This window comes from Streptomyces sp. NPDC005878 (assembly GCF_040629815.1).
Lineage (GTDB): Bacteria > Actinomycetota > Actinomycetes > Streptomycetales > Streptomycetaceae > Streptomyces.
The window spans coordinates 1-57,550 of record NZ_JBEXWK010000016.1; the positions used below are offsets into that span (position 1 = coordinate 1).

The following is a 57,550-nucleotide window of genomic DNA, read 5'->3' on the forward strand; positions in this document are numbered from 1 at the left end:
CCGGCTGCGGCGGGCGGCCTGGGGGAAGGGGTACGCACGCGAGGGCGCGCTCGCCCTCATCGAGAAGGGGTTCGCAGAGCTGGGATACACGCGGAACCATGAGCTCCTGGAACTGGGCGGAGAACCAGCGCCCGGAGAGCGGGGCGTTGGGCAGCGCGCCCGAGAGGCTGTTGCCGTTGCGGGGGTTACCCGTGTACGTCGGGTCGCACATCCGGTCGAATCCCTTGCCCTCGTCGTTGGGGATCGCGCTGCTGGAGCCGTCGGACTCGCCCGGGGGCTTCATCCACACGTACGCGTCGATCCCGGCGGCCGGGGCCGCCTGCGGACGCTCGCCGAGACCGGCGCCCGCCTGGTTGCACCAGTTGCCGACGTGGATGCGCCGGTCGTAGCGACCGCCCTCCACATAGGTGTCGACACTGGTCTTCGCGCCGGGTCCGGCGGGCCTGGCGGTGCCGCCCCAGCCGTTGCGCGAGGTGTCGATCAGCATGCCGATCCCGGGGTCGAAGCCGACCGAGACCAGCTTGGCGCGGAACGCCTGGGCGAAGGACAGCTCGTCGACGTACCGGTTCCAGTCCACCCACTTGGACTGGCGCACGGACACCCCGTTGACGGAGTCGTCGATGGTGAAGTTGTTCTCCTTCAGGGCGCTGTAGTTGGCCGTGTTGGTGATGAAGCCGTGCACGTCGGCGGGCGTGGCGCCCTCGGCCGTCGCGGCCTTCTTGATCATGTCGGCCGAGGGCCCGAAGTTGTCGTCCCAGCCCAGCCAGCCGTGGTGGCCGGCGTCCACGTAGTTGTACACGTTGGGTACGGCACCGAGCTTGTGCAGCGCGTAGCCGACGCCCTTGACGTAGTTGCCGTTGGCCAGCATGGTGTCGCACTGCGGGGTGGCCGTGGCGCGGCCGCCGGTGTTGGTGACGAGGTTGGGCAGCGAGTCGATCTCGACCGCCGTGACGATCCGCAGCCCGGCGTACTTGCTGTCCGCGAGGATCGCGGCGATCGGGTCGATGAACTGCGTCTTGTACTTGTCGATCTCGGTGGCGCCGAGTTCCCCGTTGGACGAGAGCGCGGAGCAGTCGCGGCCCGGCAGGTCGTAGACGACCAGCTGGACCACCATCTCGCCGCTGCCCTTTTGCTTCAGGGCCTCGTCCAGGTGGGCGCGCAGCCCCATGGTCCCGTTCGTCCCGGCGATGGCGGCGATGCGGTCGAGCCAGATACCGGTGGGCTGCTTGGCGACCCGGCTGCCGCCCGGCTCGGCGGCGGCGTTCGCGGACCACTCCGGGTTCACATACACCTTGGCACCGGCGTACGGGTTGTCCACGCGGTTGCCGGCCGGGGGAGTGGTGGGCGGGGTCGTCGGTGGGGTGGTCGGCGGGTCGGTGGGGGTGTCGCCGCCGTTGCACGCCACGCCGTTGAGGGTGAACGAGGTGGGGAGGGCATTGGTGCCGCTGTAGGAGGCGTTGAAGCCGAAGGAGGTCGAGCCGCCGGTGGCCAGCGAGCCGTTGTAGCTCTCGTTGGCGGCGGTGACCGTCGCGGCGGCCTGGGTCACCCTGGCGTTCCAGCCCTGGGTGACCTGCTGGTTCCCCGCATAGGTCCACTTCACGTTCCAACTGTTCACGGCCGGGCCGTTGTTGGTGAGCGTGACGGACGCGGTGAAGCCCGTGGACCACTGGTTCTGGATCTGGTAGGCGACGGTGCAGCCGGTCGCCGCCGAGGCGGTGCCCGCGGCGCCGACGAGACCCGCGGTGCCGGTCGCGGCCGCGACGAGCACACCGGCGCCGAGCAGGGCCGTTCGCCTTCGGGAGGAGCGGGTGGATCGGGGGGACTGGGTGGGTATGCGGCTCATGGTGGGGCGGTGTCCTTTCGGTGGGTGACGTGCGGGGACGCCGGAGAGGCGCGTCTTTCAGCCGACGGCGCGCAGATGGTCGCGCAGACCGCTGCCGTACCCGGTGGGGGTGCCGTCGTAGTTGCTGATCAGGGAGGGTCCCGAGGAGCAGTCCCAGGTGTTCCAGGTCCAGCCGAGGTAGGAGATCCCCCGGTCGTCGAACCACTTCATGGCGCGGTCCACGAAGGAGTGCGCGCAGGTGTTCTCGCCCAGCTCGCCCGCGACGAGCGGGACCTTGGCGGCCACGGGTGCGAGCGTCGCGTCCCAGCACGCCTCGTTCGCACAGGTGTTGAAGTTGTAGCCGTGGTAGGCGGCGGCGAGGTTGCCCGCCGGGTCGGCCGGGGCGTGGGCGAGCCACTGGCCGAGGTCGTTGGCGTAGGCGATGCCGCCGGCCAGGACGAGGTTGTGGGCGCCCGCGCCCCGTACCGCGTCCAGCAGGTCCTGCATCCCCGCGACCTCGTAGCCGATGCCGGGACAGCTTCCGCCGTCGCGCCAGCAGTTCCACGCCTGGTCGGTGGTGGAGGTGGCGCGGTCCGGGTACGGCTCGTTGAACAGGTCGAAGACGACGGCCGGATCGCTCTTGAAGGTGGTGGCGACCGAGGACCAGAACGCCGGTGCGTACTGGGCGTCGGGCATCGGCTTCTGGCAACTGGCGTGGACGTCGGAGCAGCCGGCCGAGTTGCCGGTGTACTGCCCGTACGACCAGTGGAGTTCGACGATCGGGGTCATGCCGTGGGCCTCGACGCGGTGGACGAGGTCCTGGACCGCGCCGATGTAACGGGCGCCCGCGTACTCCGGCTTGACGTTGGACAGTCCCAGCCAGCACTCCTCGTTGAGGGGGATGCGCACGGTGTTGGCGTGCCAGGCGGCGATGGCGGCCACCGAGGCGTCGTCCACCGGCCCGTCGAAGATGCCGCGGCCCTGGACGCACATGAACTCGCCGCCGGAGCGGTTGACGCCGAGGAGCCTGCGCGTGGCGCCGCCCGCGTCGACCAGCTTGTTCCCGGAGGCGTGGAGCACGGGCACGCCGGTGCCGGGGGTCGGGGAGGGTGAGGGGGAGGTGGGGGTCGGGGTCGGGGTGGGGTCGCCCGCGCCCGTGGCGGCGCACGGCTCGCCGTTGAGGGTGAACGCGCGGGGCGGTGTGTTGGCGCCGGTCAGCGAGGCGAGGAAGCCGAGGGTGACGCTCGCGCCGTGGGCGAGCGAACCGTTCCAGCTCTCGTTGACGGCGGTGACGGAGCCGCCGGACTGGGACCATTTGGCGTTCCAGCCCTGCGTCACCTTCTGGCTGCCGGTGAACGCGAGGCCCAGGTTCCAGCCGGACAGCGCGGAGGCGTTGTTGGTGAGCGTGACGGAACCCTGGAAGCCACCGCCCCACTCGTTGGTGACGGTGTACGCCACCGAGCAGGACGGCTCCGCTCCGGATGCCGTGACGTGCGGGACGACGACGGCACTCGCGAGCACGAGCGCCGCGGCGGCCAAGGGTAGGGCCAAGTGCGGGGGGTGTCGCATGAGCGGATCCTTCGCGGCCGGGACACCGGCTGATGCCCGGCGTCCGACGGATGGAAGCGCTCCCACTGGTGGGGCATCACGGTAGGGGCTCGGGTGGCGCATGGCAAGGGAGGAGGACGCGATACGTTGCGGCCTGTTCCCCCGGTGGCCCTCGCGATCCGCAGGCCCCGCCGGTAACGGGCCTCCGGCCCCAACTGCCCTAGAACAGCGAACGAGTTGGCCGCCGATGGCGTCTCATGACTTCGACTCCTACAACATCTTGACCGCACGCCCGTCCAACTCCATGCTGGGAGCGCTCCCACTGGTTCAAGACTTGTGTGCAAGCCCCCGTACAGCTCGGTCCGCGACCCCTACCGCTGGGTGGCGTGGAGAGATCCCCCGGTCGATACATCGATACATCGGTACGTCGCCGACCGGTCCGCCGTGACCCCCCGGGACGGTCCTCCGCTCAGGCCCCGAGGGGAACGCCCCGCCTGATCGAACGAAGTGTGGTGGAGGTGTGTACGGACGAGAAGCCGGGGCAGGCGGAATCCCATCGGGACCGTTTCGAGTGGAGGATTCCTCATGTTGATGGCTCACCCGGCAGTGCTGCGCGATCTCCTCGCCGAGTACGACGCGCTCAGCGCGCTGAACGCGGCCGAGGGCACCGAGGCCACCCGCCGGCGGCTGGAGGACGTCTCCTACACGCTGTGCGTGTCCACGGGCACCCGGGACGTGGACACGGCCGTGATCGCGGCCCGCCACCGGCTGCCCGGTGCGCGGACCTTCGACGACTCGGTGCTGAGCGCTTGAGCGGAGTCCGGAAGAGAACAGCATGGAGCGGATGAGCCAGGACGGCGTGCCCGGCGGGCGGGCGGCGGAGGGCACGGCCGAGGAAACGGCACGGCTGCGTGAGGAGGTCCGCGACCTGCGGGCCCAGGTCCGCAGCCGACCGCTCGTCTCCCACGCCCAGGGCATCCTCCAGGAGCGCTATCTGCTGCCGGACGCCGACAGCGCCTTCACGCTGCTGCGCCGCTCCTCGCAGCGGTACAACGTGAAGCTGCGCGTCCTGGCCGGCGCGGTCGTACGCACACCGAGACCCGACGGCCCCGCCGACCTGTGGTTCCCGGGACGGGTGCGCGGCAGGCCGCCCCGCCTGGACACGGTCGGCGTCGACGACCCCGGCCACGTCAACCGGGGCGCGGTGCTCGGCGCCCTCCTGTCGCAGACCCTGGCCATCACGGGCACGGACATGGGCAACGTCCAGATCAGCGATCCGACCGCACGCGGTCTGCGGATGGAGCACCACACCGGCCACAGCGAGCACTTCGTCGAGTTCTTCGCCTTCGTGGGGGAGAACGGCACCTCGTGTGCGAAAGCCGCCAAGAACGTGGAGCTGACCACCGTGCACGACGTCGCCACCGACGCGGTGTTCACCGAGGAGGCGCGGCACACCATCCTCGCCGCGGGCAGCCGCGCCTGCCACAGCGTTCCGCTGGTCAGCGCGTCGGGCGCGTGCCTGGGCATCGTCTCGGCCCACCTCGAACGCCCCACGAAGTCCCTGCACCCGGTCCAGGCGAAGGCGCTCGCCGCCACCGGCCGGCAGGTGGGGAGCTGGCTCGCCTGGCACGAGCGCACCGTGGTGCTGGACGCGTTGGAGTACCTCCACGCCCTGGGCCGCTCGGGGAACGCGGGCACGTAACTCCCGTGGGCGCACAGGATAGAGCGCGTTCCGGCCGGCCGGTGAGCGCACCGCCCAGAAACCCGGAGTAGTGGCCCCGGCGCCGTCGAAGTCGATATGCTCACTTTTCGGAGTGGTCAGGAAGCGGCTACCCGCTCATCGCCGTACAGCCGATCAGTGGGAGCCATCTGTGCCCGTACCGCTTTCGTCGTCCCGCATGCCCGGAAACGCGTCCCCGCCGGGCGAGGGACAGGCTCTTCTGCTGGTCGACGACCACGAGGACAATCTGTTCGCCCTGGAACACGCCCTCATGCCGCTGGGCCGCCCCGTCCTGCGTGCCACCAGCGGCGAACAGGCACTCAAGGCGGTGCTGCGCGAACCCGTCGCCGCCGTGGTGATGGACGTGGCCATGCCGCACATCGACGGTCTCCAGGCCCTCTCCTACCTCCACCGCCTGGACCAGACCCGCGATCTGCCCGTGCTGCTGGTCACCGGCACCAGCCGCGACAACCGGATCGCCCGGCTCGCGTTCGAACTCGGCGCCGCGGGGATCCTCCTCAAGCCACTCGACCCCTGGGCGCTGTGCTGCCACGTCCGGACCCTCGCCGACCTCCACACACGAGCCTGCGCACCGGCCGTACCGTAAGGGCGCGCCGTCAGCCCAGGACGAACGGCAGCCGCGGCGCCAGCGCGCCGAGCGCGGCCCGCTCCGCCTCCGTCGGCGTACGGCGGCCGGTGCCGACCAGCAGGGCGTCACGGTCGGTGAGCGAGGCGGGGAAGGCCGCCCCGGCGATCGCCTCCAGCGTCGCCCGGGAGTGGGCCAGACCCGGTGCGGGCGGCCCGGCGGCGCCCGGCAGGTGCGCGACGAGGTCGAGGTGGTGCAGCGTCGCCTCCATGACGTACGTGGAGAGGTAGTCGCCCACCGTGAGGACCTGGTCGCGGGTGCTCACCCGGGCCGCGGGGTCCGCGAGCGCGGCGGCGCGCCCGGCCGCGGAGCCCACGTCGTCGAGGTGGAACTTGAGCAGCCCCGGGTCCTCGTAGGCGGCGGCCAGCCGTACGGTCAGCGCGTCGAGCGGGTCCTCGCCGGTCGGCGGGTGGTCCTGGACGTGCCAGTACGTCACGGCGTCGGCGGTCGGCGCGGTGTCGGCCGGCGTGGCGAGGGTGATGAGGATGTCCTGCGCGTCGACGATCAGGTGGCAGACGAGGTCCCGCACGAGCCAGCCGGTGCAGCCGGAGGGTCGTTCGAAGTCCTGGTCGGGCCGTTCGGCGACCGCGTTGAGCAGGGCCGCCCATGAGTCCGGGAAGAGATCCACGGGGGCACGGTAGTGCGGGGCCGACACGCCGGACAAGCGCGTTTCGGCGGTGCGGTGCGGTGCGCGGGCGGCGGGCACCGGGTGCGACGCCGGAGGACCGGACCCGGGGTCCGTGTCGGCGGGGGGGGGGGCTCAGGGGGCCGGGTCAGCCACTTCTCTCGGTCCGCACGCGTACGCCGGCGTGGAGCAGTTCGGCGCGGCGCTCCTCGTCCTGGGCGAGCAGCGCGAGCAGCGCGGCGACGGTGAGACCCGCCTCCGCCTCGGCCGGATGACGCAGGACCTTGCCCGGCTCGATCCGGTAGGTGTTGCTGCGTCCCTGGCGCGTGTGGGAGAGGAATCCCGCCTGCTCCAGATCGACGATGATCTTCTGCACGGCGCGTTCCGTCAGCCGGCAGTGCGCGGCGATGTCACGGATCCGCGCGTTCTGGTTCTGGGCGATGACCGCGAGCACGCGCGCGTGGCTGGTGATGAACGTCCACCCTGTGTGCGGTTCCGGTACTTCACCCATGAGCGGATCGTACGCCCTGGGCTTCATGTATAGGAACAGGCGAATTCTACTTCCTGTATCTCTTGACGTGTCTTCGGTCCGGGCGCGACTCTGGGCGCGGAGGAGACTCGGGATCCTGGACACAGGGGAGAGCGCCATGGCGCAGCCGTCACATTCGGCCGAGCCCGTCGACGTGGGTGCCGGGTCGGATCCAGGGGTCGAGCTCGTGCAGTTGCGGCGAGCCATGCGGAGCCGGGGGACGATCGACCTGGCCCGTGGGGTCCTCATGGCCGCCTTCGCCCTCACCCCGGAAAACGCCTGGACCGCGCTGGTCATGACGTCCCAGCACACCAACATCAAGCTGCATCGCGTGGCCCAGCAGGTGGTGGACTCCGTCGGGGGCGTCCCCCTGCCCCAGCAGGTCCAGAAGCGGCTGTCGGCGGCCGTCGCCCACCTCGCCTCCGTGGACGGAGAGGCGGGGCCGGAGCGCGACGGCGCCGCTCCTCGGTGATCCGAAGGGCCGTTCGAAGGGTGGCGTGGATCCCGGTGTTTCGCGAGACGATCGCGAATTCGAGGTTTTCACCGCCGCGAGTGAGGTAGTTCGGTAGGACGTTATCTTCGTACGGAGGACGTAGGCGCCGGACAGGTTGGGACCATCAGCCGCCGGCGCCGCCTAACTCGACAGTTCTTCCCCGCACCGGGCGCAGTAGCGCGCGTCCGACTCCGCCGCCATCCGCCCGCAGGCCGGGCAGACGCGGTCCAGCGAGCAGGGCGCCTCACCGCCTTCGTCCACGGGGGCGGTGCGGACGCCGATCTTCAGCCCCGGTCGCCGCCGGTGCACGGAGAGGTACGCGAGTCCGTCCGGACCCGCGGACAGGGCGCGCCGGGCCGTACGTGGCAGCCAGGCCACGGCCCCGGGCGCCAGGGGCTGCCGCTCCACGCCGTTGTCGAGGTGGCCGGCGCCCGCGACCACGACCAGCAGCACGTCCAGTTCGGATTCGACGTGCTCGGCCACGGACGCGTCCGGCGCCAGGCGCACCAGATTGGCGTCGAGCTGGCGCCCCCCTTCCGCCAGCCGCCACAACGCACCCGCCTGCCCTTCCTCGGCGGCGGCGACGGTCTCGTAGAGGGTGACGAGCACCCGGGAGGTCTCGGCTGGGGCGTGCAACGGTGGCTCCTGACGGCGCTGGCGGACGCTGGCGGGTTGGACGAGGCACCGTACCGGATCCGGGTGGGCCGGGGGTGGAGTGCTGCCCCGCGCCAGGGGTGATCTTCCAGGGTGGGCCCGTGAACAGTCACCTGGCGGCCGGGGGTTGCCCCGTGCCGGGGTCGAGGAGGTCCGGGCCGACGGAGTCAGGGCCGAGTGAGCCCGCGCCCGGGGAGTCCGTACCGTTGGTGCCCGTGGCGGACGGCCCGGTGCCGGACGGGTCCGTCACCGCGGCCGCCAGGTGGTCGCGGAACCAACGGTGGCCCGGGTCCGCCGAGTTGCGGGGGTGCCACGCCATGCCCAGCTCCAGGGGCGCCAGATCGAGCGGCACGGAGAAGGTGCGCAGCCCCAGCGCGGCGATGGTGTCGGTGAGCCAGCCGGCCAGCGTGAGCGCGACGAGATCGGTGGTCCGGGCCAGCAGCATCGCGCTCGTGTGACTGGGCACCACGACCGCCGTGCGGCGGCGCAGCCCGAGCTCCGCGAGCGCGCTGTCGATGGGCCCGAGGCGTTTGCCCAGCCGGGAGACGCCGATGTGACCGGCCGCGGCGAAACGGCGGGCGGTGATGCGCCCGTCGAAGAGGGGGTGGCCGCCGCGGGCGACGCCCACCAGCGGTATCCGGGTCAGGGCCCGGGTGCGGATCTCCGGGTCGAGGTGGTCGAGAACACCCAGCTCCACATCCACCACACCCTGGCGCAGGGCCGGGCCGCCCTCCATCGCCTCCGGCAGGAAAACCACGTCCACCTGGGGCGCCTCCGCGCGGACACGCTCGGTCAAGGGCCCGGCGAGGCCCGCCATGAGCAGGTCGGTGGCCTGCACGGTGAACGTGCGATGGAGGTGCGCGGCGTCGAAACCGGCCCCGGGCCGCAGCACGTTCTCGCAGCCGCGCAGCAACGCGCCGACCTCGTCCCGCAGTTCCAGGGCGCGCGGGGTCGGGACCAGTCCCTGCCCGGCCCGGACCAGCAGGGGATCACCGACGGCACGCCGCAGCCGGGCGAGCGTACGGCTGACAGCGGCGGGCGACGTACCGAGCCGCTCGGCGGCACGGGTCACGCTGTTCTCCTGGAGCAGGACATCCAGCGCACGCAGCAGATTGAGGTCCAACATCGCTCCTGAGCTGCGTTTTTACGCCTGGGACAATAATGCCGTGCTCATTCTTGCATGGTGGGGGGACGGGACTCCGGCAAGAGTGGACACGTCCGCGAGACACCTCGTGCGATGTCCTCTCCACCCTTCAAGGGAGCCTTTCGTGCACCAGTCCCCCCGCGCCGGCCGAGACGGCGATCTCCTGGCAGTGGTCAGCCAGAGCGGACCCACCGTCTCGTTCTTCGACGCCGCCTCCGACCGGCACGTGGACACCATCGACGTCCTGGCCGAGCCGCACGAGTTGTGCTTCGATCCGACGCAGCGCCTGCTGTGGTGCGCCACGACGTACGACTCGGGCTACTACCACGCCAATGGCGGCCGGCGCACCGAACTGACCGTCATCGACGTCGATGCGCGCCGCGTCGTCGAGGTGATCGACCTCGCCCCGGAACACGGCCCGCACGGTTTGGCGCTGGACGCGGCACGCCACCGTCTCTACGTCAGCGTGGAGGGCTCGGCGGACCGGCCCGGCGGGGTCGTGGTGATCGACACGCTGACCCGCCGCCCCCTGGGCAGGATCGACACGGACGCGCCCGGCCCGCACTGGTTCGCCATCGACCCCACGGGCCGGACGGGGTACGCCACCAACAAGGAAGCGCCGTTCGTCTCGGTCGTCGACCTCGAACGGGGCGTCCTCACGGCGAAGGTCGAGGTGCCCGGCAGCGAAGGACTCGCCGTGTCCGGCGACGGCTCCCGGATATACGTGGCGTCGCCGTACGCCGGTTCCTTCCTCTCGGACGCCGGCGACCGCCCGGACACGGGAGTCTCGGTCATCGACGCCCGGACGGCGTCCGTCGTCGGCACCCTGCCCACGGACGACGTGGTGCTGCCGGTGCACCTGACCTCGACGGGCCTGCTCCTGGTGGGCGAGCTGCGGACGGAACCCGACCCGGCGTCCCGGCTCGGCCGCCAGGCCCCGGGCCGGCTCACGGTGTTCTCCGCCGGTACGCGGGAGCGGCTGGGCGCGGTGGAGGTCGGGCTCTTCCCGCTGACCATCACCTCGTCGCCGGACGGCCGCCTCGCGTACGTGTCCTGCGTGGTCTCCTCCACCGTCCACGTCGTGGACCTCCATACGCTGGAGGAGGTGGGCCGGCTGGACATCGCCAAGACGGGCGAGCCCGGCGCGCACGGGCTGGCGTACGTCCCGCGCGCGGCCGGGGGCCCGGAAGGTGTCCGGACCGGGCCGGGGCTATGACCCGATCGGGATCCGGAGCACCTGTCCCGGCACGATCCGGTCGGGGTCGGTGATCTGGGCGGGGTTGGCCCGGACGATGCGCGGATAGAGGGAGGCGTTGCCGTAGTACGTCTTGGCCAGCGCCGACAGCGTCTCGCCCTTCGCCACCGTGTGCTCGCGGTAGCCGTAGTAACCGGGCACGATGTGCGGCCCGTAGATGACCGGAACGGTGACGGCGTTGATCTCGCCGCCGTCCCTGGCCCGCGCCTCGAAGACCTGGACGAGCAGCCGGTCGGCCCGGAAGGCGGTGTGGCCGACGTCGACCGTGAAGTGGAACTGTCCGTGCTCGCCGGTGCCGCCGCCCGCCGCGAACGTTCCGGTCACCTGCTGGTGGCCGTCGCTGACGCGGTACTCCAGAGTGGCCTCGAAGCCGGTGGCGACACCGCCGACGTGGATCGGGTTGCCGACCAGGTCGAGCGGGCGCGGTTGGTCCACGCGGTTGGTCATGAAGCCTCCCCGGGAGATGAGTTGTCCGGCACTGGCAGCTTGGGCGCCGGGCCGACGGAAGACAACCGCCAACTTCGGTCGTCTTCCGTCGGCCCGGCGCATACGTGCCGTCCCCGGGGAGAGCCTGCTCCCATGGCCTGTATGCGAAGTGACGGGTTGTCAGGCAGTGCCGTCCGTCATGCCGCCGATCATCTCGGCCAGTACGCTCCGGCGGTCCTCCCCCGGACGGGGCCCGAGCGGACGGGCCAGCCGGTGGCTGTCGTAGTGCCAGCGGTGGTCGAGGTCCCGGGGCACGGCGTCGCTCTCGCGGACCTCGGCGTCGGTGCCGAGCAGGTCCGTGAGGTCCCGAGCCAGGTCGTGCCAGGAGACGTGGCCGCTCACGGCGTTGGCGACGCCGTGCATGGGACGGTCCAGGCACTCCGTCACCGCGCGGGCCAGGGCCGCCGCGTGCACCCAGGCGGCCCCGTACCACGGGTGGCCCGCGGTGCCGGGCCGCGGTACCTCGATCGCCTCGCCCCGGACGGCCGCCTGGTAGAGCGTGCCGAGGGCGCCCCAGCGCAGCTGCTCGCGCAGCCGCTCGTGCGCGCCCCAGACGATCGGTGACCGCACGGCGCTCGCTCCGCCGCGCCCGTCGGTGCCCGCGGCGCGCAGCACCATGGCCTCGCACTCGGCCTTGGCCCTCCCGTACGGGCTGAGGGGCTCGCGGGACGGGGACTCCTCCACGACCCGCTGGGTGTGCGGGTGTCCGTACGCGTCGACGCTGCTGACGAAGACGAACGGCCCGCCGTGCCAGGCGCCGACCATCGCCTCCATGGCCGCCAGGTCCACCTCGGGCCGGGTGAAGGTGGACGCGGCGTGGACGACCGCGTCGGAGGCCGCGACGGCGTCGCGCAGTCCGGCCAGGTCGGTGAGGTCGCCCTCGACGACGTCGACGCCCTCGGCGGCGATCAGATGGGCGGACTCGGGCCGGGCCAGGGCCAGCACGGGACGGCCCCGGGCGGCCAGTTCCCGCAGGACGAACGCGCCGACGCCCCCGGTCGCGCCGGTGACCAGCACCGTGCCGGGACGGGTGGCCCGGGTCCGGGCGGGCCCGGCCGCGGCCTTGGCCGCGGACTGCTGGGCCGCCCGCTCGTCCAGGAGCGCGGTGAGTGCCCGGGGTGTACGGGCCTGGAGCACGTCGAGGCCGGTGAGCGGCAGGCCGAGCCCGGTACGCAGACGTTCGGCGAGCTGCACGGCGACCAGGGAGTGGCCGCCCAGCTCGAAGAAGTCGCCGTCGGGCGGCGGAGTGCGCCCGAGCAGCGCGGCGAACCCCTCGGTGACGGCGGCGGCGCGCGGTCCGGAGAGGACGGCCGGGGCGGGTGCGCCCGGCAGCCCGCCGGGTGTCCGCGGCAGCGTGTCGAGCACGGTGACCGCGGCGGGCACGGACGCGGCGGGGAGCGAGCGGCGCAGCAGCCCGAGCAGCTCGTTGCCGGAGGGGCCCGCGCTGTCGCTGAGCACGGCGTAGGCGACCGGCCGGATCCGCTCGGCCTGGACGACCAGCGCGTCGGCGACTTGGGGGTGGGCCCGCAGGACCTGGACGGCCGGGTGGGCGTCCTCCCCGGTGGGCAGAGCGGCGGACGGCTCCGCCTCCGCGGGGTCCTGGGCCTGGTCGCGGGGTGTACCGAACCCGGGCACCTTGCTCAGGGCGAGCTCCGGATCGGCCGCCGCCGCGTCGAGCACGGCGGCGTAGTCCCGTACGGTCACCTCGGCCGCGGCCTCGTCCAGCGCGTCGCGGTCGAACTGCACCAACGCGGCTGGCGGTTCGCCGGCGCCGAGCGCCAGGGCGTAGGACAGGGTGAACTTGGCGCCGCCGGTGGGCACGTCGACGTACTCGGCCGAGGTGCCGGGCAGTCGGAGCACGGTGGGCTCGCCCAGCACGTCGCAGGTGACGCGGACCAGCGCGGTGCCGTCGGCGCCGCGTGCCGTGGCGCCGAGGCGTTCCAGGGCGAGGTCGAACGGGATGTGCCGGTGGCGCTGCGCGTCGAGGAGCGCGTCGCGTACGCGGTGCAGCAGGTGGGCGAAGGACGGGTCGCCGGAGACGTCGACGCGGACCGGCAGGGTGTTGACGCACAGCCCGACCAGGCCGCGCATGGCGGCGCCGGTGCGGTGGGTGCCCGCCACGCCGATGACGAGGTCGTCGTCGCCGGTGAGGCGGTGGAGCGCGGCGAACGCGGCGGTGAGCGACACCGCGAAGAGCGTGGCCCGGTGTTCGGCCCCCAGGGCGCGCAGGGCGTCCGGCAGCGCGGGCGCGAGCGGCACGGTGTGGACCGCCGCCGCTCCGGCGGTGGCGGGCGCTTCCGAGGGCCGGGGAGCGGGCAGGCGGGGCGGGGCGGCGTCGGCCAGCAGGGCGCTCCAGCGGTCCAGTTCCGCCCGGAGGCCGGGTATCCCCTCGTGTTCGCGGCGCGCGTGGTCGGCGTACTGCGGCGGCGTGTCGGAGAAGGGCGCCTCGGAACCGTCCGTGGCCGCGGTGTACAGCGCCGCGAGCTCGTCGGCCACGGTGTCCAGGGAGCCGCCGTCGATGGCGATGTGATGGAACGTCAGCAGTACGGTGTGGTCCTGCTCGGCGTGGCGCAGGACGCGCGCCCGTACCGCCTCGCCCGCCGTGAGGTCGAACGGGCGGGCCGCCGCCTCCCGCAGCAGCGCCGGGGCCTCGGTCGCGTCCGCCTCCACGACGGGTACGGCGACGGCGGCCGGGGCCGGGAGGACCTCCTGGAAGGGCTCGCCGTCCTCCTCCCCGTACCAGGTGCGCAGGATCGTGTGCCGGGCCACCAGCGCGTGCAGGGCGGTGGCGAGCGCGGCCGGGTCGAAGGGGCCGCGCACCCGGGTGGCGAAGGGGACGTGGTAGGAGTCGCCCGCGCCGCCGAGCCGTTCCATCAGCCACATACGGCGCTGGGCCCGGGACAGGGGCGGACGGCCCGGCGTCGGGGCGCGGTCGGCCGGGGCGGCGGGGGAGCGCCGGGTGGCGCCGGCGCGGGCCCTGCGCAGCAGTTCGAGCTGGAGCCGTTGCTGCTCGGCGCGCGCCGTGGCGTCGGCGTCAGTGGACATCGCTGTGCTCCGGAGTGCGGGGGTGGAGGTCGCTGTGGGCGGACAGCAGGGCCCGCTCGATCAGGACGGCCTGGGCGGTGACGGTCGGGGCGGCGAAGAAGTCGGCCAGGGAGAGCTCGACGCCCAGCTCCTCGCGCAGGTCGTCGGTGACGGCGAGGGCGAGCAGGGAGTGACCGCCCAGGGCGAGGAAGTCGGCCTCGCCATGGGTGACCTCGCTGCCCAGGGACCTGCTCCACACCTCGGCGACGGCCTGCTCCAGCGGGGTCAGCGCAGGGGCGGGCGCCTCGGCCCGCTCCTGGGCGGCCCGGGGGCGGTGGGCCAGCGCGCGCCGGTCGACCTTGCCGGACGGGGTCAGCGGAAGCCGGTCCACCAGGGTGAGGGCGTCCGGCACCAGATGGGCGGGCAGGACGGCGGTGAGCCGCTCGCGCAGCGCGGAGACGGCGGGCACCGGGCCGGGCGCGGCGACGACGAACGCGACCAGGCGCGCCTCGGGCGTACCCGCGCCCTCGACCGTGACGGCCGCGTCGTCCACCTCCGCCTCCCGGCGCAGGGCGTGCTCGACCTCGCCGGGTTCGATGCGGAAGCCGCGGACCTTGATCTGGTCGTCGTTGCGGCCGTGGAAGTCCAGGACGCCGTCGGGGCGGGCGGAGACGAGGTCGCCGGTGCGGTAGAGCCGCCCGGCGGTGGGGTGGTCGACGAAGCGCTCGGCGGTCAGCTCGGGCCGGCCGGCGTAACCGTCGGCGAGCCGCGTGCCGCCGACCCACAGCTCGCCCCGCTCGCCGTCGGGGACCGGGCTGCCGTCGGCGTCCAGGACGTGGACGGTGGCCCCGGCGATGGGGCGGCCGATCGGCGGCGGCCCGTCGCAGTCGGGCACGGTGACGGTGTGGGCGGTGGCGAAGGTGGTCGTCTCGGTCGGCCCGTAGCCGTTGACCAGCTCCAGCCAGGGGAAGGCGGTCAGCACGTCGCGGGCGTGACCCGCGGCCATCGCCTCGCCGCCCACGACGACCGAGCGGAGCTGGGCGAAGACGCGTGAGCGCCGGGCGGCGAGCTGGTGGAAGAGCGCCGTGGTGAAGAACGCCACCGTCACGCCGTGGCGTTCGACGTGCCGGGCCAGGTCCTCCAGGGAGGGCCGGGGCACGGTGCACACCACGACCGCGGCGCCGTTGGCGAGCGCCGCCCACACCTCGAACGTCGAGGCGTCGAAGGTCATCGGCGAGTGGAACAGCACGCGGTCGCGGGCGGTGACCGTGACGTACTCGGGCGCGGTGACCAGCTGGGCGACGGCCCGGTGCGCGATGGTGACGCCCTTCGGACGGCCGGTGGAGCCGGAGGTGAACATGATGAACGCCGGGCTGTCGGGAGCGGCGCCGCCCGTCGGCGGGCCCTCGCCGAGCGGCGTTTCGGGCAGGGCGAGGACGGGCCCGCCGAGCCCGGCCGCGTCCAGCAGCTTGGCGTCGCCGAGGGTGAGGGTGACGCCCGCGTCGGAGATCATGCCTTCGGTACGGGGCCGGGGCTGTGCGGGATCGAGCGGTACGCACACGGCGCCCGCCCCCCACAGGGCGAGCTGGGCGACGACCGTGCGGGCGGAGCGGGTGGTCAGGAGCGCCACCCGGTCGCCGGGCGCCACCCCGTGCTCGCGCAGATGCGCGGCGAGGGCGCGTCCTTCCTGGTCGAGCTGACGGTAGGTCAGGGTGGAGTCGCCATCGACCACGGCCAGGGCGTCGGGGGTGCGGGCGGCGTGCCGGGCCACGAGGCCGGGCAGCGCGGTCGCCGTGGGCTGCGCGGGGGTGGATGTCATCTCAGGCTCCTGCCGGTCGCGGGGTCCAGCGCTGGTCGAGGAGGGCGGCGAAGGCGCCCAGATCGGTGCTGCGCAGCAGTTCGTGGGCGCGCGGCCGGACGCCGCTCTCGCGCTCGACGACCGCGAGCAGCCGCGCGGCGACGACGGAGGTGCCGCCGATGTCGGTGAAGTGGTCGCCGAGTACGGTCTCGGGCCGCCCCAGGAGCTCGCGGACGGTCGTGAGGACGAGGCGCTCGCCCGCGGTGGCCTCGGCCAGGTCGTCGGCCGGGGCCGAGGGCGCCGCCGGGGACGGGGCGTGGGCGGCCAGGGCGGCCCGGTCCACCTTGCCGTTGGCGTCCAGCGGATGGGCGTCGACGAACCGTACGGTGGCGGGCACGGCCTGTTCGGGAAGCCAGGCGCGGACCGCGTCGAGCAGATCGGCGGGGGCGGGCGGCGTGGCGTCGGCGGGCTTGAGGTGGGCGACGAGCCGGGCGAGGCCGGAGCCGTCGCGCGCCACGGTGACCACGGCCGTGCGCACCCGGGCGTCCTGCTCGAACGCGGCTTCCACCTCGGCGAGTTCGATGCGCACGCCGCTGATCTTGACCTGGCTGTCGAGGCGGCCGAGGAACTCCAGGGTGCCGTCCGCTGCCATGCGCACCCGGTCGCCGGTGCGGTACAGCCGGCCCGTGCCCGCCAGCGCCGGGTGCTCGGGGGGCGCGGTGAAGCGCCGCGCCGTCAGCTCGGGGTCGAGGTAGCCGAGCGCCAGGCAGTGGCCGCCGAGGCGCAGTTCACCGTCCTGCCCGCGGGCCACGGGGTTGCCGTCGGGGTCGGTGACGACGACGGTGACGCCCGGCAGCGGTGTGCCGATCGGCGGCGGGGTCGTCCGGTCGGCGGCCGGGTCGGTGGCGCGCATCGCGTACGTGGTGGTGAGGACGGTCGCCTCGGCCGGGCCGTAGGCGTTGTGGACCGTGGCGGTGACGTCCGGCCCGGGGCGGCGGCGCATACGGTCGCCGCCGACGACGAGGTGGCGCAGCGGCAGGTCCGCGGGCCACGGCCGGTCGAGGAGCGGTTCGACCGTCGGGGTCGCCGCCACGCACACGGTCACGGCGGCCTCGCGCCACCAGTCGGTGAGCAGGGCCGCGTCCCAGCGGGTGTCGTCCGGGGCCGGGACGAGGGCGGCGCCCGAGGTGAGCCCGGCCCACAGCTCCAGCAGATGCGGGTCGAAGGCGACGCCGATGAGCAGCGACTGCCGGTCGCCGGGCGCCAGCGCGGTGGCCTCCCGGTACCAGTCCAGGGCCACGGACAGCGAGGCCTCGGCCACCGCGACCGCCTTGGGGCGGCCCGTCGATCCGGAGGTGAGGACGGCGTACAGGGCGCCCTCGGGGGCGCGCCGCGCACCCTCGGCACGGGTGGTGAACGCGGCCACCGGGGCGCCCGGCGCGTTCACGCCGTCGGCGGGCAGGGGCAGCGCGACGTGCTCCCCGTCCTGGTGGGCCCGGGGCAGGACAGCGGGGTCACCGACGAGGCAGGCGACGTCGAGGTCCTCGGTGACGGCCTGGGTGCGGCGCTCGCCGGGGCGCGGGCCCAGCGGCAGGTAGACGGCGCCGATCCGGGCGAGCGCGACGGCGGTCACCACCAGGGCGGTGGACCGGTCGAGGCAGACGCCGACCAGGTCACCGGGGTGTACGCGCTCGCGCAGTGCGGCGGCGACGCGGTCGGCCGCGGCGCCCAGCTCCTCGTACGTCCAGGTGCGCGTGCCGTCGACGACGGCCGGGGCCTGCGGGGCGCGCCGGACCCACTCCTCGAAGCGGGCGACGACGGCGGTCGGTTCGGCGGCCGGGCCGTGGGCGATGCTCGCCGGCGTGCCGGCGCCGGTGGTCGCGGGGGTGGTCTCGGGGAGGGCGGGGGACTGGATCATCACGACTCCGTGGAGAGGGGGGCGGTGGCGGCGAGGGCGTCGGCCTGGTCGGCGAGGACGGGGTTGCGGAAGAGCACCTTCAACGGCGGGCGCGTGCCCAGGTGGGGCTCCAGCCAGGCCGCGAGCTCGGCGGCCAGCAGCGAGTGGCCGCCGATGCGGAAGAAGTGGGATCCGGCGTCGAAGCGGCTGTGGCCGAGTACTTCACGCCAGCCGTTCGCCAGCAGGGCGGTCATCGGGTCGTCCGGCACGGCGGCGGACACGGTGTCCCCGGTCGCGGTAGCGGTAGCGGTCGCGGTCGCGGCCTCGGGCGCCGCGCGGGCCGCCGGGTCGAGCGCGGCCGCGCGGCGGGTGAGGACCGTACGGTCCGGCTTGCCGCCCGCCAGGGTCGGCATCGTCTCCAGCCGGGCCCACCGGGCGGGCACGAGAGCCCCGGGCAGCCGGTGGCTCAACTCGGTGTGCAGCGCCTTCTCGTCCACGTCGGCGAGAGGGGCGCCCTCCTCGAAGAAGCCGACGAGGCGGGGAGCGGCGGGGCTCTCCGTGTCCAGGACGACGGCGCAGGACCGGCCGCCGAGCGCGGCGGACGCCGCCGCCTCGATCTCCTCCAGCTCGATGCGGTGCCCGCGCAGCTTGACCTGGTTGTCGCGGCGGCCGAGGAAGTACAGCAGACCGTCCAGGCCGCGGTAGCCGAGGTCGCCGGTGAGGTAGACCCGCTCCCCGCCCAGCGCGTCCACGGTACGGAACCGGGCGGCCGTCACCTCCGCGTTGCCGGGGTAGCCCTCGGCCAGGCCGGGCCCGGCGATGGCCAGTTCACCGACGGCGCCGGCGGGCAGCGGGCGGTGGTGGGCGTCCAGGACGTGGACGCGCTCGCCCGGCAGCTCGGTGCCCAGCGGGATCTCGGCGCCCTCGGCCAGGGCCTCGCGGGAGACCTCGTGGACGGTGGAGGTGATGGCGGCCTCCGTGACGCCGTACGCGTTGAGGACGGTGGCGCCGGTGTCGGCCAGGAGGCCGCGCAGGGTCTCGGAGGGCAGGCGCTCGCCGCCCAGGACCAGGAGCCGGGGCGTCCAGCTCTCCTCGCGCAGTGCCGGGCGCAGCTCTTCGCGGGTGGCCAGGAAGTAGCTGGTGGGAAGGTTGGCGACGGTGACGCGGGCGGCGGCGAGGAGGTCGGCCAGCTCGGCTCCGGTGGGCACCTCGTGCTCGGGGATCACCAGGCACGCCCCCGCGTGCAGGGTGGGGAGCACCTCCTCCAGCGCCACGTCGAAGGACGGCTGCGCGAACATCAGGACCCGGTCGGCGCTGGTCAGCGCGAACCGGTCGGCGGTGGCGGTCAGATGGTGCTCCAGGGCCGCCCGGCCCACGGCGACCGGCTTGGGCGTACCGGTGGAGCCGGAGGTGTGGATGACGTAGGTGGCGCCGGGCAGGACGTCGGCCGCGTGGGCGCGGGGCAGCACGGGCGCGTCGATGCGGGCGACGGGCAGGCCGTCGGGCAGGTCCGGGCCGCCCTCGGCGGTCAGCACGAGCGCCGGGGCGAGCCGCTGGAGCAGCAGCGCGGTGCGGGCGGGCGGATCGGCGGGGGAGAGCGGGCAGTAGACGGCGCCGGTGCGCAGACAGGCCAGCAGCGCGGTGACCGAGTCGGCGCCGCGGGGCAGGACGACGGCCACGGGCTGCCCCGGTGTGACCCCGGAAGTACGCAGCCGCTCGGCCAGCGCGGCGACCCGCTCGTCCAGTTCGCCGTACGTCACCCGGCGCGCCCCGCACAGCAGGGCGGGCAGCGAGGGGTCCTGGGCGGCCACCGGGTCCAGCAGGTCGCGGCCGGACGGCACGGGCGCGGCCTCGGCGGCCGGCTCCACGGTGGCCGGGGCCAGGTCGGCCAGCGGGGCGGCGGGCGCGTCGAGGTAGGCGCGCAGCAGGTCCAGGAAGCGGCCGGACAGCAGCCGGGCCACGTCCTCGCCGAACAGGTCGGCGTCGTAGTCCCACACCAGGGTCATGCCGGGCGCGCCGTGGCGGGTGGTGACGCCGCGCCGGTCGTCGGGCAGCAGCACCACGTCCAGGTCGAAGCGGGTGGTCCCGGTGTTGAACCCCTCGAACAGGGTGATGTCCAGGCCCGGCAGGTCGATCTCGGGCAGCGGGGCGTCGTGCGCGCTGAACATCACCGAGAACAGCGGATTGTCGGCGCCGGAGGTGTGCAGGCCCAGCGCCCGGGTCAGCTCCTGGACCGGTACGTCCTGGTGCGGCAGGGCGCGGATGAGGGTGTCGGTGACCTCGTCCATGGTGTCCTGGGCCGGGAGGGTGGCGTCCAGGGCGAGCGGCAGCGGGATGGTGTTGACGAACATGCCGACGGCGTCCTCGTACCCCAGCGGCCGGTTGCCGACGGCGGTGCCGATGACCATGCGGGAGCGGCCGCTGTGGCGGCGCAGCAGCTCCGCGAACAGGCCCAGGAGCGTGGCGAAGGGGGTGAGGCCGCGCTCACGGGCGTGGCCGCGCAGCCGTTCGGCGAGGTCGGCGCCGATGGTCTGGCGCAGTTGTCCGCCGTGGTGCCTGCGGCGGGCGCCCGGCCGGGCGAGACCGGGCAGTGGCAGGTCGTGGGGCTGGTCGTGCAGGAAGGACCGCCAGAACTCCAGGGACTCGGGGGCGAAGGCCGCGCCGGACCTGGCCTGTACGTGGTCCGCGTAGGAGGGTGCGGGCGGGAGCGTGAGGGATTCCCCCGCGACGCGGGCGCGGTAGGTGCGGAAGACGTCGTCCAGCAGGATCGCGAACGAGTGGCCGTCGTGGATGAGATGGTGCTCGACGTGGACGAGCCGGTGGTGCTCCTCGGCGAGGCGGACGAGCGTCCAGCGGATCAGCGGCGCCTCGAAGGTGTCGAGGGGTGTCTCGGCCTCGCGGCGCAACAGGTCCTGGAAGGCCGCCTCGGGGTCGTCCTCGCCGCCGAGGTCGGCGGTGTGCAGCCTCGGCTCGCAGCGCGGCGCGACCCGCTGCCCGGGCACCGATCCCGGCCGGTCCACGAGTTCGAGCCGCAGACCCGCGTGGCGGGCCAGGGTGGCGGCCAGGCCCTCGCGCAGGGCGTCCGCGTCGAGGGGGCCCCACAGGTCGAGCGCGGCGGTGAAGTTGTAGGCACGGCTGCCGGGCTGCATCTGCTCGTGCAGCCAGACGATCTCCTGCGAGGCGGAGAGGGGAAGCATGATCGGTCCCTGAGGGTCGTCGGGGCGGTTCACCGGCCCGGTCACGGTGGTGCCGGGCGTGGTCGTACGGGCGGCTCGGCGGGTTGTGCGGAGCCGCGGGGGAGGTGCGTGCGGGGTTGGGGGCGCGACGGATGCCGCGGGGGTGTCGGTTGCCGGGGGTGTCGGTTGCCGGGGGCGTGCCGCGCGGAGACGTCCGCCCCCGTGGGGTGCCTGGGTCAGCCCGCGGGGTGCGGCACCGGGCGCAGCGCCCGGGTGAGCGCGTCGAAGGCCCGGTGGGCGGTGGCGTCGTCGAGGACCGCGCGGTCCCACACCATCCGCAGCCGGATCCCGGCACCCTGGGTGACGGAGACGGCGAACGGACCGCGCACCGGTCTGCCGTCGACGTGGACCTCACGGCCCTCGGCGCCGGCGAGGCGCAGGGGTGGGCGGCGGCTGTCGTCGTCGACGGTCAGCAGTCCGTCCAGCGCGCCGTTCCAGCCCGTACCGGCGGCCCGCGCGGCGGCCACGACCGCGTCGAAGGGCATGTCGGCCCGGTCCAGGTCGTCCCACCAGGCGTCGGCGGTCGCCTCCGGCGTGGAGTCGTGCCCGGTGGCGGCGGGGAAGACGACGGTGTTGAGGAAGCAGCCGACGACCGGCTCCGCGCCGACCGGACGGCCGCCCCACGGGTAGCCGAGCGGGACGACGTGGCCCGGGCCGTACAGCGCGTCGGCCGCGGCGCGGCAGGCGTCCAGCAGACCGGGGAAGGGGACGCCGCCGTCGTGCGCGGGCAGCCGGGCCTCGGCCGAGCCGCTGGGCAGCGCGCCGGCGGCCACCCGTTCCGGGCGGGGCAGCGGGGCGTGCGCCCGCACCGCGCGCAGCCGGTCCGCCCAGTACGCGGCGGCGTCGGGGGTGTCCGCGCGCTCCTCGGCGGCGAGCTGGAGCAGGACCGCCTCGCGGTAGGCGTCGCGTTCGGCCTCCGTCTCCTCGGGGGTGACGCGGAGACCGGCCGGGTGCTCGGTGTACGCGGCGCCGAGTTCGTCGGCGATCCGGGCCAGCGACCGGCCGTCGCAGACGGCGTGGTCGAGGGCGACGGCGAGGAGGTCCTCGGTGCGGCCCTCCTCGTCGCGGACGAGGAACAGCCGCAGGGGCGGGCCCTGCGGGTCCCAGGAGGCCAGGGCGCGGCGCAGGGTGTCGGCGGGGCGCTCGCCCGGCGCGGGGACCGGGCGCAGGACGGGGATGTCCGGCTCCCCGACGTGCAGGACCGGGGTACCGCGGACGACGGCGGGCCGCGAGCGCAGGGCGGTGTGCCGGGAGGCGAGGCCGCGGGCGGCTGCCCGCAACCGCGCGGGGTCGACGGTCCCGTACGGAAAGGCGAAGAACATCGGCACCACGTCGGGGCGTCCGGCCGGGTCCAGCGAACGCACCAGCGCGAAGCGGCGCTGCGCCCCGGTGACGGGCAGCAGGGTGCCGGACCCGGCGTCGGCGGTGATCCGCCGGTAGCGGGCCAGGTACTGGCTCGTGATGCTGGGCACGGAGTCCTCGTTCTGTCGTGGTGGGCCGGGGTGTCGTGGCTCTGCGGCACGCGGGGGCGACCGCGCCCCGGAGGGTCAGCGGGAAGGTGTGGGGGCGGGCTCCTCGTCGCCGTCCACGGCCGGGTCCTCCCCGGGTGTTCCGGGGACGGCCGCGCCGAGGTCTCCCGGTTCGGGCAGGTCCCGCATCCGGCGCAGCGGGGAGAGCAGCAGCGGCAGCGGTACGGCGAGGAAGCCGGCGGCGCAGCAGGCCAGCGCGGCGCGCGGGCCGAAGGCCTCGGCGAGGGTGCCGCCGAGGAGCGCGCCGAGCGGCAGGGTGCCCCACATCAGGAAGCGCAGGGTGGCGTTCATCCGGCCGAGCAGGTGCGGCGGGCAGAGGCCCTGGCGGAAGCTGACCTGGGCGATGTTGTAGACGACGGCGCCGAAGGAGATGCCCGCCGATCCCGCGGCGAACAGGGCCGCCCCGAGGGTGCCGTGCCCGGACAGGGGCCACAGCAGGGCGAACGGCCCGCTCAGCAGGACCGACCAGAGGATGAGCCGGGCCTGCCCCCACCGGGCGGCGAGCCGTCCGGAGCACACGGCGCCCAGGAGCCCGCCGACGGCGGACGCGGACAGCACCAGGCCCAGGGCGCCCGGCTCCAGACCGACGACACGGACGAGGTGCACGGTCTGCGTCGCCATGAGGACGGCCATGCACAGGTTGCCGAGGGCCGTGGTGAGGGCGATGACGCGCAGCAGCGGATGGCCGGTGACGAAGCGGATGCCTTCGCCGATGTCCTTGCGCAGGGACGCGTCGGCGGCCACCTCGGGCGGTGCCTCGGGCTGCCTGATGCGCAGCAGGAACGCGGCCGAGAGCAGATAGCCCAGGGCGTCGGCGAGGACGGCGAGATGCGCCCCGACGAGCTGGACCAGCCCGCCTCCCGCCCCCGGCCCGCCCACCTGCGCGGTCGAACGCACCGTCTCCAGGGCGCCGTTGCCCGCCATGAGCTCCTCGCGCGGCAGGATCTGCGGCAGGAAGCTCTGGTGGGCGACGTCGAAGAACACGGTCGCCACGCCGGTGACCAGCGCGACCACGTAGAGCTGCGCCATCGTCAGGGCGTCGGCCAGCGCGGCGGCCGGGATGCTGCCCATCGCCACGGCCCGTACCAGGTCCGCCCGGATCATCAGGGGACGCTTGCGCATACGGTCGGTGAGGGCGCCGGCCGGCAGTCCGACGAGGAGGAAGGCGGCGGTCTCCGCGGCCGTGAGGAGGCCCACCTGGAAGGCGGAGGCGTCGAGTTCGAGGACGGCCACCAGGGGGAGGGCCACCAGGGTGACCTGGGCGCCGAGTTGTCCGGCGGCCGCTCCCGCGAGCAGCATCCGGAAATCGCGTCGGCGCATCGGGCTGCCCGTGGAGGCTCCGGATGTGAGGGACATGTGAACGACCTTCACCGAGCCCCGGATCGGGAGTCAAAGGATCACGGCCACTTTCGGTCGTCTCTTGTCTTCTGTTGTCAAAAACGCGTAAGAATTTTCGGCGAACTCGCGGTAAGTCCGCATGAACGCCTGCCACTCGGTGTGCACGGCGCAACAGTCGTACGCCGGTGCGGACCGGAAGAGGGGTGGGCGGGGGGCGGGTACCCTGCACACAAAGTGATGGTCGCGATCCTGGCCGAAAAGCGCCACTGACGACGTCCTCGTTGCGGAATCACCTATTCCGTCAGTTATGGAGCGTATGCGGCGTTGCGCCCGCCGGGACGCGGGACCGCCGCCAGGACGACCCCCGGCCGCCCGCGTCGTCCACCTGGCCCGCCTCGCCCGCCTGGTCCACCTCGTCCTCCCGGAGGACATGGCACCTGAGGGGGACCCCGCGACTTCGGCCGTGCGAGGGATGCCCCTCCGGCTCCCGCTTCCTAGGGTCGATTCCGTCGACGCCCCACACAGGGAAGGGCCGGTATGTCGGAGAAGAAGGCCAGATCGGTTGCGGTCAACAGGTCGCGGGTGACGCACAAGGTGCGGTACGCGCTCGCCCACCCGGACCGCATCGCCCCGCACATCAGACGGACGGCGAGGGACACCTGGCTGCGGCTGAAGCACCCCGACCACGTCGACTACTACCGGGCCGTGATGGCCTCCGACACCGCGCGCAGCCCGGAGGCGGCCGTCGGGAGCAAGTCGCACGACCGGTGGCTGGCGCTGGGCGAGATGCAGTTCGCCTACCTGCGGGAGCACGGGCTGCGCCCGGACCAGCGCATGCTGGACATCGGCTGCGGGAACCTGAGGGCCGGCTGGCGCTTCATCGCCTACCTGGAGCCCGGCCACTACTACGGCATCGACATATCGCCCGACATCCTCATCGCGGCCAAGGACACCCTGGCGTCCCGCGGGCTCCAGGAGAAGCTGCCCCATCTGACGATCACGCGGAACCTGACCTTCGATTTCCTGCCGGAATCCCATTTCGACGTGATCCACGCCCACAGCGTCTTCTCGCACTCGCCGATCGAGGTCATCGAGGAGTGCTTCGCGCACGTCGGGCGCGTCCTGAAGCCCGACGGCCTCTTCGACTTCACCTTCGACCGCACGGAGGGCGCCGAGCACCAGGTGCTGCGCGAGGACTTCTACTACCGCACCGCCACGCTCGTCGCGCTCGCCGAGAAGCACGGCCTCGCCGCGCGGTTCATGGACGACTGGGAGACCCGCGAGCACGGTCAGTCCAAGATCCGCGTCACCCACCGGCCCGGCTGAGCGCCCAGCGGCGCACACAAGGGGCGTACGGGGGCGATGCGTCAACCGCGTGCGGGCGGCCCCGCCCCCGCCCCGTGCGGCGAGGCCCCCCGCCTCGTAGAGTCTGGTGACATGACATCCATTGCCGTCTCTCCCGCCGACGCCCTCGACTCCCTCCTCGCCGGAAACCGGCGCTTCGTGGCCGGGGCTCCGCGCCACCCCAACCAGGACGCCGCGCGGCGGGCCGAGCTCGCGCCGGCGCAGAAGCCCTTCGCGGTGCTGCTGGGATGTTCCGACTCCCGGCTGGCCGCCGAGATCATCTTCGACCAGGGCCTCGGTGACCTGTTCGTGGTCCGCACCGCCGGCCACATCCTGGGGCCGGAGGTCCTGGGCAGCATCGAATACGGCACCAGCGTGCTGGACTGCCGCCTCGTCGTGGTCCTCGGGCACGACTCGTGCGGCGCCGTCGCGGCCGCCCGCGCCGCCGTGGAGGGCGGTCTGCCGGCCGGCGGGTACGTCCGGGACGTCGTCGAGCGCGTCACCCCGAGCGTGCTGGCGGCCCGGGCCGCCGGGCTCACCTCCGACAGCGACCACATCGACGCGCACATACAGCACACCGTGGACCTGCTCCTGGACCGCTCCCGGGTGCTGGCCGACCAGGTCGCCTCCGGCCACACCGGCGTCGTGGGACTCGCCTACCAGCTCGCCGAGGGCAGCGCCCGTCTCGTCACCGCGCACGGTATCCCCGACCCGGCGGCGTCCACCTCCCTCTCCGCCTGAGCGGCTCCGCCCGATCCCGCGGTCACCCGGGGGGCAACGCCCATTGCCCCCCGAAGCACCCTGTCGATAGCCTGTGTTCGTCATTCCGGTCGTTGACCGGAGTTTCGAACATAGAGGGTGGGGTGGCGGCCATGGGGCGACTCGTGCCGGCGGTGGCCAGGGCGCTGGACGTGCTGGAACTCTTCCTGGAGAGCGAAGCGCCGCTCTCCGCGCCCGACGTCATGCGCAGACTCGGTCTGCCACGCACGACGGTCCACGAACTGGTCACCACCCTGGCCGCCCGCTCCTACCTGGCGCCGGCGCCCGGGCAGCCGGGACGCTACCGGCTGGGCGTGCGCACCTACCAGCTCGGCAGCCGGTACGCCGAACAGCTCGACCTCGCCGCCGAAGGGCAGCAGGTGGCCCGCGAGGTGGCCCTCACCTGCGACGAGACCGTCCATGTGGCCATCCTGGAGCACACCGACGTCATCTACATCGCCAAGGTCGACTCCACCCACGCCGTCAGGATGGTCTCGGCGGCCGGGCGCCGGCTGCCCGCCCACTGCACCTCCGTCGGAAAGATGCTCCTCGCCTCGCTCCCGGAGGCCGAGCTCGACGCCCGGATCACCGGCGGCGAACTCGTCGCCATGACCCCCGACAGCATCACCGACCCCGCCGCGCTGCGCGCCGCGCTGGCCGAGATCCGGGCCCGGGGGACGGCCTTCGAGCACCGGGAGTCCAACCCGGACGTCAGCTGTGTGGCCGCCCCCGTCCACGACAGCGCGGGCCGGGTCGTCGCCGCGCTGTCCATCTCCGTACCGATGATCAGGTGGACCGAGGCCCGCGAGGCGGAACTCGCCGAGCTGGCGCTGAAGGGCGCCGGCGACCTGTCCGTGCGGCTCGGCCACCGGGGCGCGCGATGAACCCGGACGTGGCGGTACGGGAGGAGGCGGAGCTCGGTGAGGGGCCCACCTGGGACCCGGCGGCAGGCCGGCTGATCTGGGTGGACATCCTGGCGTCGCGTATCCACACGTACGAGCCGGGCAGCGGGCGGCGCACGGTCCTGGCGACCGGGCAGCACGTCGGCGCCGCCAAGCCGCGCGCGGGCGGCGGCCTCGTCGTCAACCTCCGCGACGGCGTCGGGCTCTACGGCCCCGGCGGCGCCTTCTCCTGGCTGCTGCGCGACCCCGTGCCCGGTCGGCGCGGCAACGACGCGGCGGTCGCACCGGACGGCGCCCTGTGGGCGGGCACGATGCGCTACGACGAGGCGAGCGGCGGCGGCTCCCTCACCCGGATCACCGGCGACGGCGCGGCCACGGCCGTGCCCGGCCCGGTGACGGTCAGCAACGGCACCGGCTGGAGCCCCGACGGACGGCTCATGTACTACGTCGACAGCCCGACCCGGCGGATCGACGTCTTCGACTTCGACGGGCACCTCGCCCACGACCGACGGCCGTTCGCGGTGATCGGGGACGAGGACGGCTTCCCCGACGGGCTCACCGTCGACGCGGAGGGCGGCGTGTGGGTGGCGCTGTGGGACGGGGGCGCGCTGCGCCGCTACGGCCCGGACGGCACGCTCGACCTGGTGGTCGAGCTGCCGGTGCGCCGCCCCACCGCCTGCGCCTTCGGCGGCCCGGACCTCACCGACCTCTACGTCACCAGCGCCCGTACCGGTCTGCCCCGGCCGCACCCGCTCTGCGGGGCGCTGCTGGTGCTGCCCGGTATCGGGCGCGGGATGCCGGGTACCGCCTTCGCCGGCTGACACCGGGCGCAAGGCGGTACCCGCGAGGGCTCAGCGCGTCGAGAAGGCGTGCACCGTCGACGACCGGTACGTCTCGCCCGGGCGCAGCACCGTGGACGGGAAGGCGGGGTGGTTGGGCGCGTCCGGGAAGTGCTGCGACTCCAGGCAGAGGGCGTCGCCCTGGCGGTAGACGCGGCCCGAGGTGCCCACCAGCGTGCCGTCCAGGAAGTTGCCGCTGTAGAACTGCATGCCCGGCTCGGTGGTGAACATCCTCATCACCCGGCCGGAGCGCGGCTCGGCGAGCGTGAGCGCGTACTCGGGCCGCGGTGTGCTGCCCTTGTCCAGCACCCAGTTGTGGTCGAACCCCTTGCCGTACAGGAGCTGCTGGTGGCCCTGGCGGATGTCGCGGCCGATCGGCTTCGTGCGCCGGAAGTCGAACGGGGTCCGCGAGACGCGGGCCAGTTCACCGGTCGGTATGAGGCCGGAGTCGACCGGCGTGTAGCGCTCGGCTGCCAGTTCGAGGGTGTGGTCGTAGACGGGGCCGCTGCCCTCGCCGGCCAGGTTGAAGTAGGTGTGGCTGGTGAGGTTGACGACGGTCGCCCGGTCGGTGGTCGCCTCGTAGTCGATGCGCCACTCGCCGCGGGCCGTGAGGGTGTAGGTGACCTGGACCTTCAGGGTGCCGGGGTAGCCCATCTCACCGTCCGGCGAGATCCGGGAGAGTACGAGGCCGGTGCGGGAGCCGTGGGTGAAGGGCTCCACGTGCCACATCTGCTTGTCGAAGCCCTTGGTGCCGCCGTGCAGGCTGTTCTCGCCGTCGTTGAGGGGCAGTTGGTAGGGATGCCCGTCGAGGGTGAACCTGCCCGCCGCGATGCGGTTGCCGTAGCGGCCGATGAGACCGCCGAAGTACGGGGACTTGGCCACGTAGTCGGCGAGGTTGTCGAAGCCGAGGGCGATGTTGGCCGTGCGGCCGTGCCGGTCGGGCACGTCGAGGCGGTGCACGATCCCGCCGTAGGAGAGGACGTCCAGGCGGACGCCTCCGTTGCTGACGGTCCACCGGTGTACGGGGGTGCCGTCGTCCAGGGTGCCGAAGAGCGTCCTGGTGGGGGTGCGGCCCTGCGCGGCCCGGGCGGTGCCCAGGCTCGTCGCCGCCACACCGGCGGCCAGGCCGACGGCCATCACCGTACGTCTGCTGGTGTTCATCCGCGTACTCCTTCGAAGGATCGTGGGGGTGTCATGAACCGACCTTGCGTTTGTTCCAGACGTCGAAGCCCACCGCGGCCAGCAGGACGAAGCCCTTGATGACCTGCTGGTAGTCGGTGCCGACGCCGACCAGCGACATACCGTTGTTGAGCACGCCGAGCACCAGGCCGCCGATGATGGCGCCCAGGACCGTGCCGACGCCGCCGCTCATCGAGGCACCGCCGATGAAGGCCGCCGCGATGGCCTCCAGCTCGAAGTTGACGCCGGCGTTGGGTGTGCCGGCGTTCAGCCGTGCCGCGAAGACGACACCGGCGAGCGCCGCGAGGACGCCCATGTTCACGAAGACCAGGAAGGTGACGCGCTTGTCCTTGACGCCGGAGAGCTTCGCCGCGGCCTGGTTGCCGCCGAGCGCGTACACATGCCGTCCCACCACCGCGTTGCGCATCACGAAGCCCAGCCCGATGAGCAGGGCGGCCAGCAGGAGCAGCACCACCGGCACGCCCCGGTAACTGGCCAGGGTCAGGGTGAAGGCGAGGACGGCCGCGGCCATCGCCACGCACTTGGTGAGGAACAGGCCCCGCGGCAGCACGTCGAGTTCGTACGCCTGCTCGCGCCGCCGGGAGCGCACTTCCTGGATCAGGACCACGGCGGTCAGGGTGAGCCCCAGCAGGACCGTGAGGTTGTGGTAGTTGGTGTCGGGGCCGACCTCCGGAAGGTATCCGGTGGAGATCTTCTGGAAGCCCTCGGGGAACGGGCCGAGCGAGCGCGACCCGAGCAGGATCTGGGTGCCGCCCCGGAAGAGCAGCATCCCGGCGAGGGTGACGATGAAGGACGGGATGCCCACGTACGCGATCCAGAACCCCTGCCAGGCGCCCGCCACACCGCCGATCGCGAGCGCCACGGCCAGCGCGACCACCCAGGGCACGTGGTGCTCGACCATCATCACCGCGCAGGCCGCGGAGACGAAGGCCGCGAGTGAGCCCACGGACAGGTCGATGTGGCCGGCGATGATGACGATCACCATGCCGATGGCGAGGACCAGGATGTAGCTGTTCTGGAGGACCAGGTTGGTGACGTTGTTGGGCTTGAGCAGGACGCCGTCGGTCCATATCTGGAACAGCACGACGATCAGTCCGAGCGCGACCAACATCCCGTACTGGCGCATGTTGCGGCGGGCCGCTTCGAGGAGCAGCGCCCCGGTGGGGGAGCGCGGCGGCTCGGGAGTCCGCGGGGGGCTGGGGGCGGCGTCGGTGGTGACCGGACCCATATCTGCTACCTCTTGTTCGTGGTGTCGTTCGTGGTCATGAGGCGCATCAGCACTTCCTGGGTCGCGTCCGCGCGGGCGGTCTCGCCGGTGAGGCGGCCGGCCGCCATCGTGTAGACGCGGTCGCACATGCCGAGGAGTTCGGGCAGTTCGGAGGAGATGAAGACCACCGCCTTACCCTGGGCGGCCAGCTGGTCGACGACGGTGTAGATCTCGTACTTGGCGCCCACGTCGATACCGCGGGTGGGCTCGTCGAGGATCAGCACATCCGGACCCGCGAAGATCCACTTGCTGAGGACGACCTTCTGCTGGTTGCCGCCGGACAGGCGCCCGACCGGCTCGAAGACGGTCGGGGCCTTGATGCCCATGGAGGTCCGGTAGGACTCGGCGACCCGCCGCTCCTCGTGCTCGTCGACGATCCCGCGCCGGGACACCTTGTCCAGGGCGCCCAGGGTGATGTTGCGGCTGATGGTGTCGATGAGGTTGAGCCCGTAGTGCTTGCGGTCCTCGGTGACGTACGCGATGCCGTGGCCGACCGCCTCGGGGACGGTCTTCGTCCGGATGGGGCGGCCGTCCTTCCACACCGTGCCGCTGATGTTGCGGCCATAGGAGCGGCCGAAGACGCTCATGGCCAGCTCGGTGCGGCCCGCGCCCATCAGCCCCGCGATGCCCACGATCTCGCCCCGCCGCACGTGGAGGCTGACGTCGTCGACGACCTTGCGCTGCTGGTCGATGGGGTGGTGCACGGTCCAGTCCCGCACCTCGAGGGCGGGGTGGGCGCCCGGGTCGCCCGCGTAGGGGGTGCGCGGCGGGAAGCGGTGGTCGAGGTCGCGGCCCACCATCGAGCGGATGATCCGCTCCTCGGTGGTGTCCGGGGCCTTCACGTCGAGGGTCTCGATCGTCCTGCCGTCGCGCAGGACGGTGACCGAGTCGGCGACCGCCGCGATCTCGTTGAGCTTGTGCGAGATGATGATCGAGGCGATGCCCTGCGCCTTCAGCTCCAGGATGAGGTCGAGGAGATGGGCGCTGTCCTCGTCGTTGAGGGCGGCGGTCGGCTCGTCCAGGATCAGCAGCCGCACCTCCTTGGAGAGGGCCTTGGCGATCTCCACCAGCTGCTGCTTGCCGACGCCGATGTCCGCCACCCTGGTCTGCGGATGCTCGCGCAGCCCCACCCGCTTCATCAGCCGCGCCGCGTGCTTGAGCGTCGCGCCCCAGCTCACGATGCCGCGGGTGGCGTGTTCGTTGCCGAGGAAGATGTTCTCGGCGATGGAGAGGTACGGGACGAGGGCCAGCTCCTGGTGGATGATGACGATCCCACGCGCCTCGCTGGCCCGCATGTCCTTGAACGCGCAGGGCTCGCCCTGGAAGAGGATCTCGCCCTCGTAGCTGCCGTGCGGGTGGACACCGCTGAGGACCTTCATCAGGGTGGACTTGCCCGCGCCGTTCTCACCGCAGATGGCGTGCACCTCACCGGGCGCCACGGTGAGCGAGACGTCGGAGAGCGCCCGGACGCCCGGGAACGTCTTGACGATGGAGCGCATCTCCAGGATGGGCGCCTCGTTGTCCCCCCTGGCTCCCCCGGCCCCCCTGTTCGGGCTGCTCACTTCAGGTCACTCGCCTTGATGTAGCCCGAGTCGACCAGCACCGACTGGTAGTTGGACTTGTCGACGCTGACCGGGTTGAGCAGGAAGGCGGGCACGACCTTCTTCTCGTTGTCGTACGTCTTGGTGTCGTTGACCTGCGGCGTCTTGCCGGTGAGCACCGCGTCGGCCATCTGCACGGCCTGCTTGGCCAGGGCCCGGGTGTCCTTGTAGACGGTCTGGGCCTGGTCCCCGGCGATGATGGACTTCACGGACGCGACCTCGGCGTCCTGCCCGGTGACGACCGGGTAGGGCTTGGCGGCGGTGCCGTAGCCGCCGGAGCGCAGGGCGGACAGGATGCCGATGGAGATCCCGTCGTACGGGGAGAGGACGGCGTCCACGCGTTCGGTGGAGTACGCCTTGGTCAGCAGGTCGTCCATGCGCTTCTGCGCGGTGGCGCCGTCCCAGCGGAGCGTGGTCACCTGGTTGAGCCGGGTCTGGCCGCTCCGTACGACCAGCTGCTTCTTGTCGATGTAGGGCTGGAGGGTCTTGAGGGCGCCCTGGAAGAAGTAGCGGGTGTTGTTGTCGTCGGGCGAGCCGGCGAACAGCTCGATGTTGAAGGGGCCCTTGCCGCCGCCCTGCTGGGGGCCCTTCAGCCCCAGCTTGTCGACGATGTAGGTCGCCTGGAGCACGCCGACCTTCTCGTTGTCGAAGGAGGCGTAGTAGTCGACGTTGGGCGAGCCCAGGATCAGGCGGTCGTAGGAGATCACCTTGATGTGCTGGTCGGCGGCCTGCTTGAGGACGTCGCTGAGGGCGCGTCCGTCGATCGCGGCGATCACCAGGGCGTCCACACCCTTGGTGATCATGTTCTCCAGCTGGGCGACCTGCTGGTCGACGCTGTCCTCGCCGTACTGCAGGTCGGTCTTGTAGCCGAGCGCCTGGAACTGCTGGGCCATGTTGTTCCCGTCGGCGATCCAGCGCTCGGAGGACTTGGTCGGCATGGCGATGCCGATCGTGGCCCCCTTGCCGCCCTTGGGGGTGGCCTTGCCGCCGCCCTCGCTGTCCTGTCCGCAGGCGGTGAGGGCGAGGGCGAGCACTCCGGCGGTGAGGGCGAGTGCGGCTGGTCGGATGCGGCGCATGGTCATCAGTCCTTCGGGTTCGCGGGGAAGCGGTGGAGGGCGCCGGGGCGGCGGGAGCCGAGCGGGGACATACCGCCGTCGGCGCCGAGGCGGGCGAGCAGGTCGAGGACGAGCCGGCCCCTGCGGACCCGCTCGCGGGCGGTGTGCAGGGCGGTGTCGCGCAGATGGGCGCCGTAGGGGTAGATGCCGGGCGCCTTGGAGAGGCCGAACTTGAGGTAGAGCGGGGCGGCGCGGCGGATCAGCTCGGCCGCCTCGTACATCCGCACATAGCCACCGAGGTCGTCCGGCGCCTCGATGTAGAGGTCGAGCGGCACCCTGGAGACGCGCCTGACCTCGGTGAAGTGGGCGGCCGTCAGATCGGAGGGGACGTTGACGGAGTCGGCGCCCAACTGCTCGTAAACGGCGACGGACGCCGGGTTGACCGGGCCGATCAGCGCGGACACCTTGAGGGTGGTCTCGGCGGGCAGCAGGCCGCCCTCGCGCATCCGGTGCAGGCTCCACAGCACGCCCTCGTCCGCCACGAGCAGACAGCGCACCCCCAACTCGGCCGCGCGCAGGGCGTCTTCGACGCACCCGGCGAGCGCGTCATGGCCCCGGGCGCGCAGACCCGCGCCACCGGAGGCGGTACGGACGGAGGCCCCGCTGTCCCAGGTGCCGCGCGGCCCGGTGAACAGGCAGAGCTCGATGTCGCGCTCGGCGCAGCCCTCCACCATCTCGGTGATCTCGGTGTCGGAGAGCATCCACACCCCGCTGCCCTGGCTGACGCGGTGCACGGGCACGTCGAGGCGGGAGGCCTCCTTCAGGACGACGGCGAGCGCCTCGGGCCCCTCGACGGAGGGGATCTCGGTGCGCCAGGTGCCCCCGTCGGGAAACGTGTGCGGGGAGGAGTCGGCGGGGTTGTCGCGGGGCGCGGCCAGGCCCAGGGCGGCCAGGGCCGGTTCGCCCGGTCGGCGGGGCCCCTCGGGGCCCGGGCGGGGGTCGGTTGCTGGTGCGTCGGTCACAGGCGGGTTCCTTGTACGGAGAGTCGTGCGCGTACGGGAGGGTCGAGCGCGTTCGATATATCGAACGAGGTTCGGGTCATAGGGGACGGGAAAGCGCCGCGGCGCCCGGCGCGGCGACGCCTCAGGGGCGCAGCAGCACCTTTCCGGTCTTCGGGTCACCGCCTCCGACCAGCGCGAGGGCGTCGGTGTACCGCTCCAGCGGGAACTCGTGTGTGATCAGCTCCGCCGGGTCGAAGAGACCCGTGCTGTAGGCGCGTACGGCGAACGACCAGGCGGCCGAGGGGGCGCCGAAGACGCTCCGCACGGTGAGCTGACTCACCGACAGGTGCACCGGGTCGATGCCCAGCGCGCCCTCGGCGAACATCCCGGTGAGCACCACCCGGCCCCCGCGCCGCGCGAGGAGGCAGGCGTCGGCGGCCGTGGTGCGCGCGCCGGCCGTCTCCACGACCAGGTCGTAGTAACCGTGCGCCTCGCCGGAGTGGACGGGCGTACGGGCCTCGGTCGCCCCCATGCGGCAGGCGAGCTCGGCCCGGTCGAGCCGGGGGTCGATCACGGTCAGCTCGCCGGGGGAGGAGGCGGCGAGGAGCTGCACCGCGAGCAGGCCGAGCGTCCCGGCCCCGACCACCGCGATCCGCTCGCCCGCCTCCGGCGCCCCGGCCCGCACGGCGGCGGCGACCACGGCGGCGGGCTCCAGCAGGGCCGCGCCGCGCAGATCGGCGTCGTCGGGCAGCAGGTGCAGCAGCCGGGCGGGCACCACCACGTGATCGGCGAAGGCGCCGGGATGGGTGAAGCCGGTCTCCGCGTACGCGGCGGCGCACAGGGACGTCTCCGCGTTCCGGCACCGCTCGCAGGTCCCGCAGAAACGGAACCCCTCGGCGACCGTCTTGCGGCCCACCACCGCGGGATCGACCCCGGCCCCGGTCGCGACGACGGTCCCGGACCACTCGTGGCCCGGGGTGACGGGGTAGCGCACGTAGTCGGGGGCGCGCCGGCCCTCGTACACCTCGCGGTCGCTCATGCAGACCCCGGCGGCGCCGACCTCGACGAGTACCTCGCCGGGGCCGGCCTGGGGGCGCGGCACGGTGATCAGGCGGTGGGTGCCGGGCGCGTCGACGACGATGGCGCGGCTGGTCGCCCGGGACCCGCCGTCCGGCACGGCGGCGCCGAGGAACCCCTTGGCCTCGCGGCCGTTCATCCCGCCGCCCCGGAGGGCTTGGGGGCGCGCTTCTCCCAGCCCTCGGCCCAGAGGTCGAACCGGGCCTGCTGCTGCGGGAACTCGGCCGCCGCGTCCACGTCGAGCTCCACGCCGAGACCCGGGGCGTGCGACAGCTCGAAGTAGCCGTCGACGACCTGCGGGGCGCCCTTGACGACCTTCTTGATCTCGGCGTCCGCGAAGTCGTTGAAGTGTTCCAGGATCTTGAAGTTGGGCGTGCAGCCCGCCACTTGGAGGCTGGCGGCGGTGAGGACCGGGCCGCCGACGTTGTGGGGCGCGACGAGCATGTAGTGCGTCTCGGCCGTGGCGGCGAGCTTGCGGGTCTCCAGGATGCCGCCGATGTGGCCCACGTCGGGCTGGATGATGTCGACGGCCTGCGACTCGAACAGCTCCCTGAACTCGATGCGGTCGTGGATGCGCTCGCCGGTCGCGACCGGGATGTCCACCTTGGCGGCGACCTTCTCCAGGGCCTTGAGGTTCTCCGGCGGCACCGGCTCCTCCAGCCAGGCGGGGGCGAACGGGGCGAGGTCGCGGGCCAGCCGGACCGCCGTGGACGGCGAGAACCGCCCGTGCATCTCCAGCATCAGCTCGGTCTCGGGTCCGATCGCGTCCCGTACGGCCTCGATCAGCGACACGGCGTACCGGGTCTGCCGGTGGTCGAGTTCGTAGTGGCCGGTGCCGAAGGGGTCGATCTTCAGCGCCCGGTAGCCGCGCTCGACCACCGCGCGGGCCGCCTTGTGGTAGGCCTCGGGGGTGCGTTCGGTGGTGTACCAGCCATTGGCGTACGCCTTGACGCGGTCCGTCACCTTCCCGCCGAGCAGCTGCCAGACGGGGACGCCGAGCGCCTTGCCCTTGATGTCCCAGCAGGCCATCTCGATGACCGCGATACCGGACATCACGATCTCGCCCGCGCGCCCGTAGTCGCCGTACTTCATCCGGCGCACCAGGTCCTCGATCGCGAACGGGTCCGAGCCCGCGATGTGGTTGGCCTCGGCCTCGCGCAGATAGCCGAGGAGCGCGTCGGTGTGGCCGAGCATCCGCGTCTCGCCGACTCCGGTGAGGCCCTCGTCGGTGTGGACCTGGACGTAGGTGAGGTTGCGCCAGGGAGTCCCGACGACGTGTGTGCTGATTCCGGTGATTCGCAAGGCAGTTGCTCCCGAGGATGCGGCCGTACCGTTCGATATTTCGTCACGCGTTCGAAATGTTGGCGTGACGGTAATGACGCGCGGTGGCGGGTGTCAATGGGTCGCGCGGGAACCGTTCCCGGGTCGTGGCAGGTGGCGAGCTCCGCGAGCGTCGCGTCGCCGCCCGGGTGTTGACGCCGGACCGGCCCGGGCGGAATGCTCCCCCCGGACCCTCGCCCGGCGAGCCGAGGTCTCCGGGCAGGGGCGGCCCGGCTCTCGGCCCCGGCGCCGGCCGCCGTGACGACCGGGGTGAAACACCCTTGTTGTCCGACCGCGTCACCTTCGCTCAGGGGCGCAAACCGGCGAGTCGTGCACATCGGACGCCCAGGGGCCCCGGTGGCACCGGTCACCCACCGCTGCCTCATGATGACGCGCATGTCCCACACTTCCAGGCGCAGCCTGCTCGGTATCTTCGCGGCCTCGGCCGCCACCGTTCCGCTCGGCGCCGTCGCCGCCGCTCCGGCGCGCGCCGCCGTCTCCACCGTCTCCACCGGTTCCGCCGCCTCCCTCGCGGCGCCCGCCGGGCTCGCCTCGCCGCGCTCCTCGGTCACGCTGCCGCCGCTGAACGCCTCCTACTTCAGCGGGCTGACCCTCGACGCCCCCCTCGCCACCGCCGTCCTTTCGGGCACCCCGGCCCGGACCGAGGTCACCTCGGGCGGCAAGCGGGTCGCCCTGCTGACGCACGGCGCCCGTACCGTGGTCCTGCCGGGCCCCGTGCGGACGTTCACGGAGAACAAGAAGTCCTTCGTGGACGACTTCGTACGCACCCTGCCGGACCTCACGCTGCCCGAGGCCGACCGCGTGTACTGGGGCACCTCCCCGGGCGGCGGCAGCTGGTCGACGCTCGGCCCCGCCGTCACCGACTACTCGGTCACGCCCGGCGCCGGTGTCATCAGCCTGACCACCGACTACGCCAGCCGCCACGTCACCCTGCGCGACGGCGAGATCACGGACTTCGACGCGCGGTCCGTGGCGCACTTCGACAAGGTGCCCACCGGCCAGGCGTGCTCCTACGCCCTGTCCTTCGGCTACCAGGACACCAGCAACAACTACCGGGCCCGGCTGTCCTTCCTGACGACCGGCGCGGTCGAGCTGCGCGTGGAGAAGGAGGTCGCCGACAAGGTCGACCTGCTCGCGGGCTCCAGCGCGCTCACCCTCGCCACGGGCGTGAGCGCGGGCACCGACTGGACGATACGGGTGCGCCGCGAGGGCACCCGTATCCAGGTCAAGGCCTGGCGCACGGCCTCCGCGGAACCGGCCGCGTGGCACGTCGACCTCAGCGACGACACCTTCGGCCGCAAGGGGCGGGTCGGTCTGCGCGCGCTGGCCAACGACGGCTGCACCAACCTGCCGGTCAAGCTTTCCGTGAAGCGCTTCCAGGTGGACCAGTCGACCTGGGCCACGCCGCCGAGCGTCACGCACGGCGACTGGGTGCGGGTGCTGCCCGAGCCCTTCGACGGGACCTGGACGCCGGACCTGGAGAAGACGATCCGCGCCTGGGCCGGCTCCACGGCTCCGGACGTCCTGGCGTACGCGGCGATGTTCCTCGCCGACGGGCCCGCGGTCACCAGCGGCTCCGGGCCCGCCAAGGACAAGCAGGTCCTGGGCGAGGCGGGGTACGGCTATCTCGACCCGCACGGCTTCCGCTACGAGGGTGCCGACTTCCACGAGTACATGGGCACCGGCTGGACCTTCCCCGACGGCACCTACACCGGCCCGTCCAGTAAGCAGGTCGGCAATCTGGACTGTTCCGGCTTCACACGCATGGTGTACGGCTACCACATGGGCGTACCGATGGCGGCGGGGCAGGACACCTCCCGCACCCGGCTGCCGCGCAAGTCGCGGGACATGGTGGACTACGCGCCCGGTACGCGCGTCGACCGGACCGACGGGACCAACCCGCCCGCGGCGGCGCTGCTCCAGCCCGGTGACCTGCTGCTGTTCAACGCCGACTCCGGCGACGACAACCCCACCGTCACCATCGACCACGTCGGTATCTACCTGGGCCTGGACGCCGCGGGTCAGCGCCGCTTCGTCTCCAGTCGCAAGACGAACAACGGCCCCACCATGGCCGACCTGGGAGGCGCCTCGCTGCTGGACGGCACCGCCACGTACGCCAAGAAGCTGCACACCGTCCACCGCGTCTGAGGTGTGAGCGTGCGCGACGCCCGGGCCGTGCGGGAAGCGCGGCCCGGGCGTCCGGGTGCCTGGTCAGTACGGGAGCGGGCGCCCGCTGGGGGTGCGCAGGTCCAGGGGCGGCCTGGGGGAGGGCGGCCGAGGCCGCCGGATCACTGTCTGTCGCATCACCATCACCACCTGAACCGGGCCGGATCACCGACCCCTCGGGTTCACCCCTGTCCGGGAGGTGGATACCCCGTTATCCGGGGCGCACTCATCCGCGCCCGGTACGAGGCGGCGGAAATGACCGGCCGGGCGCCGGGGCGCCCGGCGCAAGGCCGGGAGCGACCCCGGAAAGCGGCCTGCGCGGCGCCCCGGGTCTCGGCCGGCATGCGGGGAGAAGCGGGCGGAGAAGTACCGCGTCGCCTGACGTGCTGTCAGGGATGGTGTGAGGTACGGCGGATGGAGCGCGCCCCCGTCCGGCGCGGACCCGTGCCGTGACTACGCGGGCTGGTTGGTGACGTAGAAACCGGGGTCGTGGATGGGGGTGATCTCGGCCTTCTCACCCTGGGCGGCCAGCCATTCGGCGCGCAGGCGCGCGGCCTCGTCGTCGGCCTGGGAGGCCGGGACGAGACGGCCGTCCGGGGTTAGACGCATCGGCGTGTCGCCCGCGGGGCGCCAGTCGAACCGGGCGGCGATCTTGAAAAGGTCCTCCTGGGTGAGGGGACCGCCGTTGTCCTTCTCCGCCTGGAGCGCGGTGGGGTGGTAGTCCTCGTAACCGCCGGGCATGTGCAGGGTCAGGAAGTGGCAGCCCTCGCCGGGCGGCGTGGCCCAGGTGTGGCGCGTGCCGCTGGTGATGTGCGCGAGGGCGCGCGGACGCAGCTCCACGACCTCGTCGTCGACCTGGACCAGGAGGGTGCCGGAGACGACGTAGTAGGTCTCCGTCGACTCGGCGTGGGTGTGCAGCGGAGGGCCCGACCAGGCCGGGCCCTGGCGGGTTTCCACCCAGGAGGCCGCTTGGCCGGTCATCTTGCTGGAGAGGACGATCTCGAACCCGCGGCGGCCTTCGGGACGTTGGCCGGGGAGGACGATGTGCGTCATAGGAGGGCTTCTCTTTCCGCTTGATAATGGCTTGAGTTCTGATCTACCCCACAGCGGGCCTGTTCGTCTGCGGGCAGCCGTCCGCAGTCGAACGCACGCGCCCCTGCCCGCCCGGCACGCTTCCGGCGGCGGCTGGGACGCCCGTCACCTCGTGGGATCCGCCCGAGAAGACCCGGGTGGCGCTTTCCGGAAGTCGCCCTGAAGGGGGCGCGCCTGTGGTGAGGTGGGCTTCCTGACCGTTCTCCCTGTCAATGGAGCCTGCCGTGTCCCGTTCCCCGCAGGAAATCTTCCGGTCCTTCGTCCACGCCGGCACGCTGACGCGGAACGCCGACGCCCTTGCCGAACTGTTTACCGAGGACGGCGTCTTCGAGGCGCCGCTCGTGGAGCCCGGCGCGGCCTTCCCCCGGCGTCTGGAGGGGCGCGAGCAGATCCGCGCCGCCATGGCGGCCTACTACGAGCGGCAGCCGAAGGGCATGGGTGCGCCGAGCGCGGAGAAGTCCGGGTACGTACTGCATGTCACCGGCGACCCCGACGTGTTCATCGCCGAGATCGACGCGGTCTTCGAGGAGGACGCCGGGGACAGGTCCGTCTCCCTGGTCCAGATCTTCCGTGTCCGCGACGGCAGGATCGCCCGGATGCGCGACTACTTCGCACCCGGTGAGGTGAGTTGAGGACGGCGCCTTTCCGGGGCGGACGCTGCCCGCCGCGTCGGCCCCGTGGGATGCGTGCGCCGAAGACGGTCGGCTCCTCCGCGGCCCGCCGCTCGCGCAGCCGGTCCCGGCGACCGCCGCCGCTTCCTCTCAGGCGTCCCGCCGCACCGGCCGCGTCCACAGCAGCACCGCCGTGGTGGCCGCCAGCAGCGCGACGCACCCGCTGAAGATCAGCCCCGACGGGCGCAGGCCCAGCGTGACCGCCATGGCCCCCACCCCCACCACGGGGATCGAGATCGCCACGTACAGCACGACGAACAGCGCCGAGGTGATCTCCGCCCGTCGTTCGGGCGGGCTGTGCGCGCCGACCTCGGTGACCCCGGCCCGGAACGACAGGCCCTGGCCCGCGCCCGCGGTGAGCGCCCCCGCCACCAGCAGGGGCAGCGAGGCCGCGAGCAGCGCCCAGGAGATCAGCGCCATACCGGCCACCAGGACCACACAGCCCCACGGCAGCGCCCGGCGCACCCCGACCCGTCCCATCAGCAGCTGACCGGCCGTCGACGCGGCGAAGACCGAGAAAACCACGGTGCCGGACACCGCCGGTTCGCTGACTCCCACCACCTCGCTCAGGAAGCTCGGGGCCACCGATGTGAACAGACCCATGGTGGCGAACCCGGCGAAGCCCGCCATGGCCGCCGGGACGAACGCCGGGCGCACCGACGGGGGCACGCGCAGCCGCCGCGGGCGGCGCGACCTGCCGCCGCGGTCCCGTACCGTCTCCGGGATCAGCAGGACGCCGACGACGCCCGCCGCGACGAGGGCCAGGTCCACGAGGAAGACCTGGCGCAGCGGATCGGAGGCGAACTGGGCGATGAGCCCCGCCAGCAGCGGGCCGCTGCCCAGGCCGCCCATGTTGGCCGCGGTGGCGAGCAGCGTGGCCGACGCGGCCCGCCGCGCCGGGGCGAGCTCCACCACGGCGGCGGTCGCGGTGCCCGTGAACAGGCCCGCCGAAAGCCCCGACAGCACCCGGCCCGCGAACAGCTCAGGCAGCCCCTGCTCGAAGAGGAAGCACACCGCGCTCAGCGCCGACGCCACCAGCCCCGCCAGCAGGACCGGCCGCCGGCCCACGGAGTCCGACAACTGCCCCAGCAGGAGCAGCGCCACGATGACCCCGACGGCGTACACCGCGAAGATCACGGTCACCATGAACGAGGAGAAGCCCAACTCCCGCTGGTACATGCGGTACAGGGGAGTGGGCAGGGTCGTGCCGCACATCGCGACGGCGAAGGCGTAGGCGGCCACCGCGAAGGGCAGGCCGCCCCCGCTGCCACCCCGGCCAGGACCGGCGTCGTCCGCTTCGCGCGCGGATACGTGGTTGCTCACCCGCGACTGCCTATCAGGAAGATCGCGGCGAGGACCGCGCGCCCCGCGCACCGGCGGCCATGACGCACCGGCTGGGCGAAGGCGGGGACCGGGTCGGGCCCCCGAGGGGCGCGACCGGGACCGGGCGATGGGGCCGGGCCGGGGCCGGAGCCTCATGTGTCCGGGGCCCGGGCCCGCCGACGGTATGAGGGCATCCATCCGTTCTCGGGCGCTGCCCGGTCTGCGAGTCCCCTCATGTGCTCCTCCCCTCCCCCCGTAGCCCTCGACCGGAGCGTCGGCTCCGGCCCCGCCCGCGTCCCCCTCCAGATACGGGCCGGTGCCGCCTCGTGGGAGGAGCTGACCGGTATCGCCCGGCGGCTGGCGGCCGATCGGTTCGTGGTCGTCTCCGACCGGGGCGTCCCGGCCGCGCACGCCCACCGCGTCCTGCACCACCTCGGCGCCGCCGCCCCCACCCGCCTGGTGCGGCTGGGCGGCACGGACGCGCTGGGGACCGGGGACGTCACCGCCGGGTCCGTCGTCGTGGCCCTGGGGGGCACGAGCGTCCTCGACGCCGCCGGTCCGGTGGCCGCGCGCACCGGCCGGGGCCCTCTGCTGCTGCCGACCACGCTGCCCGCTGTGCTGGACACGGCGTTGTCGCTGGTCGGCCCCGCCGGGCCGCGCCGGGTGCCGGTCCTGGTCCGCGCCCAGCTGGAGTTCCTCGACACACTGGCCCCCGGCGCCGTGCGGCCGGGCCTGTACGCCCTGGTCAGGAATGTGCTGGCGGTGTGCCCCGGCTCCTTCGACCAGGTCTGCGCCCGGCTGCGGCCGGACGGCCGGTACGACAGGAGCGCGCTGGTCTCTTTCATCGCGCTCTGCGCCGACGCCCGGGCCGCGATGACCTGCTACGACCCGCTGGAGGACGGCCCGGCCGGAGCGCTGCGCTACGGGCACGCGGTGGCCGACGCCCTGCGAGCCCTGGGCGTGGGGGCGCTGCGGTACGGCGACGCCGTGGCCCAGGGCCTGCTCGTGGCCGCCCGCTGCGCCCGCCGGATGGGGCTGCTCGACGCGGAGGGGGAGGCCGCCCACCGCGAGCTGCTCGCCCGCTGGGGCGCGCCCGACGCGCTGCCCGCGCCCGTGACCGCCGAGGACGTCCTGGGAGTCCTGCCGCGCCCCCAGCCCGGGGACAGCCCGCACCCCGGGAAGGACCCGGAGCGCGCTCTCGGCATGGTGCTCCTCGACGCCCTGGGGCAGCCCCACGTCCGCGGTGGCCGCACCGTCACCGCGGTCGCCCCGGACGTCGTACGCGACGGCCTGGAGGCGGTCGCCGGGACGGCGGACCGGCTGGAGTCCCGCCCCGGCGGCCGGGACCGGACCGGGACCCGGCCGGGACCGTCGTCTCATGTGCCCGGGGCGTCGGGACCCGCAGCGTTGTGAGGGACATATCCGCCCCCACCACCCACCGCCTCCTGTGAGGAGAACCCTCGTGACCGCCCTGGCCCCCCGTTCCTCCCACGGCCTGTTCACCTCGGGCGAGCCGGTCCGCTCCTGGACCGTGAGCACCGCCAAGCCCGTCCGCTACGAGGTGGGCTTCACCCCGGACATCCTGGACCCGCGCAACCCCGCGCTCGCGGGCGCGGGAGTCCCCGGCGGCGGCCCCGCCCCGCGCCGCCGGCTCCTGGTCGTGGAGACCACCGTCGACGAGCTGTACGGCGACCGGCTGCGCGCCTACGCGGCCGCGCGCGGGCTGGACTTCGACATCCACGTACTGACCGCCCACGAGCAGCTCAAGACGATGGACGCCGTCTTCTCGGTGGCCGGGGCGATGGACCGGTTCGGCATCGCCCGGCGCAGCGAGCCGGTCGTCGCCCTCGGCGGCGGAGTCCTGATGGACGTCGTCGGCCTGGCATGCAGCCTCTACCGCCGCAGCACCCCGTACGTCCGCGTGCCCACCACACTGATCGGCCTGGTCGACGCGGGCGTCGGGGCGAAGACCGGGGTGAACTTCGGGCCGCACAAGAACCGGCTCGGCACCTACCACCCGGCCGCCCTGACGCTCCTCGACCCGCGCTTCCTGGCCACCCTCGACCGGCGGCACCTGAGCAACGGCATGGCCGAGATCCTCAAGATCGCGCTGATCAAGGACCGGGAGCTGTTCGCCCTCCTGGAGGCCCACGGCGGCCGGCTGGTCGGCGAGCGGTTCCAGGGCGGCGGCCGGCGGGGGGATCTGGCCGTACGGGCGGTGCTCGGCCGGGCGGTGCACGGCATGCTGGAGGAGCTCCAGGGCAATCTCTGGGAGAGCGAGCTGGAGCGGGTCGTCGACTACGGCCACTCCTTCAGCCCGACGCTGGAGATGCGGGCCCTGCCCGAGCTGCTGCACGGCGAGGCCGTGTGCGTCGACATGGCCCTGACCACGCTGATCGCCGAAGAGCGCGGGCTGGTGGCGCCGGTGGAGAGCCGGCGGATCCTGGACGCGATGCGCGGCCTCGGACTGCCGGTGTGGCACCGGTTGTGCGAACCGGGCCTGCTGGGCGAGGCGTTGGCCGACACCGTCCGCCACCGCGACGGCAGCCAGCGGCTTCCACTGCCCGCCGGTATCGGTGCGGCCGTCTTCGTCGACGACGTCACCCCCGGTGAACTGGCCGACGCGGCCCGGCGCCTGAAGTCGGCCCACACGGCGGGCGGGGCGGCCGGTCATGCGTGAGGCGATCGTCGTCGCGGACGTCCGCGAACCGGCCGACGTGCACGGCGTGCACGCCTCCGAAGGACTCTCGCGCTGGACGTGCCTGGCCCGCCGCACCGGGCTGCACGGCCGGTGGGAGGCGGTCGAGTGGGCGTGGCTGCCGCCCGGCGGCGTCAGCGGCGAACACCGGCACACCCGCACCGAGGAGCTGTACTTCGTCCTCGAAGGCGAGGGCGAGATCACCCTCGACGGCCACCCCCATCCCGTCCGGCCCGGCACGGCCGTCCTCACCGCGCTCGGCCGCAGCCACGGACTGCGCAACACCGCGCGAACACCACTGTCCTGGCTCGTCATCGAAGTCCCGGCCCCGCCCCACACGAAGGAGACCGCCATGCCTGACCCGGCCCGCACCCACCACGCCGTCATCGCCGACCTGCGCCGGGCCGGACCCGTGGACGCCGCCACCGTCCTCACCGGCCCCCTGCGCACCGTACGCGTGAGCCGTCTCCTCCCGAGGGAGACGGCCCGGCTGGCGGCCCAGGACGTCGAACACACCGTGTACGTCACCGACGGCGCCGGCACCGCCGAGGTCGGGGCGGCCGGCGTGGCCCTGGCCCCCGGAGTCTCCCTGACCCTGCCCCTGGGCACCGAGTGCCGCCTCCGGGCGGGCCCCGACGGTCTGGAGTACTTCCACGCCGTCCTGGACGTCCCCAGGGAGGACCACCCGTGATCGTCAACGCGAGCCACCGCACGGCCGCCCTCCACACCGGCGGCCCGAGCCCCCTCCGCGTCCGCTGCCTGGCCCGGCGCGGCATGCTGCACAGCGAATGCGAGGCCGTCGACCGGGTGAGCCTGCCGCCCCACGCGCGGTACGACCTGGTGGGCCGGGACGACGCCGAAGCCGCCTGGTACGTCCTGGACGGCCCGCTCACCCTCCACCGGCCCGGCGCCCCGCCCAACGGCACCGCGCTCGGCGCCCGCGACCTGCTCCTGGCCCCCACCGCCCAGGACGTCACGCTGCGGGCCGGACCCCGGGGCGCCGAGCTGCTGTGCCTGACCCTCACCCCCGAAGCCGTCGCCCGGCGCCTGCCACCCCGTACCCCCGACACCACCCAGGAGCGGACATGACCGCCGACCTGCCCACCGCACCGGCCCCTTCGCCCGTCCCCGGGCTGCGGGCGGTCCACCACATCGGCTTCACCGTGCCCCGCCTCGACGACGCCGTCGCCTTCTTCACCGAGGTCCTGGGCGCCGAGGAGGCCTACCGCACCGGACCCATCGCCGCCGCCGATGACTGGATGCGCCGCCAGCTCGGCGTCGACCCCCGGGCCACCGTCCACATCGCCATGCTGCGGCTGGGTCCCGCCCTCAACGTCGAACTCTTCGAGTACACCGGACCCGGCCGGCACCGGCCGATGCCCCGCAACAGCGACGTCGGCGGCCACCATCTCGCGCTGTGGACGGACGACTTCGACGCCGGCGTCCGCAGGCTCGCCGCCACCCCCGGCGTCCGGATGCTCGGCGAGCCGCAGGAGGTCGGCGAAGGGCCCATCCGCGGCACCCGGTGGGTGTACCTCACCACCCCCTGGGGCCTGCACCTCGAACTCGTCCACGCCCCCCGCCACCAGCCCTACGAGGAGCACACCGCCGTACGCCTGTACCGGCCGGAACCGCCGCACGAGAGGAGAGGGACATGAACGGGATCTGGGGGCCCGGCACGCCGCCGGTGGTCCGGCACGACGCCACGCGCTACGACGCCGACGTCCTCGTGATCGGCTCCGGTGCCGGGGGAGCGACGGTGGCCTGGGCCCTCGCCGGGACCGGCGCACGCGTCCTGGTCGTCGAGCGCGGCGGCTTCCTGCCGCGCGAGGAGGCCAACTGGTCCCCACGGGCCGTCTTCGGCGACGGCCGCTACCGCAACGCCGAGCCCTGGCACACCACCGGCGGCAAGGCCTTCACCCCCGCCGCCCACTACTACGTCGGCGGCACCACCAAGGTGTACGGGGCGAGCCTGCCGAGGCTGCGCGAGGACGACTTCGACGCGGTCGAGCACCTGGACGGCACCTCCCCGGCCTGGCCCTTCGACTACGGCGACCTGGAACCCTTCTACGCCGAGGCCGAACGCCTCTACCGGGTGCACGGCCGGGACGGCCACGACCCCACCGGGCCGGTCCGCTCCGGGCCCTACCCCCACCCGCCCGTCACCCACGCGCCCCGCATCGCGGAGTTGGAGGGGCGGCTGCGTGACCAGGGGCTCCACCCCCATCCGCTGGAACTCGGCGTCGACCTGGCCGACGGCGGGACCTGCGAACGCTGCGGCACCTGCGACGGCTTCCCGTGCCGCGTCGGCGCCAAGAGCGACGCCGAGACCCGCGCCCTGCGCCCCGCCCTGCGCGCCCCCACGGTCCGGCTGCTCACCCACACGTACGTCTCCCGGCTGCGCACCGACCCCTCCGGACGCACGGTCACCACCGTCGAGGCCACCAGGAACGGCCACCCCGTCACGCTCACGGCCGGAACCGTCGTCGTCTCCTGCGGAGCCGTCAACTCCGCAGCGCTGCTGCTGCGTTCGGCGAACAGCGCCCACCCGTCGGGGCTCGCCAACGGCAGCGGCCTGGTGGGGCGCAACCTGATGCTGCACCACAACAGCGTCCTGATGGCCGTCGACCCGCGCCGGATCAACCCCTCGGTCTTCCAGAAGACCCTCGCCGTCAACGACTTCTACCGGGCCGGCGCCCGCACCCCCCACCCGCTCGGCAACCTCCAGCTGATGGGCAAGGTCCACCCCGCCGCCATGGCGACCGCGCACCCGCGCGTCGCCCGCCGGATCCTGGACGGACTGGCGGCGCACAGCGTCGACTGGTGGCTCATCTCCGAGGACCTGCCGCGCCCGCAGAACCGGGTCCTGCTCGGCCCCGGCGGAGGCGTCACCCTCGACTGGCACCCCGTCGACACCCGCGCCCACCGGCGTCTGGTGCGCGAGGGGGCCCGGATGATGCGCCGGGCCGGATACCCGCTCGTCCTCACCCACCGCATGGGCGTCGAGCACACCGGCCACCAGTGCGGCACGGTCCTCGCCGGCCACGACCCCGCCCGCTCGGTCCTCGACCCCTACTGCCGCAGCCACGAGGTCCGCAACCTGTTCGTCGTCGACGGCGGCTTCTTCCCCTCCTCCGCCGCCGTCAACCCCACCCTGACCATCGTCGCCCAGGCGCTGCGCGCGGCCCGCGGCGACGCCGTCCTGCCCTGACCCCCGAAGGAGCGCCACCATGTCACTGCACCGTCTGTCCTCCGTCACCATCGGCGTCCCCGACCCCGCGGCGACCGCCCCGTACTACACCGAACTCGGCCTGCGGGCCGGGGAGAACGGCTGGTTCGCCACCCGGGACGGCGGGCGGCAGCTGCGGATCGTCGCGGCCCCCACCCGCCGCCTGGTGGAGATGCGCGTCGGCGTCGACGACCCCGACGACCTCGACGCCGCCGCGGCCCGGCTGCACCGCATGGGCATCGCCGCGGTGCGCGGACCCGGCCCGACCCTGACCGCGGCCGACCCCGTCACCGGGGCCCGTGCCGTCCTCCAGATCGAACCGCGCCCCGCCCCGCTCCCCACGCCCCCCACCCCCTACAACGGACCCGGGCGCACCGAGCGCACCACCGGCCGGGCCCCGGGACTGCTGCGCCCCGACCGGGTGCGGCCCAGCAAGCTGGGGCACGCGGTCCTGGGCACCCCCGACCCCCGGGCGACCGCGGCCTTCTTCGGCGACGGCCTCGGCTTCAGGACCAGCGACTCGCTGGGCGACGCCGGATCGTTCCTGCGCTGCACCACCGACCACCACAACCTCCTGGTGCTGAGGGCGCCCGTGCCCTTCCTGCACCACACCTCCTGGCAGGTGGACGACGTCGACGACATCGGGCGCGGCGCCATGGCGATGCTGGAGGACCACCCCGAACGCCATGTCTGGGGCTTCGGCCGCCACCACATCGGCTCCAACTTCTTCTGGTACCTCAAGGACCCGGCGGGCAACTTCACGGAGTACTACTCCGACATGGACTGCATCGTCGACGACCAGCTGTGGGACCCGGAGGTCTTCGACGTCAACGAGAGCTTCTTCAGCTGGGGCCAGCCGCCCCCGCCCTCGTGGATCGCGCCGGAGGACATGGCCGCGCTGATGACCGGCACCCACCGGGCCTGACCGCGCCCCGCCCGGGCGCCGCCGGTGACGGCGCCCGGCGAGCGGCGAAACCGGGGATCGCCCCGGGCGGCCGTTAACGTCGCCCTGTGAGCCATGCAGACGAGGACACCGCCGTGCCCCGAGTCCTGATCGTCGACGACCACCCGCTGTTCCGCAGCGGGCTCAAGGCCGCGCTGGAGAGCACCGGCGGCACCGACGTGGTCGCCGAGGCCGCCACCGCCGCCGAGGCGCTGGAGGCCGTGGCGCTCCAGGTCCCGGACGTCGTCGTCATGGACCTGGCCCTGCCCGACGCCTCCGGCATCGACGTCACCCGGCAGCTCGGCGGCCTCCACCCCGGTCTTCCGGTGCTGATGCTCACCATGTCCGACGACGACGGCAGCCTGCTGGCGGCCCTCCAGGCCGGTGCCCGCGGCTATCTCGTCAAGGGCGCGGGAGCGGGCGAGGTGCTCCACGCGGTCCGCACGGTGGCCGCCGGCGGCGCGGTCTTCGGCCCGCAGACCGCGGCCCGACTCACCGCGCTGCTGCGCGAGGGCCGCCACCACGACGCCGAGCAGCTCTTCCCGGCGCTCACCGCGCGCGAGGCGGAGGTGCTGGAGCTGATCGCCCGGGGCCTGGACAACCGCCGTATCGCCCGGCACCTGGTGCTGTCGGAGAAGACGGTCCGCAACCACGTCACGCACATCTTCGACAAGCTCCAGGTCACCACCCGCGCCGAGGCCGTCGCCAGGGCGCGGGACGCGGGCCTGGGGGACGAGGACTGAAGGAGCGCGGCACGATGGACGAGAGGGCGACCGTACGGGCCGGGCGGGCGGCGCCGGCCTTCGCCGCCTACGGCCTGACCCTCGCCTCCGCCGTCACCTGGGCCGTCCTCGCGCTCGCCCACCTGGACGACGCGCGGCTGACCCCGTACATCCTTCCCCGCGGCGTCCCGGTCGTCGCCGCCACCGGAGTCGTCCTGCTGGGCGCCTTCATGACGGCCCATCACTCCCGCAGCGTCCTGGGACCGCTCCTGGTCGCCGCCGGCACGTCCAACGTCCTCGCGGACGCGGCTCTGATCGCGGTCACCGTCACCGACGCCCCCCACGGCCTGGGCGTCGCCCTTGCGGTCTTCTCCCGGCTCTCCTACGCGCTGGCCCAGTTCGCCTTCTACGCGCTGCCGCTGTACCTGCCGAGCGGACAACTGCCCCGCCACCGGATCTGGCGGCTCTACCTCGTCCTGGTCGCCGGGTGGAGTCTGGTGCCCGCCTACACCGATCCCGTCCCCTACATCGTGCCCGACCCGTTCGCCGGGGGAGCGTGGCAACGCGCGCGCACGACCCTGCTCGACCACGTCCCCGTCGTCCCCTTCACCACCCTCCTGCTGCTCACCGGCCTCACCGTCATGGCCGTGCGCTGGTGGCGCACCCCCGACCGGCGGCAGATCGTCCCCGTCCTGCCGTACGTGCTGTGGCTGGTCTTCCTCTACGTCAACCGCGTCGCCCCGCCCTCCGGCGCCCTGTGGTCGTACGCGTACACCGTGGCGTTCCTGTGGCCGTTCTGTGCGATCTACGGCATCAGCCGCGACCGCTCGGGCCAACTGGACCGGGCCACCCGCAAGATGCTCGGCTCCCTCCTGCTCACCGCCGCCCTCATCGCCGTGTACACGCTGGGCTCCCTGCTGGTCCTGCGCGCCCTGCCCGGCGGGCTGAGCACCCAGGCCCTGGTGTCGGGCGCCGTGGGCCTGGCCGCCGGAGCCCTGCTCTACCCCTGTGCCCGCCTGGCCGTACGAGTGGTGGACCGCGTCTACTACGGCGACCGCGCCCGCCCCTACCACGTCGTGCGCGCCCTCTCGCGGCGGCTCAGCCAGGCCGCCGCTCCCGCGCAGGCCCCGCGGCTGCTGTGCGACACCGTGGTGAGCACCCTCAACCTGCCCGGCGCCGAAGTCGTGGTCGACACCCGCGGCGGTCCGCGCACCCTGGCCGCCGCGGGCCGGCCCGTCCCCGGCTCCCACCGCTTCCCCCTCACCTACGAGGGCAGTGTCATCGGCCATCTGCACGTCGCCCCCCGGGCCGGCCAGCGGGCGCTGGACCGCCAGGACGAGGAGGTGCTGCGCTCGCTCGCCGAGCAGGCGTCCCCCGCGCTCGCCTCCGTACGCCTCTACGAGGACCTGCGGGCGGCCCGCGAGCGCATGGTGGTGACGCGGGAGGAGGCGCGCCGCGCCCTGCGGCACGATCTGCACGACAGCCTCGGCCCCGCCCTCTCGGGAGCCCGGCTCCAGATCGACACCGCGCGCTTCGCCGTACCGGACGGCTCCGCCGCCGCCCGGCCCCTGGAGACCGCCTCCGAGGGCATCGGGCAGGCCATCGCCGAACTCCGGCAGATCTCCGCCGGCCTCGCACCGGCCGCGCTGGACCGCAACGGGCTCGACGGCGCGCTGCGGCAGCTGGCGGACCGGTTCGGGCAACGGCTCCTGGTGGACGTGTGTTTCAGCCCCGACCCGCTGCCGCCCCTGCCGGCCGCCGTGGAGGTGGCCGTCTACCTCATCGGGGGCGAGGCGCTGAACAACGTCGTCCGCCACTCCGGAGCCGGGGCGGCCGCGCTGCGCGTGCGGGTGGTGCCGGACGAGGTGGTCATCGAGGTCGGCGACGACGGGCACGGACTGGCGGAACACCGCTCGGGCGACGGGGTGGGCATCCGGTCCATGCGCGAGCGGACCGCCGAGCTGGGCGGGCGGTTCGCCCTCGCCCCCGGCCCGGACGGCGGCCTGCTCGTCAGGGCCTCGTTCCCGCCGGTGGCGGGCCCCTTCCCGGGCTGACGGCGCCGGATCGCTCAGCTGTGCCCCTTTCGGGCGAAGAGGACCCCGCGCGGCGCCGGGTAGAAACCTTCCATGGCCCCCACCCGCCGCCTGTTCGCGGCCCTGCTCGCCCTGCTCTGCCTCGCCGTCGCGGCCCCGGCCCGGGCGGGCGTCCGGGCATCCGGGGACCCGGGCGTGGTCGCCACGGACGCGGGGCGCGTACGCGGTGTGGTCACCGGCGGGGGCCGCGCCTTCCTCGGCATCCCGTTCGCCGCCCCGCCGGTGGGGGAGCGCCGGTGGCGGGCGCCCGGGCCCGTCACCGCGTGGCCGGGCCTCCGGGACGCCACCCGGTTCGCCGGGGCGTGCGCCCAGAAGGCCCGGGCGGTGCTCGGCGCCGACGAGGTCACCAACGAGGACTGCCTCTACCTCAACGTCTTCATCCCGCCCGGGGGCGGTGACGGCAAACCCGTCCTGGTGTGGTTCCACGGCGGTTCGTTCGTCTCCGGCACCGCCGCCCACTACGACGCCTCCGGGCTGGCCCGTGCCGGAGACCTGGTCGTGGTCACGGCCAACTACCGGCTCGGCCCCTTCGGCTACCTGGCCCACCCGGGCCTGACCGCCGAGGCCCCGGACACCGGCTCCGGCGACTACGGCCTCCTGGACCAGCAGGCGGCGCTCCGCTGGACGCGGGCGAACGCCGCCGCCTTCGGCGGCGACCCCGCCCGGGTCACGGCGGCCGGCCAGTCCTCGGGCGGTCTCAGCGTCTGCGACCATCTGGCGGCGCCCGCCTCGCGCGGCCTGTTCGCCCGCGCCGTCGTCCAGAGCGCGCCGTGCGGGGTGGCGTCCCGCCCGCTCGCCGAGTCCACTTCGGCGGGGAGGCGCTTCGCCGCCGGGGCGGGCTGCCCGGGCACCGTCCCCGCCACCGTCGTGGCGTGCCTGCGGCGCAGGCCGGCCGCCGACCTGCTGAAGGCGCCGACCAGCGGCGCCGCCCCCTGGTGGCCGACGTCCGGCACGCCCGTCCTGCCCGTACCCCCTCTCCAGGCCGTCGTGGAGGGCGACCACGCGAAGGTCCCGGTGCTGATCGGCAGCACGCTGGACGAGGGCACCATCGGCGCGCTCATCGTGGAGTCCGGCGGGGTGCGCCTCGACGCGGTGAGCTATCCCATCGTCCTGACCACGCTGTTCAAGGGGGACGGGCCGCGCGTCGCCGCCCACTACCCGGCGTCGCGGTACGGCGGTGACCACCGGCTGGCCTTCGGGGCCGCGTTCGGCGACCACCTCGTCGCCTGCCCCACCCGGGAGTCCGCCCGCCTGCTGGCCACCGCCGCACCGGGCCGCGTCTTCGCGTACGAGTTCGCCGACCGGTTCGCGCCGGTCCTCTACAACGCGCCGCCCGGCTTCCCGCTGGGCGCCTACCACGGCGCCGAGATCCCGTACCTGTTCCGCTATCTGGCGGCGCCCGAGCCCCGCCTCGACGCGGGCCGGACACGCCTGGCGCAGACCATGAGGACGCTCTGGTCCCGGTTCGCCGACACCGGCGCCCCCGGTCCGGCCGCCTGGCCGGCCACCTCCCCGGCCCCCTACCGGACGCTCTCGCTGGCCCCGGACGCGATCGGCCTCCGGACCGACTTCGACACGGCCCACCAGTGCGCCTTCTGGGCCACGGTCGTGCCCCCGAGCTCGCAGGGGCCGGTGCGCTGACGGCCCCGGCCGCTCGCGCTTCCCCGCCGTCCGGCGGCGGTGTACCACTGCCGGGCCAGGACGACGGCCAGCGCGATCTCCACCAGGTCACCGCCGTAGTACATCGCCTCCGCCGCGCGGGCCAGATCGTGGCCGGGGAAGGCGGTGCCGGGCGGGGAGGCGCCGTACAGGGTCTTGGCCAGGACCGCGTGGGCGGTGGCCGCGGCGACCAGGGTGGCGGCGCGCAGCGGCAGGCCGTGGCGGTGGCGTACGGGGTCGAGCCGGCAGACGGTGAAGGTGAACAGCAGCCCGGCGGCCAGGACATGGACCGAGACGGCCGCGTGCAGCCACGGGTGGCCGTGGAGACGGGCGAAGAGACCGGTGCGGTAGAGCAGCCACAGACCGCCCACGTCGAGCACCGCCGCCACCGGCGGCAGGAACAGCAGGCCGAGCGGGCGGGAGCGGACCACGCCCCGCAGACCGCGCCGCACGGCGCCCGGCGGCAGGGCCCGCAGCACCAGGGTCACCGGGCGCCCCAGCACCAGCAGCAGCGGGGCCACCATGCCGATGACCAGGTGCTGGACCATGTGTGCCGTGAACTCCCCACCCGGCGGCGTGACCAGGGCGGCCAGGACGAGGCCCGCCTGGCCCGCGGTGAAGGAGGCGTCCCGCGCCCACGGCCACGCGTCCCCGCGGCGCCTCAGCCGCCGCGCGGCCACGAGGTATCCCGCCGCCGCGACGAGGGCGAGCACCGCGGCCGTCGCCGCCGGGACGCCCGCGGCCTGCCCCGTGTGCGAGGACGTCACCGGCGCGGCTCCCGGGCCCGCGCCGGTGCGGACCCGGGCGCCTCACGGGTGAGGGAGCGCCTCACCAGCACCGCGCCCACGGCCAGGAGGATCACCGCCAGCACGTTCCACGTCCAGTCGTAGGGGACCAGGTCCACGTGGTAGCGGATCTGGTGCAGCTCGAAGAGCTTGTGCTGGACCGTCCCGTCGTAGAGCTGGAAGAACCCCGCGCCCAGCAGGATTCCGCCGGCCAGCCCCCGGCCGCTCAGCGCGGCACGCCGGCGCAGGTCCGCCATCAGCATCAGACCGGTGACGACGGCCAGCCAGCCGAAGGCGTGGAAGAGGCCGTCGGAGACCAGTCCCACGCCTGGGGTGGACTTGTCGTAGAAGTGGTGCCAGTGCAGGAGCTGGTGGAACACCGTCTCGTCGACGAAGGCGGCGATCCCGACCCCGATGAGCACCCCCGACCACACCGAGCGCTGCGGGCGGACCGTCCCGTAGTCGGGGGGCGGCTGACGACGGGGAGTCGAAGGGGTAGCCACAGGCGGCCTCCTGACGGGGAGTGGGACCGTGCTCGTTCCCCTGCGACTACCCGTCCCTGTCCGCGCCCACCGCCGCCCACCCGTTTGCGGCGCACTTCCGCCCCCGCGACCGCCCGTCCGGGGTCAGTCCTGCTTCGTCTGGTCCATGCCGACGACCTTGAAGGAGGCGCGGTCGGTCGCCGCGTCCTCCAGGCAGCCGCGCAGCCGCATACGGTCGTGATCGGCGAGGGCGGGGTGGATGACCCCGGCGTAGAGGCCGTCGCCGAGGCTGCCCAGGGTGGTGTCGTACAGCGGGACGGCGGTGGAGTGGCGGCAGCGGTTCCAGATCTCGTGGGCCAGCAGGCTCCGGTACTCCTGGCCGGAAACACCCCGGGTGGCGAGGCGCACCACCACGGAGGTCGCCACGGTGTCCGGGGCGCGCTCCTCGGGACGGGTTTCGGTCAGCTCGCCGAGCCCGAGGACGAGTGCGGCCAGCGCGGTGCTTCCGGCGACGAAACCGGTGACCCGGTGCCGGGTGCGGCGCCGGTCCTGACGCGTCGGAGGCAGGGCGTCGAGGTCGGTGCCCAGCGGCGGTGCGGCCAGGATCGCGAGCCGGCCCGCCACCCGGCGGTCGGCGGCGGGGCGGACCGTGCTCTGCGCGATCTTCTGGACGAGCCGCGCGAGCCCGGAGAGCACGGCGCCCGCGGCCATCAGGACGGGAACGAAGACATGGGTGCGCTCCACCCGGATGTCGTCCAGCCACCGGAAGCGCGTGGCGGGGTCCGCGGCGGGCGGCTGTTCCAGCCGCGCCAGGACGTCGGCGTGACGCCGGTCGCCCTCGCCGATGCGCTCCTCGATCCGGCTGAGGCGGCCCAGGACGATCAGTCCGAGCAGCAGCACTTCGGCGACCAGCAGCAGGACCCCGCACATGATCGCGCGCTGCCACTGCCAGCGGTAGAGGTAGATGACGACGTACGTGCCCGCGCCGAGCCCCGCCGCGCCCGCGAAGAGGTGTGCCAGTCGCTTCACCGGTCGGCCGCCTCTCGGGTGCGGGTGTCGTCGAGCCGTATGTCGCCGCTCGTCCCGTCGACGGCCAGGCGGGTTCCCGGGGTGAAGCGCCGCACGGCGTCGGCGGCGCCCACCACGGCGGGCACCTTGAACTCGCGCGCCAGGACGGCCAGATGGGACAGCGGGCTGCCGGTCTGGGCGACCAGGGCGGTCAGATGCGGCAGCAGGGGAGCGAGGGCCGGGTCGAGGGTGCGGACGACCAGGACGGCGTCCTCGGGGCGCTCGCCCCGGCCGTCCCAGGCGGTTCCGGCGGCACGGCCGCCGGAGACGCCCCGCGCCGGGGCGCCGCCGTCGCGCGGGCGCTCGGCGACCACCACGGCGTCCTCGGCCAGACGGAAGGCGTCGGGCAGGGGCGGGCCGTCGGGGCGGGGGAGCCGCTGGGCGAGGTCCTTCGGCAGACCGTCGCCGTCGAGGGTGCGGAGCAGTTCGTGCCAGCGCAGCAGCGCGACGGCGCGGTGGGACAGGGTGGTCCGGCGCGCGGCGTCGTGGACGAGGTGCACCTGGAGCTGGTGGATCCAGCGGATGCGCAGCCGCAGCGCCTCCCGGGCGGGCAGCGCCGGGAGCCCCGGGCCCTTCTCCGCGGCCGGGCCCTTCTCCGCGACCGCGGGTCTCTCCCCGTTCTCCTCCGCGCCCGGCGGCAGCCGCAGCGGCCCGGTCAGACGGGGTGGGGTGAGTGCCAGGACGACGGGTGCGGCCGCCACGGTCTCGGTGTCCGTGAGCCCCCGGGCGCGGTGCTCGGCCAGGGCGGTGAGTGCCGCGCTCGCGGCGGTACGGGTGCCGTCCTCGCGCAACAGAGCGCCCGCCAGCGCCTCCTGGGCGTGCAGGGCCGCCAGGGCGGAGCGGGTCCAGCGCAGCAGGGCGGCGAGGTCGGCGCGGGAGAGACGGGCCGGCGGCGGGGTCTCGGCCAGTCGCCGGTCGATGTCCGCCGTGAGGTCGAGGGCCAGGTCGGGCAGGGCGCGGGTCAGCCGCCCGGTGCGCCACGCCGCCGCCAGCCGGCGGGCACCCGGCAGCGGGTTGACCCGGGCGAGCAGCCGGTGGCGCGGCGGGACGACGCCCAGCAGACGCAGGTCCGCGGCGGCGCGGCCGGCGACCGTGGTCACCACGGGGTGGGCGCGCAGCAGACGGCGCGGCGCGCTGCCGCCGATGTCCAGCGCCGCGGCGATCCCCCGGGCCATCGGCGCCACCCACAGGTCCTCCTCCAGGGGTTGCAGCGTGGCGGGGAGGGTCTCGGCGACGGGACCGGGGCCGAGCAGCCGGGCGCCGCGTGCGGGCCGCGCGGTCATCGCCGTGATGGGACGGGCCTGGAACAGCCACAGCCGCCCGGTCCCGTCGAAGCCGAACTCCATGTCCTGCGGTCCGCCGAAGACCCGTTCCACCCGCCGGGCCAGCCGGGCGAGGCGGTACAGCTCGCCCCGGGTCAGCAGCCGCTCGTCGGCGGTGTGCGGGGGCGCGGGGCGCAGCAGCCGTCCGGAGCGCGCCAAGTGGTAACTCGTCCCGTCCTGTTCGCCGCTGACCAGGGTGTCGGGGCCGCCGCGCACGGCGCTCACCAGCATCCGGTCCGGCCGCCCCCCGACGGGGTCGGCGCCGAAGAGCACTCCGCCCACGCGCGCGTCGAGCATCGGCTGGACGAGGACGGCCATCGGCGCCCGGGTGCCGTCCGGCCGGTCCGCGGAGCCGAGGACCGTACGGACCGCCGCGCGGAAGGCGGGCCAGTCCCGGACGTCGAGCACGGAGGCGAACTGCCCTGCCAGGGACGACTCCTCGGTGTCCTCCTGCGGGGACGAGGAGCGGACGACCAGCGCGAGCGTGCCGTCCCGGGAGAGGTCGCGCCAGGCGTGCCGCAGGGCCTCGGCGTCGTCACCGCGGCCGTGCGGGACGACGAAGCCGGGCAGGACCGGCAGTCCGGCGGCGGCCGCGCGCGCCAGGTTCGCGGCCTTGGAGCCCGCGGACAGCGGCAGCCGGGCGTCGGGGTGGTCCAGGGCGACGGCGGCACCGGCGGGGACGAGGGGTTTCCCGCCCGGTTCCTCGCCGTGCTCCCCGCCGTGTTCGCGGCCGCCGCGTTCGGCGAGGGCGGTCATCGTCCACCGCCCGCGACCACGGCTGACGGCTGCTCGCGCGCGGCGGCTGGGGACCCCGGTATGAGCGTCGGCCTGGTCCACGACAGTGCGAGCATGTCTCTCCCCCTCCGGCCCGGGGCGGGGATCGGACCGATCCCGCGCGGCGGGTGCTGTGCGGCGTGCGTCGGCAGCGGGAGATCAGGGGTCTCTCCCGCCACTTCCGGGACCGGGTCGACGGCATCCCGGTGGAGTGACGGGAGTCCCCGTGCGACGACCCCGCTCCTTGGCTGTTCATGTCAGCTTCTGCTTGAGTCTGCCTTGCCTTGCGCAGGAGGTGGCGGCTGAGCAGTGCGGAACAAGCCACGGGGTGGGACGACGTCCGCGCCGAGGCCGCGCGGGGCGGCTCGGCGCGGTGCGGGCGTCGGCGCGGGT

Annotated in this window: 46 protein-coding genes and 1 pseudogene; 21 read left to right on the plus strand and 26 right to left on the minus strand. The window is 73.9% G+C overall.

Features of this window, described 5'->3' with window-relative positions:
* A partial coding sequence (locus tag ABZ404_RS22665; protein WP_358990747.1) for a glycoside hydrolase family 6 protein occupies positions 1 to 1,843 on the minus strand: 1,843 nt, incomplete at its 3' end.
* 57 nt (positions 1,844 to 1,900) lie between these two features.
* On the minus strand, positions 1,901 to 3,391 hold the full coding sequence (locus ABZ404_RS22670; RefSeq protein ID WP_358837193.1) for a cellulose binding domain-containing protein: 1,491 nt from the start codon (positions 3,389 to 3,391) through the stop codon (positions 1,901 to 1,903).
* A gap of 564 nt (positions 3,392 to 3,955) precedes the next feature.
* Between ABZ404_RS22670 and ABZ404_RS22675 the strand changes: the two genes are divergently transcribed.
* The 3 genes from ABZ404_RS22675 (at position 3,956) to ABZ404_RS22685 (ending at position 5,697) form a co-directional block, all read left to right on the plus strand.
* Positions 3,956 to 4,183 carry a DUF5133 domain-containing protein gene (locus ABZ404_RS22675; protein ID WP_358837194.1) on the plus strand — a complete coding sequence of 76 codons (228 nt, stop codon included), beginning with the start codon at positions 3,956 to 3,958 and terminating at the stop codon, positions 4,181 to 4,183.
* Between the two features lie 22 nt (positions 4,184 to 4,205).
* Positions 4,206 to 5,072 carry an ANTAR domain-containing protein gene (locus ABZ404_RS22680; protein WP_358837195.1) on the plus strand — a complete coding sequence of 289 codons (867 nt, stop codon included), beginning with the start codon at positions 4,206 to 4,208 and terminating at the stop codon, positions 5,070 to 5,072.
* A gap of 196 nt (positions 5,073 to 5,268) precedes the next feature.
* Positions 5,269 to 5,697, plus strand: a complete 429-nt coding sequence (locus ABZ404_RS22685) for a response regulator (protein WP_358837196.1) — start codon at positions 5,269 to 5,271, stop codon at positions 5,695 to 5,697.
* Between the two features lie 10 nt (positions 5,698 to 5,707).
* On the opposite strand, the gene ABZ404_RS22690 is transcribed toward ABZ404_RS22685, so the two are convergent.
* Both ABZ404_RS22690 and ABZ404_RS22695 read right to left on the minus strand, forming a co-directional pair.
* Entirely contained in the window at positions 5,708 to 6,364 is a 657-nt protein-coding gene (locus ABZ404_RS22690; protein WP_358990750.1) for a maleylpyruvate isomerase N-terminal domain-containing protein, read from the minus strand.
* Positions 6,365 to 6,509: 145 nt separating this feature from the next.
* Complete coding sequence (locus ABZ404_RS22695) at positions 6,510 to 6,872, minus strand: helix-turn-helix domain-containing protein (protein ID WP_358837299.1); 363 nt, start codon at positions 6,870 to 6,872, stop codon at positions 6,510 to 6,512.
* A 136-nt stretch (positions 6,873 to 7,008) separates the two neighbouring features.
* On the opposite strand from ABZ404_RS22695, the gene ABZ404_RS22700 reads away from it, so the two are divergent.
* Positions 7,009 to 7,362 (plus strand): ANTAR domain-containing protein, encoded by a 354-nt coding sequence (locus ABZ404_RS22700; RefSeq protein WP_358837300.1) that lies wholly within the window; start codon positions 7,009 to 7,011, stop codon positions 7,360 to 7,362.
* A 162-nt stretch (positions 7,363 to 7,524) separates the two neighbouring features.
* Here ABZ404_RS22700 and ABZ404_RS22705 read toward each other — a convergent pair whose 3' ends face one another.
* Both ABZ404_RS22705 and ABZ404_RS22710 read right to left on the minus strand, forming a co-directional pair.
* A complete protein-coding gene (locus tag ABZ404_RS22705; RefSeq protein WP_358837303.1) occupies positions 7,525 to 7,992 on the minus strand; it encodes a hypothetical protein in 468 nt (155 codons plus the stop codon).
* Positions 7,993 to 8,146: 154 nt separating this feature from the next.
* Positions 8,147 to 9,160, minus strand: a complete 1,014-nt coding sequence (locus tag ABZ404_RS22710; RefSeq protein WP_358837304.1) for a LysR family transcriptional regulator — start codon at positions 9,158 to 9,160, stop codon at positions 8,147 to 8,149.
* 145 nt (positions 9,161 to 9,305) lie between these two features.
* On the opposite strand from ABZ404_RS22710, the gene ABZ404_RS22715 reads away from it, so the two are divergent.
* Positions 9,306 to 10,397, plus strand: a complete 1,092-nt coding sequence (locus ABZ404_RS22715) for a YncE family protein (protein WP_358837301.1) — start codon at positions 9,306 to 9,308, stop codon at positions 10,395 to 10,397.
* Here the strand turns inward: ABZ404_RS22715 and ABZ404_RS22720 are convergent.
* The 7 genes from ABZ404_RS22720 to ABZ404_RS22750 form a co-directional block, all read right to left on the minus strand.
* Positions 10,392 to 10,883: a Gmad2 immunoglobulin-like domain-containing protein gene (locus tag ABZ404_RS22720; RefSeq protein ID WP_358837302.1), complete on the minus strand. Its 492-nt coding sequence runs from the start codon at positions 10,881 to 10,883 to the stop codon at positions 10,392 to 10,394. The two genes, ABZ404_RS22715 and ABZ404_RS22720, sit on opposite strands and share 6 nt — an antisense overlap.
* A gap of 159 nt (positions 10,884 to 11,042) precedes the next feature.
* Positions 11,043 to 13,967 (minus strand): condensation domain-containing protein, encoded by a 2,925-nt coding sequence (locus tag ABZ404_RS22725; protein ID WP_358990753.1) that lies wholly within the window; start codon positions 13,965 to 13,967, stop codon positions 11,043 to 11,045.
* Positions 13,957 to 15,765, minus strand: coding sequence for a non-ribosomal peptide synthetase (locus ABZ404_RS22730; RefSeq protein WP_358837685.1), 1,809 nt, complete (start codon positions 15,763 to 15,765; stop codon positions 13,957 to 13,959). The genes ABZ404_RS22725 and ABZ404_RS22730 overlap by 11 nt, the downstream gene beginning before the upstream one ends.
* 1 nt (position 15,766) lies before the next feature.
* Entirely contained in the window at positions 15,767 to 17,662 is a 1,896-nt protein-coding gene (locus ABZ404_RS22735) for a non-ribosomal peptide synthetase (protein ID WP_358990755.1), read from the minus strand.
* Complete coding sequence (locus ABZ404_RS22740) at positions 17,662 to 20,838, minus strand: amino acid adenylation domain-containing protein (protein WP_358837461.1); 3,177 nt, start codon at positions 20,836 to 20,838, stop codon at positions 17,662 to 17,664. The genes ABZ404_RS22735 and ABZ404_RS22740 overlap by 1 nt, the downstream gene beginning before the upstream one ends.
* Before the next feature lie 215 nt (positions 20,839 to 21,053).
* Entirely contained in the window at positions 21,054 to 22,349 is a 1,296-nt protein-coding gene (locus tag ABZ404_RS22745) for a condensation domain-containing protein (protein ID WP_358990758.1), read from the minus strand.
* A gap of 75 nt (positions 22,350 to 22,424) precedes the next feature.
* Positions 22,425 to 23,762, minus strand: a complete 1,338-nt coding sequence (locus ABZ404_RS22750; RefSeq protein ID WP_358835441.1) for an MFS transporter — start codon at positions 23,760 to 23,762, stop codon at positions 22,425 to 22,427.
* Positions 23,763 to 24,281: 519 nt separating this feature from the next.
* On the opposite strand from ABZ404_RS22750, the gene ABZ404_RS22755 reads away from it, so the two are divergent.
* The 4 genes from ABZ404_RS22755 (at position 24,282) to ABZ404_RS22770 (ending at position 27,570) form a co-directional block, all read left to right on the plus strand.
* A complete protein-coding gene (locus ABZ404_RS22755) occupies positions 24,282 to 25,070 on the plus strand; it encodes a class I SAM-dependent methyltransferase (RefSeq protein WP_358835440.1) in 789 nt (262 codons plus the stop codon).
* A 111-nt stretch (positions 25,071 to 25,181) separates the two neighbouring features.
* A complete protein-coding gene (locus ABZ404_RS22760) occupies positions 25,182 to 25,829 on the plus strand; it encodes a carbonic anhydrase (protein ID WP_358835439.1) in 648 nt (215 codons plus the stop codon).
* 131 nt (positions 25,830 to 25,960) lie between these two features.
* Positions 25,961 to 26,731 carry an IclR family transcriptional regulator gene (locus ABZ404_RS22765; protein ID WP_358835438.1) on the plus strand — a complete coding sequence of 257 codons (771 nt, stop codon included), beginning with the start codon at positions 25,961 to 25,963 and terminating at the stop codon, positions 26,729 to 26,731.
* Positions 26,728 to 27,570 (plus strand): SMP-30/gluconolactonase/LRE family protein, encoded by an 843-nt coding sequence (locus ABZ404_RS22770; protein WP_358835437.1) that lies wholly within the window; start codon positions 26,728 to 26,730, stop codon positions 27,568 to 27,570. Before ABZ404_RS22765 ends, ABZ404_RS22770 begins: the two co-directional genes overlap by 4 nt.
* Before the next feature lie 30 nt (positions 27,571 to 27,600).
* Here the strand turns inward: ABZ404_RS22770 and ABZ404_RS22775 are convergent, their stop codons facing one another.
* The 7 genes from ABZ404_RS22775 to ABZ404_RS22805 form a co-directional block, all read right to left on the minus strand.
* Positions 27,601 to 28,749 (minus strand): aldose epimerase family protein, encoded by a 1,149-nt coding sequence (locus ABZ404_RS22775; protein WP_358835436.1) that lies wholly within the window; start codon positions 28,747 to 28,749, stop codon positions 27,601 to 27,603.
* A gap of 31 nt (positions 28,750 to 28,780) precedes the next feature.
* Entirely contained in the window at positions 28,781 to 30,016 is a 1,236-nt protein-coding gene (mmsB, locus tag ABZ404_RS22780; RefSeq protein ID WP_358835435.1) for a multiple monosaccharide ABC transporter permease, read from the minus strand.
* A 5-nt stretch (positions 30,017 to 30,021) separates the two neighbouring features.
* Positions 30,022 to 31,554 (minus strand): multiple monosaccharide ABC transporter ATP-binding protein, encoded by a 1,533-nt coding sequence (gene mmsA, locus ABZ404_RS22785; protein WP_358835442.1) that lies wholly within the window; start codon positions 31,552 to 31,554, stop codon positions 30,022 to 30,024.
* A gap of 59 nt (positions 31,555 to 31,613) precedes the next feature.
* Positions 31,614 to 32,738, minus strand: a complete 1,125-nt coding sequence (gene chvE, locus ABZ404_RS22790) for a multiple monosaccharide ABC transporter substrate-binding protein (RefSeq protein WP_358835434.1) — start codon at positions 32,736 to 32,738, stop codon at positions 31,614 to 31,616.
* The gene (locus tag ABZ404_RS22795; protein WP_358835433.1) at positions 32,738 to 33,733 is read right to left on the minus strand and encodes a hypothetical protein; all 996 of its coding nucleotides are present in this window, start codon (positions 33,731 to 33,733) and stop codon (positions 32,738 to 32,740) included. The genes chvE and ABZ404_RS22795 overlap by 1 nt, the downstream gene beginning before the upstream one ends.
* 121 nt (positions 33,734 to 33,854) lie before the next feature.
* Complete coding sequence (locus tag ABZ404_RS22800; RefSeq protein ID WP_358835432.1) at positions 33,855 to 34,928, minus strand: alcohol dehydrogenase catalytic domain-containing protein; 1,074 nt, start codon at positions 34,926 to 34,928, stop codon at positions 33,855 to 33,857.
* Complete coding sequence (locus tag ABZ404_RS22805) at positions 34,925 to 36,091, minus strand: mandelate racemase/muconate lactonizing enzyme family protein (protein ID WP_358835431.1); 1,167 nt, start codon at positions 36,089 to 36,091, stop codon at positions 34,925 to 34,927. Before ABZ404_RS22805 ends, ABZ404_RS22800 begins: the two co-directional genes overlap by 4 nt.
* A gap of 414 nt (positions 36,092 to 36,505) precedes the next feature.
* Here ABZ404_RS22805 and ABZ404_RS22810 point away from each other — a divergent pair, with 414 nt between their 5' ends.
* Positions 36,506 to 38,278 (plus strand): NlpC/P60 family protein, encoded by a 1,773-nt coding sequence (locus ABZ404_RS22810; protein ID WP_358990760.1) that lies wholly within the window; start codon positions 36,506 to 36,508, stop codon positions 38,276 to 38,278.
* Positions 38,279 to 38,749: 471 nt separating this feature from the next.
* On the opposite strand, the gene ABZ404_RS22815 is transcribed toward ABZ404_RS22810, so the two are convergent.
* Positions 38,750 to 39,349 carry a cupin domain-containing protein gene (locus ABZ404_RS22815; RefSeq protein WP_358837603.1) on the minus strand — a complete coding sequence of 200 codons (600 nt, stop codon included), beginning with the start codon at positions 39,347 to 39,349 and terminating at the stop codon, positions 38,750 to 38,752.
* A gap of 263 nt (positions 39,350 to 39,612) precedes the next feature.
* On the opposite strand from ABZ404_RS22815, the gene ABZ404_RS22820 reads away from it, so the two are divergent.
* On the plus strand, positions 39,613 to 40,020 hold the full coding sequence (locus ABZ404_RS22820; RefSeq protein WP_358837602.1) for a nuclear transport factor 2 family protein: 408 nt from the start codon (positions 39,613 to 39,615) through the stop codon (positions 40,018 to 40,020).
* 129 nt (positions 40,021 to 40,149) lie between these two features.
* Here ABZ404_RS22820 and ABZ404_RS22825 read toward each other — a convergent pair whose 3' ends face one another.
* Positions 40,150 to 41,313, minus strand: a complete 1,164-nt coding sequence (locus ABZ404_RS22825; protein WP_358990834.1) for an MFS transporter — start codon at positions 41,311 to 41,313, stop codon at positions 40,150 to 40,152.
* A gap of 303 nt (positions 41,314 to 41,616) precedes the next feature.
* Here ABZ404_RS22825 and ABZ404_RS22830 point away from each other — a divergent pair, with 303 nt between their 5' ends.
* From ABZ404_RS22830 to ABZ404_RS22875, 10 genes and pseudogenes are all read left to right on the plus strand, one after another.
* Entirely contained in the window at positions 41,617 to 42,795 is a 1,179-nt protein-coding gene (locus ABZ404_RS22830) for a hypothetical protein (protein WP_358990763.1), read from the plus strand.
* 49 nt (positions 42,796 to 42,844) lie between these two features.
* Positions 42,845 to 44,062 (plus strand): sedoheptulose 7-phosphate cyclase, encoded by a 1,218-nt coding sequence (locus ABZ404_RS22835; RefSeq protein ID WP_358990766.1) that lies wholly within the window; start codon positions 42,845 to 42,847, stop codon positions 44,060 to 44,062.
* Complete coding sequence (locus ABZ404_RS22840) at positions 44,055 to 44,771, plus strand: cupin domain-containing protein (protein ID WP_358836608.1); 717 nt, start codon at positions 44,055 to 44,057, stop codon at positions 44,769 to 44,771. Before ABZ404_RS22835 ends, ABZ404_RS22840 begins: the two co-directional genes overlap by 8 nt.
* Positions 44,768 to 45,169, plus strand: a complete 402-nt coding sequence (locus tag ABZ404_RS22845; protein ID WP_358836609.1) for a hypothetical protein — start codon at positions 44,768 to 44,770, stop codon at positions 45,167 to 45,169. The genes ABZ404_RS22840 and ABZ404_RS22845 overlap by 4 nt, the downstream gene beginning before the upstream one ends.
* Positions 45,166 to 45,738 (plus strand): VOC family protein, encoded by a 573-nt coding sequence (locus ABZ404_RS22850; protein WP_358836610.1) that lies wholly within the window; start codon positions 45,166 to 45,168, stop codon positions 45,736 to 45,738. The genes ABZ404_RS22845 and ABZ404_RS22850 overlap by 4 nt, the downstream gene beginning before the upstream one ends.
* Positions 45,735 to 47,291, plus strand: coding sequence for a GMC family oxidoreductase (locus ABZ404_RS22855; RefSeq protein WP_358836611.1), 1,557 nt, complete (start codon positions 45,735 to 45,737; stop codon positions 47,289 to 47,291). The genes ABZ404_RS22850 and ABZ404_RS22855 overlap by 4 nt, the downstream gene beginning before the upstream one ends.
* A gap of 19 nt (positions 47,292 to 47,310) precedes the next feature.
* The gene (locus ABZ404_RS22860; protein WP_358836612.1) at positions 47,311 to 48,234 is read left to right on the plus strand and encodes a VOC family protein; all 924 of its coding nucleotides are present in this window, start codon (positions 47,311 to 47,313) and stop codon (positions 48,232 to 48,234) included.
* Positions 48,235 to 48,320: 86 nt separating this feature from the next.
* Positions 48,321 to 48,995, plus strand: coding sequence for a response regulator transcription factor (locus ABZ404_RS22865; protein ID WP_358836613.1), 675 nt, complete (start codon positions 48,321 to 48,323; stop codon positions 48,993 to 48,995).
* A 14-nt stretch (positions 48,996 to 49,009) separates the two neighbouring features.
* Entirely contained in the window at positions 49,010 to 51,028 is a 2,019-nt protein-coding gene (locus tag ABZ404_RS22870) for a histidine kinase (RefSeq protein WP_358836614.1), read from the plus strand.
* A 72-nt stretch (positions 51,029 to 51,100) separates the two neighbouring features.
* Positions 51,101 to 52,606: pseudogene (locus ABZ404_RS22875) on the plus strand (carboxylesterase family protein); the annotation flags it as partial.
* Here ABZ404_RS22875 and ABZ404_RS22880 read toward each other — a convergent pair.
* The 4 genes from ABZ404_RS22880 to ABZ404_RS22895 all read right to left on the minus strand — a co-directional run bounded on the left by ABZ404_RS22880 (position 52,588) and on the right by ABZ404_RS22895 (position 57,139).
* The gene (locus ABZ404_RS22880; protein ID WP_358990768.1) at positions 52,588 to 53,493 is read right to left on the minus strand and encodes a cytochrome c oxidase assembly protein; all 906 of its coding nucleotides are present in this window, start codon (positions 53,491 to 53,493) and stop codon (positions 52,588 to 52,590) included. The pseudogene ABZ404_RS22875 and the gene ABZ404_RS22880 sit on opposite strands and share 19 nt — an antisense overlap.
* On the minus strand, positions 53,490 to 54,014 hold the full coding sequence (locus ABZ404_RS22885; protein WP_358837762.1) for a DUF2243 domain-containing protein: 525 nt from the start codon (positions 54,012 to 54,014) through the stop codon (positions 53,490 to 53,492). Before ABZ404_RS22885 ends, ABZ404_RS22880 begins: the two co-directional genes overlap by 4 nt.
* Positions 54,015 to 54,137: 123 nt before the next feature.
* Positions 54,138 to 55,022: a hypothetical protein gene (locus ABZ404_RS22890; protein WP_358837763.1), complete on the minus strand. Its 885-nt coding sequence runs from the start codon at positions 55,020 to 55,022 to the stop codon at positions 54,138 to 54,140.
* Positions 55,019 to 57,139: a PEP/pyruvate-binding domain-containing protein gene (locus tag ABZ404_RS22895; RefSeq protein ID WP_358990770.1), complete on the minus strand. Its 2,121-nt coding sequence runs from the start codon at positions 57,137 to 57,139 to the stop codon at positions 55,019 to 55,021. Before ABZ404_RS22895 ends, ABZ404_RS22890 begins: the two co-directional genes overlap by 4 nt.
* Positions 57,140 to 57,550: the final 411 nt, after the last annotated feature.

Excerpts from the sequence above, each read along its gene's own strand:
- ABZ404_RS22675 (WP_358837194.1), top strand. The coding sequence starts at position 3,956 with ATGTTGATGGCTCACCCGGCAGTGCTGCGCGATCTCCTCGCCGAGTAC.
- ABZ404_RS22895 (WP_358990770.1), bottom strand. The coding sequence starts at position 57,139 with ATGACCGCCCTCGCCGAACGCGGCGGCCGCGAACACGGCGGGGAGCAC.
- chvE (WP_358835434.1), bottom strand. The coding sequence starts at position 32,738 with ATGACCATGCGCCGCATCCGACCAGCCGCACTCGCCCTCACCGCCGGA.
- ABZ404_RS22815 (WP_358837603.1), bottom strand. The coding sequence starts at position 39,349 with ATGACGCACATCGTCCTCCCCGGCCAACGTCCCGAAGGCCGCCGCGGG.
- ABZ404_RS22765 (WP_358835438.1), top strand. The coding sequence starts at position 25,961 with ATGGGGCGACTCGTGCCGGCGGTGGCCAGGGCGCTGGACGTGCTGGAA.
- ABZ404_RS22870 (WP_358836614.1), top strand. The coding sequence starts at position 49,010 with ATGGACGAGAGGGCGACCGTACGGGCCGGGCGGGCGGCGCCGGCCTTC.
- ABZ404_RS22855 (WP_358836611.1), top strand. The coding sequence starts at position 45,735 with ATGAACGGGATCTGGGGGCCCGGCACGCCGCCGGTGGTCCGGCACGAC.
- ABZ404_RS22810 (WP_358990760.1), top strand. The coding sequence starts at position 36,506 with ATGTCCCACACTTCCAGGCGCAGCCTGCTCGGTATCTTCGCGGCCTCG.
- ABZ404_RS22770 (WP_358835437.1), top strand. The coding sequence starts at position 26,728 with ATGAACCCGGACGTGGCGGTACGGGAGGAGGCGGAGCTCGGTGAGGGG.
- mmsB (WP_358835435.1), bottom strand. The coding sequence starts at position 30,016 with ATGGGTCCGGTCACCACCGACGCCGCCCCCAGCCCCCCGCGGACTCCC.
- ABZ404_RS22840 (WP_358836608.1), top strand. The coding sequence starts at position 44,055 with ATGCGTGAGGCGATCGTCGTCGCGGACGTCCGCGAACCGGCCGACGTG.
- ABZ404_RS22730 (WP_358837685.1), bottom strand. The coding sequence starts at position 15,765 with ATGACATCCACCCCCGCGCAGCCCACGGCGACCGCGCTGCCCGGCCTC.
- ABZ404_RS22775 (WP_358835436.1), bottom strand. The coding sequence starts at position 28,749 with ATGAACACCAGCAGACGTACGGTGATGGCCGTCGGCCTGGCCGCCGGT.
- ABZ404_RS22740 (WP_358837461.1), bottom strand. The coding sequence starts at position 20,838 with ATGCTTCCCCTCTCCGCCTCGCAGGAGATCGTCTGGCTGCACGAGCAG.
- ABZ404_RS22735 (WP_358990755.1), bottom strand. The coding sequence starts at position 17,662 with ATGATCCAGTCCCCCGCCCTCCCCGAGACCACCCCCGCGACCACCGGC.
- ABZ404_RS22800 (WP_358835432.1), bottom strand. The coding sequence starts at position 34,928 with ATGAACGGCCGCGAGGCCAAGGGGTTCCTCGGCGCCGCCGTGCCGGAC.
- ABZ404_RS22680 (WP_358837195.1), top strand. The coding sequence starts at position 4,206 with ATGGAGCGGATGAGCCAGGACGGCGTGCCCGGCGGGCGGGCGGCGGAG.
- ABZ404_RS22830 (WP_358990763.1), top strand. The coding sequence starts at position 41,617 with ATGTGCTCCTCCCCTCCCCCCGTAGCCCTCGACCGGAGCGTCGGCTCC.
- ABZ404_RS22720 (WP_358837302.1), bottom strand. The coding sequence starts at position 10,883 with ATGACCAACCGCGTGGACCAACCGCGCCCGCTCGACCTGGTCGGCAAC.
- ABZ404_RS22670 (WP_358837193.1), bottom strand. The coding sequence starts at position 3,391 with ATGCGACACCCCCCGCACTTGGCCCTACCCTTGGCCGCCGCGGCGCTC.
- ABZ404_RS22695 (WP_358837299.1), bottom strand. The coding sequence starts at position 6,872 with ATGGGTGAAGTACCGGAACCGCACACAGGGTGGACGTTCATCACCAGC.
- ABZ404_RS22860 (WP_358836612.1), top strand. The coding sequence starts at position 47,311 with ATGTCACTGCACCGTCTGTCCTCCGTCACCATCGGCGTCCCCGACCCC.
- ABZ404_RS22700 (WP_358837300.1), top strand. The coding sequence starts at position 7,009 with ATGGCGCAGCCGTCACATTCGGCCGAGCCCGTCGACGTGGGTGCCGGG.
- ABZ404_RS22725 (WP_358990753.1), bottom strand. The coding sequence starts at position 13,967 with ATGTCCACTGACGCCGACGCCACGGCGCGCGCCGAGCAGCAACGGCTC.
- ABZ404_RS22750 (WP_358835441.1), bottom strand. The coding sequence starts at position 23,762 with ATGTCCCTCACATCCGGAGCCTCCACGGGCAGCCCGATGCGCCGACGC.
- ABZ404_RS22755 (WP_358835440.1), top strand. The coding sequence starts at position 24,282 with ATGTCGGAGAAGAAGGCCAGATCGGTTGCGGTCAACAGGTCGCGGGTG.
- ABZ404_RS22850 (WP_358836610.1), top strand. The coding sequence starts at position 45,166 with ATGACCGCCGACCTGCCCACCGCACCGGCCCCTTCGCCCGTCCCCGGG.
- ABZ404_RS22685 (WP_358837196.1), top strand. The coding sequence starts at position 5,269 with ATGCCCGGAAACGCGTCCCCGCCGGGCGAGGGACAGGCTCTTCTGCTG.
- mmsA (WP_358835442.1), bottom strand. The coding sequence starts at position 31,554 with ATGCGCTCCATCGTCAAGACGTTCCCGGGCGTCCGGGCGCTCTCCGAC.
- ABZ404_RS22760 (WP_358835439.1), top strand. The coding sequence starts at position 25,182 with ATGACATCCATTGCCGTCTCTCCCGCCGACGCCCTCGACTCCCTCCTC.